Raw genomic sequence first — 43636 nt, 5'->3', positions numbered from 1 at the left:
GCCCGCGCGCCCTGCCGCTGCCCGGCGCGGATCTATCCGGCGTGGTGTCGCTGCGCTCGCTGGCCGATGCGCGGCTGATCCGGGAGTTGAGCGCGCGGAGCGAAGACGTCGTTATCCTCGGCGGCGGCTTCATCGGGCTGGAGATCGCCGCGACGCTGCGGGCGGCCGGCCGCACCGTGACGGTCGTCGAAGCTGTCGACCGGCTGCTCGGCCGCGCCGTGGCGCCGGTGGTGGCGAGCCACGTCCGGCAAAGGCTGGAAGCGACAGGCGTGCGCATCCTCACTGGAACCTCGATTTCAAGGCTCGAAGGTGAAAACGGCCATGTCACGGCCGCGATCACCTCGTCAGGCGAAAGGCTGCCGGCGCGCATGGTCGTGGTCGGCATCGGCGCTGTGCCGAATGTCGAACTGGCGCAAGCCGCGGGCCTTGCTGTCGCCAACGGCATTCGCGTCGATCACCAGATGCGCAGCTCGGCGCCGGAGATTCTGGCCATCGGCGACGCCGCCTCCTACCGGCACTGGTTCACCGGCGGCGACGTGCGGCTGGAATCGGTGCAGAACGCCACCGACCAGGCGCGGCTTGCCGCCCGGACAATTACCGGTCACACCGACGCCTACTCGGCGGTGCCATGGTTCTGGTCCGACATTGGCGACATGAAATTGCAGATGGTCGGCCTGACCGCCGGCGGAGACAGCCATGTCGTGCTGGGCGACCTGCCCGACAACAAATTCTCGATCTACCACTATGCCGGCGACCGGCTGCTCGGCATCGAATCCGTCAACCGCCCCGGCGACCACATGCTTGGCCGCAAGATGCTCGGCGTCGGTTTTTCGCCGACACCGCAAATGGCGGCCACAGGCCCGGACGGGCTGAAGGCGGCGTTGGCCGCATTCCAGAACATGGAACCAGCCAAGGCCCGTGCGTAGGATTGCCAAATTTTGTCATAGACAATAAAATGCCGGAATGAGCACCATGAATATCTCGCTGCCGGACAGCTTGAAGCATTTTGTCGATCAGCAAGTGACGGACCGCGGCTATGGCACAAGCAGCGAGTATGTGCGTGAATTGATCCGCCACGATCAGGATCGTCAGCTTCTGCGCGGTTTGCTCCTCGAAGGCGCGTCATCCGCACCAGGCGCTCCTATTGACGATGACTATTTCGCCTTGCTGCGAAAACGAGCCCAAGGCCAATAAATTAGGTGGCCGCAAAGGCGATTGTTCCTCGAACCCTTGCTCTGCGAGATATCGAGAACGCTGTTGATTATTATGCGCGCGAAGTTGGTTCTCATGCAGCGTTGGGCTATGTCGACGATCTTCAAAACGCCTACAAACTGATCGCCGACCATCCGGCATCGGGCTCCTTGAGATATGGCTACGAAATCGGATTGCCTAGTCTCCGTAGTGTGCAACTCAAGCGCTACCCATATCTGATCTTCTATCTTGAGCAGGCCGACCATATCGATGTGTGGCGAGTGCTACACGCCAAAATAGACATTCCAGCCTGGTTGCAGAATCCGAGCTCCTGACGGCGCGTTCACCAGCTTTTCGACGCAGACCGTCAGGAGAAATGAGGCGCCGCCTTTTCAGGCGGCGCAGACTTCGCGGATCGAGCTTTCCAGAATGTCGAGCGCTTCGTTCATGACCTCGTCCTGGACGGTGATCGGCGCCAGGAAGCGGATGACGTTGCCGTAGACGCCGCAGGTCAAGAGGATCAGGCCCTTGTCGAGCGCCTTCAGGCGGATCGCGTTGGCGATCTCGGCCGACGGCAGGCCTTTCTTGACGTCGTTGAACTCCACCGCGTTCATGAAGCCCAAACCCCTGATGTCGACAATCTCGGGCACCTCGTCACGGATCGACTGCAGACGCTGCTTCAGCCTCGCACCCAGCGTGTTGGCGCGATCGCAGAGCTTTTCGTCCTCGATGACGTCAAGCACGGCATGTGCCGCGGCGACGCCGATCGGGCTGCCGCCATAGGTGCCGCCGAGGCCGCCGGGGCTGGGCGCATCCATGATCTCGGCGCGGCCGGTTACCGCGGACAGCGGGAAGCCACCGGCGAGGCTCTTGGCCATGGTGGTGATGTCGGCCGCCACCTCGTGGTGGTCCATGGCGAACATCTTGCCGGTGCGGGCAAAGCCCGTCTGAACCTCGTCGGCGATGAGCAGCATGCCGTGCTGGTCGCAGAGCTTGCGCAGCGCCGTCAGGAGTTCACGCGGCGCGTCGTAGAAGCCGCCCTCGCCCTGAACCGGCTCGATGATGATCGCGGCGACGCGGGCCGGATCGACATCCGCCTTGAACAGCTTGTCGAGCGCGGCCAGCGAATCGGCGACCGAGACACCATGCAGTTGCACTGGGAACGGCACGTGGTAGACGTCTCCCGGCATGGCTCCGAAGCCGACCTTGTAGGGCACGACCTTGCCGGTCAGCGCCATGCCCATGAAGGTGCGGCCGTGAAAGCCGCCGCCGAAGGCGATGACGGCCTGGCGGCCGGTGGCATTGCGAGCGATCTTGATGGCATTCTCCACCGCCTCGGCGCCGGTGGTGACGAAGATGGTCTTCTTCTCGAACTTGCCGGGCAGCATGGCGTTCAGCCGTTCGGCCAGCCGCACATAGCTTTCATAAGGCACGACCTGGTGGCAGGTGTGGGTGAAGCGGTCGAGTTGCGCCTTGACCGCCTCGATCACCCTGGGATGGCGGTGGCCGGTATTGACGACGGCGATGCCCGAGGAGAAGTCGATATAGCGGCGGCCCTCGACATCCCAGATTTCCGAATTTTCAGCCCGATCGGCGTAGATCTGCGTGGTCATGCCGACGCCGCGCGAGATCGACTGGTTCTTGCGTTCGGAAATGGCGGAATTCTTCATGATATCCCTCACCGGGCCGGCGCCCGTTCTGTTTGATGTCGTTGAATTCCCCTTCTGGCCTTATTTCAGATTTTCCTCAAGTCGGCACCGTCACCGGGTCGATTGGGCCTGACTTAACCAGTCCGGCGATACACCGGTTTCCTTTTCTTCGGGATCGATTATCCTCCTGATATCCGGGAGGGGATCGCGATCACCGGCGCACTACCGAGGGAGCCATGAGCAGGAACGCGACATCGTCCATCTCGCCGCGATCCGCCAAAACTCCCAGCCCTTTGTCTTGTCCAGCCGCTTCGATTCTCGCCTGCACGGCCCTGGTGCTGCTCGCCGGTTGCCAGAAAGAGGAGGCGGCGGAAAAAAAGCTGCCGGTCATGGTGCGCACCGAGACGGTGGCGATGGCCGATTATGCGCCGAGAACCTCGCTGACCGGGGTGATCGCGGCGCGTACGTTGAACAATCTTTCGTTCCGGGTTGGCGGACGCGTCGCGGAGCGGCTTGTCGATGTCGGCCAGCATGTCGATCAGGGGACAGTGCTTGCCCGCATCGATCCGCAGGAGCAGGAATCCGATCTGCGTTCGGCGCAGGCCGATCTCGATGCCGCGCAGGCGCAATTGACACAGGCCGCGGCCACTTTCGAGCGGCAAAAGACGCTGCTTGCCCAGGGCTTCACCACCAGGCGCGACTATGACGTGGCCGACCAGACGCTGAAGGTGGCGCAAGGCAGCGTCGATGCCGCGCGGAGCGCGCTCACCAATGCCCAGCAGAACCTGTCCTTCACCGAACTCAAGGCCGGTGCGGCCGGCGTGATCACCGCCCGGCAGGTCGAAACCGGCCAGGTGGTGCAGGCGGCGCAGACCGTCTTCACCGTCGCCGAGGATGGCGACCGCGACGCGGTGTTCAATGTGCAGGAGACGCTGGTCGCCAGGACGCCGGCCTCTCCGGCGGTGACGATCACGCTGTTGTCCGACCCGCAGGTCAGGGCAACAGGCAAGGTGCGCGAAATCTCGCCGGCGGTCGACCCGGCTTCAGGCTCGATAAGGGTCAAGGTCGCCATTCCCGACACGCCCGCCGGCATGCCGCTCGGGGCAGCCGTGATCGGCTCGGTCGGCGCCAAGCCGGCGAAGGCGATCCTGTTGCCTTGGCAGGCCCTGACATCCAGCGCCGGCAAGCCGGCGGTCTGGATCGTCGATCCCGCGTCCAAGGCAGTCGCGACGACGCCGGTGGAGGTGCTGGCGTTCGATTCGGGTACCGTCGTCATCGCCAAGGGACTGAACGAAGGCCAGAGCGTCGTTACATCAGGCGGGCAATTGCTCAGCCCCGGCCAGACGGTCGAGATATCGGGGGCGGCGCAATGAAGCGGCTGCTACCCATCCTGCTTGGCCTTGCCGCGCTTGCCGCCTGTTCGAAATCGGACGAGAAGCCGCCGGAGATCGTCCGGCCGGTGCTGTCGGTGGTGGTCGAGCCGCGCACCACGCAAACCTTCGGTTTCGCCGGCTCGGTCGAACCGCAGGTCAGCGCCGATCTTGCCTTCCGTCTGCTCGGTCGCGTCGTCTCGCGCGACGTCAAGGTCGGCGACATCGTCAGCAAGGGCACGACGATCGCGGCACTCGACCCAACCGCGCTGGAGTTGGCCGTCCAGGCGGCCAAGGCCGAACTCTCCAATGCCGAGGCGCAATTCGCCAATGCCGCCGCCAGCGAGGAGCGCCAGCGCCAGTTGCTCACGTCCGCCAATACGTCGCAATCGGTCTTCGATGCCGCGCAGCAGGCACGCAAAGCCGCGGAAGCCAGTGTCGAGCGGGCCAAGGCTTCGCTGGCCAAATCCCAGGAGCAACTCGGCTATGCGAGGCTGTTCTCGGATTTCGATGGCGTCGTCACCGCCGTCGGTGCCGAGGTCGGCCAGACGGTCTCACCCGGGCAGACGGTCGTCACCGTGGCGCGCTCGGACCCGCGCGAGGCAGTCGTCGACATTCCCGACCAGTTGACCGGCGACCTAACGGCCGGCACGCCGTTCCATGTCATCCTGCAGTCGCTGCCGACAATTCAGACCGAGGCCAAGCTGCGCGAGATCGCGCCCCAGGCCGAGGGCTCGACCCGAACGCGCCGCGTCAAGCTGACGCTGACCGATCCGCCGCAGGCCTTCAGGCTCGGCTCGACGGTAACGGCGACCCGCATGACCAAGGTCGTACCAACGATCGAGCTGCCCATCTCGGCTTTGCTCGACAAGAACGGTTCCGAAAAAGTGTGGATCGTCGACCCACAGACCTCGAGCGTGAGCATGCGCGATATCAAGGTCGCGTCGAAGGCCGGCGGCACCTTCACGGTGGCCGGAGGGCTCGAGGCCGGGATGCGCGTCGTCACGGCGGGCGTCCACAACCTGAGCGAGGGCCAGAAGGTCAAAGTGCCCGAGGGAGGGGCCTCATGAAAGGCTTCAACCTCTCCGACTGGGCGCTCAACCACCGCTCGCTGGTCTGGTATTTCATGCTGGTCTTCGTGGTGGCTGGCGTGTTTTCCTATCTCAATCTCGGCCGCGAGGAAGATCCGGCCTTCACCATCAAGACCATGATTATCCAGGCCAACTGGCCGGGCGCATCGGTCAATGAAACGGTGCGGCAGGTGACCGACCGCATCGAGAAGAAGCTCGAGGAACTCGACAGCCTCGACTATACCAAATCGGTCACCACAGCCGGCCAGACTGTCATCTTCGTCAACCTGAAGGACACCACCAAGGCGCGCGACGTCGTGCCTAACTGGCTTCAGGTGCGCAACATGGTCAACGACATCAAGGCGCAATTTCCGCAAGGCGTGCAGGGCCCGTTCTTCAACGACCGCTTCGGCGATGTCTACGGCAACATCTATGCCTTCACCGCAGACGGGCTGACACAACGTCAATTGCGCGACTATGTGGAGGATATCAGGACAAAAATCCTGACCGTGCCCAATGCCGGCAAGGTCGATCTGGTCGGCGCGCAGGACGAGGCCATCTATCTCGAATTCTCGACGCGCCAGATAGCGGCGCTTGGCCTCAACCAGCAGCAAATCGTCGCCAGCCTGCAGGCGCAGAATGCGATCACGCCGTCCGGCGTGATCCAGTCCGGGCCGGAGCGCATCAGCGTGCGCGTCGGCGGCCAATTCACTTCCGAGGAGAGCCTGCGCGCCATCAATCTGCGCGTCAACGATCGGTTCTTCCGGCTGAGCGACGTGGCGACGATCACCCGCGGTTACGTCGACCCGCCGACGGCCTTGTTCCGCTTCAACGGCCAAAACGCGATCGGGCTTGCCATCGGCATGAAGCCCAATGCCAATCTGCTCAAATTCGGCGAGGCACTGCACGAGGAGATGAACAAGGTGCTGTCCGACCTGCCGGTCGGCGTCGGCGTGCATCTGGTCGCCGACCAGCCTGTCATCGTCGAGGAGGCGGTCTCGGGTTTCACGCGTGCGCTGTTCGAGGCGGTGGCCATCGTGCTCGCGGTGTCGTTCATCAGCCTCGGCATGCGCGCCGGCTTCGTCGTGGCGCTGTCGATCCCGCTTGTGCTGGCCATCACCTTCACGGTCATGGAGTATCTGGGAATATCGCTGCAACGCATTTCACTGGGTGCGCTGATCATCGCGCTCGGACTGCTGGTCGACGATGCGATGATCGCGGTCGAAATGATGGTGGCGCGGCTGGAGGTTGGTGACAATCTGCGCAAGGCGGCGACCTATGTCTACACCTCGACCGCCTTCCCGATGCTGACCGGCACGCTGGTGACGGTCGCAGGCTTCATTCCGATCGGGCTCAACTCGAGTGCTGCCGGCGAATACACCTTCACGCTGTTCGTCGTCATCGCCGTATCGCTGCTGGTGTCATGGATCGTGGCGGTGCTGTTCGCGCCGCTGCTCGGCGTCACCATCCTGCCGGCGACAATGAAGACCAAGCATCACGACCGGCCGGGCCGCTTCACGTCGCTGTTCCGGCGCGTGCTTGTCGGCTCGGTGCGCCGGCATTGGCTGACGATCATCGTGACCGTGCTTCTGTTCGCTGCCTCGATCGCCGGCTTCGGGTTCGTCCAGCAACAGTTCTTCCCGCCTTCCGACCGGCCGGAGCTGATCGTCGACTGGAACCTGCCACAGAATTCCTCGATTGCCGAAACACGCGACCAGATGGAGCGCTTCGAACAGCGGGCGCTGGTCGGCAATCCCGACATTGACCATTTTTCCTCCTATATCGGTCAGGGCGCGGTGCGCTTCGTGCTGGCCTATGACGTGCAGCCGGCCAATCCCTATTTCGGCCAGACGGTGATTGTCACCAAGAGTATTGAGGCGCGCAACCGGGTGAAGCCGGCGCTGGAGAAGCTGCTGCGCGCGGAGTTTGTCGGCACCGACGCCTTCGTCAAGCCGCTTGAGCTCGGACCACCGGTTGGACGGCCTGTACAGTACCGCGTCGGCGGCCCTGACATCCAGACGGTTCGAGAACTGGCGCAGCAATTCGCCGGCGTGATCTCAGCCAATCCGAAGCTCGCAGCACCGACCTTCGACTGGAACGAACCGCAGCGTGTGCTGAGGGTCGACGTACTGCAGGACAAGGCGCGCCAGCTCGGCATCACCTCGTCCGACATCGCCAGCACGCTGAACAGCACGGTGGGCGGCGCGACGATCACACAGGTGCGTGACGCGACATACCTCATCAACGTCGTGGCACGTTCGCGCGAAGCCGAGCGCGGCTCGATCGAGACGCTGCAGAACATCCAGCTGCCGACCGGCAATGGCGAGGCGATCCCCCTCGCCGCGGTCGCAAAATTTCGCTACGATCTGGAGCAACCCACCGTCTGGCGGCGCGACCGCATCCCGACTATCACGGTGCGCGCCGGCTTGGTTGGCGACGTGCTGCCGGCGACCGTCGTCAGCGAGTTGAAGCCGTCGGTCGACGCCTTCATCGCCAAGCTGCCGCCTGGCTATTCGGTCGAGACCGCCGGCTCGGTCGAGGAAAGCGCCAAGAGCCAGGGACCAATCGCGGCCGTGGTGCCGCTGATGCTGTTCGTCATGGCGACCATCCTGATGGTGCAGTTGCAGAGTTTCCAGCGCCTGTTCTTGGTGGTGGCGGTGGCGCCGCTGGGCCTGATCGGCGTTGTGGCGGCCCTCGTGCCAAGCGGCGCGCCGCTCGGCTTCGTCGCCATCCTCGGCGTGCTGGCGCTGATCGGCATCCTGATCCGCAACTCGGTCATCCTGATCGTGCAGATCGAGGACCTTGTCGCCGAAGGCAGGGATCGCTGGGCCGCCGTCATCGAAGCGACAGAGCACCGCATGCGGCCGATCGCGCTGACCGCCGCCGCGGCCAGCCTGGCCCTGATCCCGATCGCCCGCGAAGTGTTCTGGGGGCCGATGGCCTACGCGATGATGGGCGGCATCATTGCGGGTACCGCAATCACGCTGCTGTTCCTGCCGGCGCTTTATGTGACGTGGTTCAGGATCAAGGAGCCGAAAGACGCGGCGGAAGGCGAAGCGCAGCAGGGTGAGGTCCTGCCGGAGAGCGGAGCGGCCTGAGGCGGGAAATACACTTTGCGTCGGACAACTATCGTCAAACTTGCTCGGAGGCGGTTCTCACAAACCCGTCGCTCGCCCTGAGCAGGTTGCGCGTATAATCCTTCGTCACGCGGCGCTCGACGAGGTCGTTCGCCACCAAATTCTCCACCGCCTCGCCGCCCTGCATCACCATCAGCCGCTCGCACATGTGGGTGATGATGGCGAGGTCGTGGCTGACCATCAGGAAGGTCAGCTTGCGCCGCCGACGGACTTCCTCCAGCAGGTTGAGCACTTCGGCCTGCACCGAGGCGTCGAGCGCCGAGGTCGGCTCGTCGAGCAGCAGGATCGAGGGCTCGAGGATGAGCGCGCGCGCGATCGCCACGCGCTGGCGCTGGCCGCCCGATAATTGGTGCGCGTAGCGGAAGCGAAAACCGTTGCCGAGGCCAACCTCGTCGAGTGCGCGTTCAATCCGCTTTTCGCCATCGGCAAAGCCGTGGATGGCAAGCGGCTCCTGCAGCAGGCGGTCGACGGTCTGGCGCGGATGCAGCGAGCCATACGGATCCTGAAAAACCATCTGCACTTCGCGGTAAAAAGCCTTGTCGCGGCGCGTGCCGAGCGTCTTGCCGTTGACGGTGATGCTGCCCGATGCGACCGGCGCAAGGCCGGCTATGGCTCGCAGCAGTGTCGATTTGCCTGAGCCGGATTCACCGACCAGGCCGAAGGATTCACCCGGCTGCACATCGAGGCTGACGCCCTTCAACGCGCGGAAGCGGTCGAAGAGCACCTCCAGCCTGTCGACGGCAATCGCGGAAGTCATGCCGCCCACTCCGGCTTGCGGTCGAGCACCGGCAGCGGGTGACGGTCGGCGCCGATCTTGGGCATGCAGTTGAGCAGGCCGCGCGTGTAGGGATGCTGCGCCTGGCTGAGTTCCGAAGCCTTGAGCTGCTCGACCACCTTGCCGGCATACATGACGATGACGCGGTCACAGAAGGACGAGACCAGGCGCAGGTCGTGCGAGATGAAGATCAGCCCCATGCCGCGCTCTGCGACCAGCCTGTCGAGAATGCCGAGCACGTCGAGCTGCACCGTGACGTCAAGCGCCGAGGTCGGCTCGTCGGCGATCATCATTTCCGGCCCGGCGATCAGCATCATGGCGATCATGGCGCGCTGACCCATGCCGCCGGACACTTCGTGCGGATGCAGGTCGAAGACACGTTTGGGATCGCGGATCTGCACCGCCTCCAGCATGGCCAGCGCGCGCTCGCGCGCCTCGGCCTTACCGACCTTTCCATGGGTGTGCAAAGTCTCGACGATCTGGCGGCCGATGCTCATCACCGGGTCGAGCGAATATTTCGGATCCTGCAGGATCATGGCGATGCGGTTGCCGCGCAGCGCCCGGCGTTGGCGTGGCGAGACGCCGAGCAGGTCGATGCCGTCGAAGGTCAATTTGCTGGCTGATATCCGGGCCTGCGGCGGTGTCAGGCCCATGATGGCGCGGCCCGTCTGCGACTTGCCCGAGCCGGACTCGCCGACAATGCCGAGCCGTTCGCGGCCGAGCGAAAAGGAGACGCCGCGCACCGCCTCGATCATGCCGGTACGGGTCGGAAAGGTGACCCGCAGATCATCTACCTCAAGCAGTGTCCCCGTCTGGCCGCTCATTGGTCACCGCTCCGGGGATCGAGTGCGTCGCGCAGGCCGTCGCCAAGCAGGTTGAAGCCGAGGCTGACGATGAGGATGGCGAAGCCCGGCGCACCGGCCACCCACCATTGGTCGAGCACGAAGCGGCGCCCCGACGCGATCATGGTGCCCCATTCGGGCAGCGGCGGCTGCGCGCCAAGGCCGAGGAAGCCGAGGCCGGCGGCGGTCAGGATGATGCCGGCCATATCGAGCGTGACGCGGATGATCAGCGAGGAGATGCAGAGCGGCATGATGTGGCGCAGCACGATGCGGAAGGGCGAGGCGCCCATCAGTTGCACCGCCTTGATGTAATCCGAATTGCGCACGGTCAGCGTTTCCGCGCGGGCAATTCGGGCATAGGGCGGCCAGGAGGTGATGGCGATGGCGAGCACCGCGTTCTCAATGCCGGGACCGAGGGCGGCGACAAAGGCCAGCGCCAGGATCAGCTTGGGGAAAGCGAGGAAGATGTCGGTGATGCGCATCAGGATGGCATCGGTCCAGCCGCCGGCATAGCCGGCGACGGTGCCGACCAGAAGACCGATGGGAGCCGCGATGATGGCGACCAGAATGACCACATAGAGGGTCCAACGCGAACCGTAGAGAATGCGCGAAAGGATGTCGCGGCCGAGGTCGTCGGTGCCGAACCAGTGTTGCGCACTCGGCGCCAGCAGCCGCGCGTTCTTCAAGTCACCGAAGGTCGGCGAATACGGCGCCAGCACACCGGCAAGGGCGGCGACGAGCAGCAGGGCGATGATGATCAGCAGACCGACAAAGGCCAGACGATTGGCGGAAAAGCGCCGCCACGCGACGTAGGCGCGGCCGAGCCTTGCCTGCATGCGCGATGCCGGCCGCTCCGACAGCAACCATGCGCGACGGGAGTAGGGGCCGGCGTCGGAGACGGTCATGACGATGCCCCTTGAAGCTGTCGACCCCTACTCCGGTCTGCTTCGCAGACCACCTCTCCCCGGTTCGACGGGGGAGAGGAAAGGCGCCAAGCATGCGATCGCCTTTTCCTCTCCCCCGGGCAGGGGGAGAGGTGGCCCGAAGGGCCGGAGTGAGGGTGACTGGCCGCGGCCAAGCCCGAACTACCTCTACTCATCCTGTCTTGGTCCTCGGGTCGAGCACACGGTAGAGCAGGTCGGACAGAAGGTTGATGCCGATGAACACCGAGCCGATGACGATGGTACCGCCGAGCACCGCGTTCATGTCGGCGTTCTGCAGCGAGTTGGTGATGTAGAGGCCGATGCCCGGCCAGGAGAAGACGGTCTCGGTGAGTACCGAGCCCTCGAGCAGCCCGGCATAGGACAGCGCGATCACGGTCACCATCGGCACGGCGGCATTGCGCAACGCGTGGCCCCAGATGATGCGCGTTTCCGACAGGCCCTTGGCGCGCGCCGCGACGACATATTCCTGGGCGAGCTCATTGAGCATGAACGAGCGCGTCATGCGGCTGATATAGGCGAGCGAGAAATAGCCGAGAAGCGAGGCCGGCAGGATGATGTGACGGAAGGCATCGTAAAAGACGTCCCACTGTCCCTGCATCGCGGAGTCGAGCAGGTAGAAACCGGTGATCGGCGTGAAAGTGTATTCGTAGACGATGTCGAGCCGTGCAGGGAAGGCCACCCACTGCAGCTTGGCGTAGAACAGCACCAAACCCAGCAGACCCAGCCAGAAGATGGGTACGGAATAGCCGATCAGGCCGATGATGCGCACGATCTGATCGATGAGACTGCCGCGTTTGACCGCGGCCAGCACCCCGAGCGGCACACCGAACAGCGCGCCGATCAGTGTCCCCAATGTCGCAAGTTCCGTCGTTGCGGGAAGAGCGCGGCGGATGTCGGTCATGACAGGGTTTGTGGTCAGCACCGAGATACCGAAATCGCCGCTCAGCGCATGTTTCACATAGATATAGAACTGCTCGATCAACGGCAGGTCGAGGCCCATCTCGCGGCGCGTGCGCTCAACGACATTGGCGGGTGCCCGGTCGCCCAGAACGGCGAGCACCGGGTCGATCGGGATGACGCGGCCAATGAAGAAGGTGACCGCGAGAAGACCAAGATAGGTGGTCACCGCAATGACCAGGAAACGGCCGAGCGATGATGCAAGGGCGACGGCGCGGGCGCTGCCGCGCCCGCCCTTTTTTTCAATCGCGCTCATGCGGCGTGTCCGCGAACACTATTCCTTGGAAACCGGCCCGACGAAGTTGGTGTCGAAGCTCGGACCGAGCGCGAAGCCCTTGAGGTTCTTGCGCAGACCCGCGACTTCCAGCTGCTGGTGGATGATGACGAAGGGGCTGGTGTCGAGAATCTTTTTCTCAAGATCCTTGTACATATCGGCGCGCTTGCCCGAATCCTTCTCCAGGAGTGCCGCTTCCGTTTCCTTGGTCAGATCCGGAATGTCCCAGCTATTGCGCCAGGCGAGCGTGTGGGACTTGCCTGCATCCGAATTATCCGGGTTCGAGGCAAAGGTCTGCGCGTTGGAGTTCGGATCGAAATAGTCCTGGCCCCAATTGCCGATATAAATGTCGTGGTTGCGGGCGCGGTATTTGGTCAGCGTCTGCTTGCCGTCACCCGGAATGATCTCCAGCTTGATGCCAGCCTGGCCGAGCGTCTGCTGGATCGATTCCGCCATGCCGGTGGTCGGCTGGCCGGTGCGTACATCCATCGTGACGCTGAAGCCGTCGGGCAGGCCTGCCTTGGCCAGCAGTTCCTTGGCCTTGGCGACGTCGAGCTTGAACGGGTTTTCGTCCAGTTCGCCGAGCACGCCCTTGGGCAGGAAGGTCTGGTGGATTTCGCCGATGCCCTTGAGGATGGTCGAGCTCAAGGCATCATAGTCGACAAGGTATTTGAAGGCCTGACGGACCTCGGGTTTGGCGAGGTTCGGGTTCTTCTGGTTGAGGCTGATGTAGTAGACGGTGCCTTTCGGCGCGCTGGTGGTGGTGAGGTCGGCGTTCTTGGCGATGGCGTCGAGGTCGTTCGGCTCGAGGTTGCGGGCAACGTCGATGTCGCCGGCTTCAAGCGCCAGGCGCTGGGCCGAGCTTTCCTTCATGTTGCGGTAGATGACGCGGGCGAGCTTGGCCTTTTCGCCGTAATAATTGTCGTTGCGCTCCATGACGACCGCCTCGTTGGCACGCCATTCACGCAGCTTGTAGGCGCCCGAGCCGGCATAGCCTGTCTTCAGCCAGGCATTGCCGAAGTCATTATCCCATTTGTAGTCGGCGCTCGGCGTCACCGCCGCGACATGTTCCTTGACCAGCTTGGCGTCGACAACGGAGGCGACGGTGGCCGACAGGCAGTTCAGGACGAAACTTGGCGCGTAAGCCTTGTCGACGGTGAACTGGAAGGTCGTGTCGTCGACCGCCTTGGCCTTTTCGGTGACGTTGTCGCCGCTAATGCCGAACTGATCGATGATGAAGGCCGGGCTTTTGTCCAGCTTGACGGCACGCTCGAAAGACCAGGCGACGTCGGCGGCGGTGATCGGGTTGCCGGAAGCGAATTTCAGGCCCGGCTTGAGCTTGAACGTATAGGTCAGGCCATCGTCGGAGACGGTCCAGCTTTCGGCGAGATCGGGCTTGACCTTGGAGGTGTCGCTGAGGTCGAGGCGGACAAGAAGGTCATAGGTGTTGCCGGTGACTTCGGCGGTCGACAGCTCGAACGCCTCGCCCGGATCCATCGAGATGATGTCGTCGATGGCAAAACCTTCGACTAGCGTGTCGGCGGGCGTGACCGCGCCAGCCGGCGCGCCGGCCAGAAGCAGCGCCGACACCGCGGCGCCCGCAAGCAAGGTGCGGGATCGTAGAGCAAGCTTTTCCATCATCATGGTGATTGTTCCCTGTTTTGTTGTTTGTTGACCTGAGTTCCCGGCTCAGGGTTGCGGTGTTCTTTCAAGGCTCGACGAGAGCCTCTGAGCCACCAACGTCGTGGTTTTTGTCCAGTTGGTCAATACCTTATCCGGCGACACCCGGCCCGGCAACGAGGATTTGCGAGACAGCCTCAGTGGAGCAGAATGCACGGCGGCGTGTCGACGCATGCGCCGGCCAAATGACGCCGCGGATCGTGAAAAATCTGCTAAAATTTCGAAGCTATTTCAGCGCGGCGACCAGACCGGCATCAGGAAAACAGGTGGCCGCCTGACCATTCTTTTCCTGCCATCTGCCGATCGAGCGGCGGGTCTTGAAGCCAGGCAGGCCGTCGGCGCTGCCAACATCATAGCCCTTGACTTCAAGGGTCCGCTGCAAGGCGGCGATATCGGAGCGGTGGAGATCGCCCACCGGACCCCAGCTACCGGAAAAATTCTGATCGCCATGGGCAATCCGGTCGGCGCCGTGACCGATGAACAGCGCATAGAGGTCGCTGGTGTTGTATTCCTTCAGCACGTAGAAATTGGGGGTGGCGATGAAGGCCGGGCCGCTGCGGCCGGCCGGCATCAGCAGGAAACCTTCCGTCTTCAGCTCGCTCGCCGGGAACGCTTTGCCGCCCACGCGCTTGATGCCCATGGCGGCCCATTGCGAAATTTTTTTGCCCTGGTCCGGGCCTTCCAGCGAACAGGAGACGCTCTGAGGCACGGTCACCTCGAAACCCCAACCGCGTCCCCTCAGCCAGCCATAATGGACAAGGTAATTGGCGATCGAGGCCAGCACGTCAGGCGTCGAATTCCAGATGTCGACGCGGCCGTCGCCGTCGAAATCCACAGCATGTTTCAGGAAAGAGGTCGGCATGAATTGCGGCTGGCCGAGCGCGCCGGCCCAGGACGATTTCATCGCGCCGACCGGGGCCAGCCCGCGTTCGACGATTTCCAGCGCCGCCAGCAGCTCGGTGCGGAAGAAATCCTTTTTCGTCGACATGAACGCCTTGGTGCCCAGCACCTCGAAGGCGTCGTAGGGCATCTTCGCCGCGCCGAATCCGGTCTCGCGGCCCCAGATCGCCAGAAGGATTTCACCCGGCACGCCGTAACGCTTTTCGATCGCGGCAAGCGTGCCGGCATTGGCGGCTTCGCGGGTGCGTCCACCCGATGTCACCGCACGAACCGTCTTCTCGGCAAAATAGGCGCCGGGCGAACCGAACTCGGCCTGGTGCTGCTTTTGCGGCGTCTTCGGCTTCTCGCCTGGCAAGACAAGGTCAGGGAGATCGAGATTGGGCTCGATGCCGGTGAACGCGGCGTCGAACGTGCGTTTGGAAATACCTTTCGCCTTGGCGTCGGGCCAGAGGTCGGATTGGAGCCAGGCGCGGAACTGGTCGTCGATCTTGGCGGCGGATGCGGGGATGGTGAGGAAGACGGCGAGGAGTGCGGCCAGAAAGAACACCAAGCTGCATTTGCGAATGCCGCGTTCTGTGGCGCCCCCCTCTGTCCTGCCGGACATCTCCCCCTCAAGGGGGGAGATTGGCAGCTTCGACCTTGCCGCCAATCTTGCAGTGTTGAAAATCAGCGACCGCAGCCAAATCTGGCGATCTCCCCACTTGAGGGGGAGATGTCCGGCAGGACAGAGGGGGGCGTGCACCACCTGCTTCGAATGATGCGTGACGGTCATCGTGCGCATCCTCTCCGCCGATCTGGTCAAAACGCCGTCCGCGAGCGCAGCGCGGCGGCCAGCGTGCCTTCGTCGAGATAGTCGAGCTCACCGCCGACCGGCACGCCGTGCGCCAGACGCGTTATCTTGACCTCGAAGCCGGAGAGCTGATCGGTGAGGTAGTGCGCGGTGGTCTGGCCCTCGACCGTCGCGTTGACGGCGAGGATGACCTCCTTGACCTCGCCGCCGGCTATGCGGTCGATCAGTGAGCGGATGTTGAGCTGGTCGGGGCCGATGCCGTCGAGCGGCGACAGCGTGCCGCCGAGCACATGGTAGCGCACATTCATCGCCGCCGCCCGCTCCAGCGCCCAGAGATCCGAGACGTCCTCGACGACGATCAGGGTGGCGGCATCGCGGCGTGTGTCCGTGCAGATCATGCAGGGGTCAGAGGTGTCGACATTGCCGCAGGTCGAGCAGATGCGCACCTTGTCGGCGGCCTCGCCCATGGCGGCGGCGAGCGGCGACAGCAATTGTTCCTTCTTCTTGATCAGGTGCAGCGCCGCGCGCCTGGCCGAACGGGGGCCAAGCCCCGGCACCTTGGCCAGAAGCTGGATCAGGCGTTCAATCTCGGGACCTGCGATTCGCTTGGACATCGCACTGATCTAGGATTTTTCAGAGCGGTTTGAAACATCCCTGTCGACGCACGGTCCGCCATGCTGCCATGCAAGAATCAGTTGGTTTCGAGCGGGCGACCCTGGCTGACGATCATCGCGCCTATGGCGTCGGTGTTCTCAGGCGTCGACTGGAATCCCATCGATGCTTCCTGCGGAGCGTCCTGGACCGAGGAGATGACCCTTTTGTTCGAGGTTCCGCTGTTCAAGGTTCCGCCAAAACGGGCGGCATCAGGCTCTTCCATCGGCTCCTGCATCGCAATTTCGATCGGCTTCGCCTGGACTCGCGCGGACTTTGCCGACGGCGCCACGGAAGCGGTCAGATAGGTCTGCTGCGCGGGGGCAGTGCGGGCGGGCGCCGGCTTGGCCGCCGGTTCCGCCGCTGCGGTCATGTAGACCTGTTCTGCCGGAGCATTGCGGGCGGTCGCCTTGGCCGGGCGCACCATCTCGACGGACGCGACACGCGTCGCGGGTACTCCCGGCAACGCGGCTGGCGACTCGGCCGACGCGACCATAGGCTCATCCGGCAGCGGCTGCCAGTTGCGGCCGCGCTTTTCGTAGAAGGCATTGCCGCCGGCAACCATGGTGTAGTGCATGTTCTTGTAGGGGAAGCGCAGGCCGGCGGTGTGGAAATACATCGTGTTCTTGAGCTTGGCCTTGCGCTCGCCCTTGAGCACGGCGTCGGCGGCCTCCTCGACATCGGGCATTGCACGTGAATTCATCGCCCTGGTCATGACGCCCGGCGCGAACTGCCCGGGCTCACCCACCACCTGGCAGATGGTGCTGCCATGATTGCCCGAGCGCAGCCGGTTCATCACCACCGTGCCGACGGCGATCATGCCGTCCCGGCTCGACCGGTTGGATTCGAAGAACATCGCCCGTTCCAGGCATTCCCTGTCCTTCGGCGTATGACTGTAGGCGCGCGAACTCAGGAAGCTCGGCGTGATGGCGTCGGTCAGGCTGGCGACCGACATGCCGTGCGAGGTGGTCTGGCTGCAAGCGGCCAAGAAAAGGGGAGACGTGACGACGCCGAGCAACAGCGGCGTCTTCCATCGCGTGGCTATCAACAGGTAACCCTCTCACTTCAATGCCCGCCCCCAGGCTGCGGCAAGAATGAGACACTTTCGGGCAAAATGATGGCCAAAACGTTATTAACGGCGGACTGTTGCCTAATTGACACAAATCGAGGCTTTCCAGATGGATCGGGCCGTCATTTCACACGGACGATGACCGCCTTTTCTTCGTTTTGCCGCAATTCCGCTGGGGTAAACGCCATGCGCTTTTTGCCGGGAAGAGCGCGCCACGGCTTCCCAGAACAGTCTATCGCCCGGCGCCGATTGCTGCCGGCCAACCGGGTTCGATCTCTTCGATCGTGTCTGAAAACAGGCCCCGCCTGAGAAACAGCGCCCGCGCCTCCCTGGCCGTCGGCGCGATCTTGCCCGGCCAGTCGCTGTCGATGAACTCGGCCTTGGTGAAATCAGGATTTGTTTCGGAGGCCGCCTCCAGGAACTCGGCGATTTCCAGCACGATGGCGCGTTCATCCTTCGAAAGCGCCGACGTGCCGGCCTCGATCGACGGGCGGTGCACGAAATCCTCGAAGAGATTGAAGTAGCCCTTGATGCCGACGAGATCGACACCCGCATCGCAGTCGGCGAGGATCTCCAGAATCTCGTAGATCCTGTTGCGGATACGCTGCTCGATCAGTCTTTCTGACGGCTCGCCGATCATGGGCGCACCGAACGCCTAAAAAGGCAGTTTCATTCCCGGCGGGATGGGCAGGCCGGCGGTCAACGCCTTGGTCTTTTCCTGCATGATCTGCTCGACCTTGGCCTTGGCGTCATTGTGCGCGGCAAGAATCAAATCCTCGAGGATTTCGACCTCGTCTTCCCTAAACAAAGAGGGGTCGAGCTTCAGCGACTTGATGTCGAACTTTCCGCTCAACGTGATGCTGACCAGGCCGCCGCCGGCCTGGCCGACGGCTTCGACCGTGGCGATCTCATCCTGCATGGCCTGGAACTTGGCCTGCATTTCCTTCGCCTTGCCCATCAGGCCGAGAAGATCTTTCATGGTCCGATCCTTTGCGGATTAGTGCTGGATATCAGGGTTCGTCGTCATCGGCCGGCGGCTCGACCGGCATTTCGGCGTCGGTCGCGTCGGCGTCCGGCGTATCGGGAATGCGCACATCGATGATCTTGGCGCCGGGAAAGCGGGCCAGGATGGCGGCCACGGTCGGGTCGTTCCTGGCGTCGAGGAAGGCGTTTTCACGCTTCGTCGATTCCATTTCGGCCAACGTCTGGCCGCCCTCTTCCTTCGACAGCGACACCAGCCAGCTGCGGCCGGTCCAGGCGCGCAGTTTCGTCGTCAGCTCGTTGAGCAGCATCTTGGGCGCGTCATTGGTCAGGCTGACGTCGATGCGGCCGGGTTCGATGTGCACCAGACGGATGCAGCGCTTGACCAGCACCTTGAAGGCGATGTCGCGCTGCGCGTCGGCGAGGGCAACGATGTCGGCCAGCGATTTCAGCGGTACGGCTTGCGTCTCCGGCGCAGGTTGCGGGGGCGCTACGAAGGCGGCCGGAGCGGGCGTGGCCTCGACCAGCCGCATGGTCTGCGCGCCGCCCGACCCGCCAGGCATGCGCGCCTGCGCCACGGCGCTGGCGCCATTGCCGCCTGCACCGCCATTGCCGGGGTTCACGGGCGCGCCGTTCGGGCGCGGCGCGGCGCCAGTTGTCGAAGCACCGCTCTCCAGCGATCTCAGCGCCTCGTCCAATGTCGGCAGGTCGGCGGCGTGCGCCAGCCGGATCAAAACCATTTCGGCGGCACTGACCGGCCGGTTGGAGGACTGCACCTCGGGAATGCCCTTGAGCAGCATCTGCCAGGTACGCGACAGCACGCGGACCGAAAGCGCCCTGGCGAAATCGGCGCCGCGCTGACGCTCGTCCTGCGACAGCGAGGCATCGTCCATGGCGGTCGGCACGAAGCGCAAACGGGTGACGAGGTGGTTGAACTCGGCCAGATCGGTGAGCACGGCGGCCGGATCGGCGCCGGTGTCGTATTGCGCGCGGAATTCGCCGAGTGCCGCCGCCACATCGCCCTTCATCACATATTCGAACAGATCGACGATGCGGGCGCGGTCGGCGAGCCCCAGCATGGCGCGCACGGCCTCGGCGCTGACGGAGCCGGCGCCATGGGCGATCGCCTGGTCGAGAATGGAGAGCGAATCGCGGGCGGAACCTTCCGCAGCGCGCGCGATCATGGCCAGCGCGTCATCGTCGACTGAAATGCCTTCCTTGCCGGCGATCGAGGAGAGATGCGCGACCAGCGCGCCGGCGTCGATGCGCCGCAGGTCGAAACGCTGGCAGCGCGACAGGACGGTGATCGGAACCTTGCGGATCTCGGTGGTGGCGAAGATGAACTTGACGTGCGGCGGCGGTTCTTCCAGCGTCTTCAGCAGGCCGTTGAAGGCCTGCGTGGACAGCATGTGCACTTCATCGATGATGTAGACCTTGTAGCGGGCCGAGACGGGCGCATAGCGCACGCGCTCGATGATGTCCCTGATGTCGTCGATACCGGTGTGCGAGGCGGCGTCCATCTCGATGACGTCGACATGGCGGCCTTCCATGATCGCCTGGCAATGCTCGCCAAGCACGGCGAGGTCGACCGAGGGCTGGTCAACGGTGGCGGTTTTATAATTCAGGGCTCGCGCCAGTATGCGCGCCGTCGTGGTCTTGCCGACGCCGCGCACGCCGGTCAGCATCCAGGCCTGGGCAATGCGGCCAGTGGCAAAGGCGTTGGTGAGGGTGCGCACCATCGGCTCCTGGCCCACGAGCTCGGAGAAATTCGACGGACGGTATTTGCGCGCCAGCACGCGATAGGCAGCGGCCTTGCCTGTCGCCAGACTGTCGGACCCCGAATTTCCGGCTTCGCTCATTCGCCCGTTAAGCTCCAAAAGGCCGCCCAAAGGCGCCGATTCCTGCGCATAGTCTCGCCCGCGCTGCAATGCGTCGTCAATGTCGCGGGGAGGGCGATGAGGTGGGAGGCTGGAACAATGACCCGTTCCGGGCTCGTTAGGGCTGCTTCCTTCCGGACCTGACCCGGTTGGCGAGTGGATCGTCCACCACCAACCTCCCGCTGTCCATATCGGCAATTGCGCGACAAAATGCAAGTGCGCAGGCAAATCGGCACCGCGAACCACGAGATTCGCTTGCAGCCCCGGTGCAGCCGCTTTAGCGTTCAGGGTTTGAGGAAGCCAAGAAAAGCAAGGGAAACGCCGATGCTGCCGGGCCTGAAGGCCGGATTCACGCTGGATGCCCGGCTGGAGGCTGACAGCGAGCAGTTGATGTGGCTTGGGCTGTGCGAATTGCGTGTGATGAACGACCGCCGCTGGCCATGGCTGCTGCTCGTGCCGCAGCGCCCGGGCGCGGAGGAAATCCACGACATGACGCCGCTCGACCAGGCGATGCTGACCTTCGAGACCAACATGGTGGCGCAGGCGCTGAAGAAGGTGAGCGGCTGCACCAAGATCAACACCGGCGCGCTCGGCAACATCGTGCGCCAACTGCATGTCCACATCATCGCACGATCCGAGGGCGACCCCGGCTGGCCCGGCCCGGTGTGGGGACATGGCCTGCGCGAGCCCTATGAGCCTTCCGACCTGCGCCGGTTTGCCGAAACGATAAGGGCGGCGCTATAAGCCTTCCCCGTGTCCATCCCAAGCATGTCCATCCCAAAGCACCAGAGTCCCTATGAGCTTCCGCCTGTTTGACGCGCCCCTGCGCGAGCCGAGCCAGTTCGTCGGCTTTGCCGGCAACACGATCGACCGGCAATCCGAGAACCGCGCAGACGATTCGGTCGACAAAGCGCTGGCCGATCCGACGACACGGCTGCTTTTGATGAATGGCGGCCGGCTCCACCTGAAACTGGCGGATGGCCGTTTCGACCCTTGGTACCGCGTCGCCGAGAGCGAGCCCTTCAGCCCTTCCTTCGATCAAAGTGTCCTGCTCGGGTTTTCCGAACAGGGGCCGGTGCTGGCGGTCCTGGCCGGCATCGATGCCGAACAGTTGCCTGAAACCGTCAAGGCGATCGATTACCGCTCGGTCTATATGCAAGGACTGATCGACGAGGCCGCCGCCGGCGCGATGGCGCAAGGGGCGGCCCTGCTGGCCTGGCACGCCAGCCACCGCTTCTGCAGCAAATGCGGCACCGAATCGCAGATGCGGGCGGGTGGCTACAAACGCCATTGCCCCAATTGCGGCACCGAGCATTTTCCGCGCACCGACCCGGTGGCGATCATGCTGACGGCGACGCGGGAGAAATGCCTGCTCGGGCGCGGCCGGCATTTCGGGCCGGGCATGTATTCGGCGCTTGCCGGCTTCATCGAGCCGGGCGAGACGATCGAGGCGGCGGTGCGCCGCGAAACGCTGGAGGAAGCCGGAATACGGCTCGGCCGCGTCGTCTACCACGCCAGCCAACCCTGGCCGTTTCCCTATTCGCTGATGATCGGCTGCTTCGGCGAGCCGCTCAACGACGACATCCAGGCCGATCTCGACGAGTTGGAGGACTGCCGCTGGTTTTTGCGCGACGAGGTGCGCCTGATGCTGGACCGTGCGCACCCCCACGCCCTGGTCACGCCGCCGAAAGGCGCCATCGCGCATCACCTCATCCGTGCCTGGGTCGACAGCGAATTGTGAATATCGAAGTCATTGCAGGAGAGACAAATGATCCGTCACACCGTCGTCTTCACGCTGAAGCACCCGCCGCATTCGCTGGAGGAAAAGCGATTTCTCGTCGACGCCAGGAAAATCCTCTCGGCGATCCGGGGCGTCACGCATTTCGAGCAATTGCGGCAGGTCAGCCCCAAGAACGATTATCGGTTCGGCTTCTCGATGGAGTTCGCCGACCAGGCCGCCTACACCAGGTACAACGACCATCCCGACCATGTCGCCTTCGTGCGCGACCGCTGGGTGCCGGAGGTCGAGACCTTCATGGAGATCGACTACGTGCCGCTGGGCTGGTAGCTCAATCCGCCACCTTCCACTGCTCGCGCGACTGGCTGGCCGGATAGACGCCGAGGATCCGCACTTCCCGCGAGAAGAAACGAAGCTCGTCCAGCGCCAGCTTGACCAGCGGATCGTCTGGGTGGCCCTCGATGTCGGCGTAGAACAGCGTCGCCGTGAAGGCGCCGAGCTGATAGCTCTCCAGCTTGGTCATGTTGATGCCGTTGGTGGCGAAGCCGCCCATGGCCTTGTAGAGCGCGGCCGGCACGTTGCGGACGCGGAAGATGAAGGTCGTCATCATCTTGACGTCGGCTGCCGGGCGCTCGGCCCATTGCTTGTTCTTGGTCAGGACCACGAAGCGGGTGACGTTGCTGTCGGTGTCCTCGACGTTCTCCTCGATGATATCGAGCCCGTAGAGCGTCGCGGCCAGCGCCGGGGCCAGCGCGGCCATGGTGCGGTCCTTGACCTCGGAGACCATCTTGGCGGCGCCCGCCGTGTCGCCGGCGACTACCCCTTTCCAGCCGTTCTTGCGGATGTACTTGCGGCACTGGCCGAGGCCGTGGATGTGGGTGTGCACGGTCTTGATCTCGTCGCGCCTGACGCCGGGCAGCACCATCAGCTGGAAATGGATCGGCAGGAAATATTCGCCGACAATGTGCATCCTCGATTCCGGCAGAAGATGGTGGATGTCGGCAACGCGTCCGGCGATGGTGTTCTCGATCGGAATCATGGCGAGATCGGCCTTGCCGGTCTCGACGGCATTGAACGCGTCCTCGAAAGTCGGGCACGGCAACGGCTCCATCGAGGGATAGACATTGCGGCAGGCGGTGTCGGAATTGGCGCCCGGCTCGCCCTGGAAGGATATTCTGTTGGTCTTTTCAGGCATGCGGATATCTCAGTTTGAAAGAATTTCCCTGGCGCGTTCCAGGTCATGCGGCGTGTCGACGCCAAGCGGCAGCGACTGCACGATCTCGGCGTCGATGCGCATGCCGGCTTCCAGCGCCCGCAGCTGCTCCAGCCGCTCGCGGCGCTCCAGCGGCGACGGCTTCAACGCGACGAAACGCTCGAGCGCGGCGCGGCGATAGGCGTAGAGACCGATATGGTGATAGAGCGGCCCCTCGCCCCACGGTGCCGTGGCCCGGGTGAAATAGAGCGCCCGCAACCGCGTGCCGGAGAGCGGCGAGCCGACGATCTTGACGACGTTGGAGTTGGTCTTTTCCTCCTCGCGAACGATCTCGACGCCGAGCGTGGCGATATCGACCATGGCGTCCTCGAACGGCCTGAGCGAGGCTGCGATGATTGCGGGATCGATGGTCGGCAGGTCGCCCTGCACATTGACGATCGTTTCGACCTTGCCCAGGGGATCAAGAGCAACCAACGCCTCGTGGATGCGATCCGAGCCGGACTCATGATCCATGCGCGTCATCACCGCCTCGAAACCCTGCGCGCGCACCGCCTCGGCCACGCTTTGCGTGTCGGTCGCCACCACCACCCGGCCGAGGCCGGCTTCGGCCGCGCGGCGGGCGACATGCACGATCATCGGCGCGCCTGATATATCGGCCAGCGGCTTGCCCGGCAGGCGGGTCGAGGCCATGCGGGCCGGTATCAGGATCAAGGTGGACATCGGTCTGGCAAGGCGTCCGAAACGAGAAGGGGAAAAGTGGCAAAAGGTCTCACTGGCAGCGCCCTTATAGGTGTTGCAACGCCCGAGCAAAAGACCTAGTTTCCGCCCGATTTGACCGGCTCTGGAGGGCAGGTCTCGATACCGACGGACGGAATGGACGGATCAGTCCGCCGGAAAAGGGAGCAAGGGGCGAATGGATTCCAACGAAGTCAACAAACTGCTCGCCGGATTGCTCGGAACTGTCTTCGTCGTTTTCTCGGTCGGCCTGGTGTCGGACGCGCTGTTTGCCTCGCCCGCGCCGGAAAAGCCCGGCTTCGCCATCGAGGCGACCGAACCTGCCGAAGGCGGCGCGGCTGCGCCGGCAGCAGCCGAAACGCCGATCGCCGACCTCCTAGCCAGTGCCAGCGTCGACCAGGGTGCTGCCATCTTCAAGAAGTGCCAGGCCTGCCACTCCGGCGAAAAGGGCGGCCCCAACAAGGTCGGCCCCGATCTTTGGGATCTCGTCGACCGCCCGGTCGCCGAGCATGAAGGCTTCGCGTATTCGGCCGGCATGAAGGAATTCTCCAAGGGCGGCTCCGAGAAGTGGACCTACGACAACATCAACCACTTCATCACTTCGCCGAAGAAATTCGTGAAGGGCACGGCGATGGGCTTTGCCGGCCTGCCGAAGGAAGAAGACCGCGCCAACGTCATCGCCTATCTGCGCACGCTGTCGGACAATCCCAAGCCGCTGCCAGCACCCGGCGCCGCCGCGGACGCCTCCGCGCCCGCCAAGCCGGCCGATGGAGCCGCTCCGGCGAAACCGGCTGACGGCGCCGCACCGGCGAAACCCGTGGCTCCCGCCGCGCCTGCGCCGGCCGCACCGGCAAAATAACCGGAAATGCCGTGATCATCTTGAAAAAGCCGGGTTCTGCCCGGCTTTTTCGTTAGGAAAAGCGCCGGTGCGGCGACAAAGCCGCGCATGGCGGTTTTCACGAGCGCCAAATCATCTAGATTGCGTCTGGATGATCCGCAGGCATGACGAAGAGGATAGTGCATGACGGTTGGCCGAACGCTTCTCAAGTCGTTGTTGGCGGCGGCCTTGCTGGCGGCGGGATTGCAGGCAACCCGGGCCGATGAGTGGCGGACCACCTCATCGCTGATCGGCGAATCCAAATACGGCGACAATTTCCAACACTATGACTACGTCAATCCGAACGCGCCGAAGGGCGGCACGCTGAATTCGGTGCTGCTTGGCACCTATGACAGCTTCAATCCCTATATCGTCCAGGGATCGCCGGCGGCAGGTCTCGCCGGATTCGGCGGCGGCCTGCTCTACGACACGCTGATGGAGCAGGCGACCGATGAGGGCAGCGTCAGCCATCCCCTGATCGCCGACGCCTACAAATACCCGGCTGACTATTCCTCGGCGACGTACCGGCTCGATCCGCGCGCCAAATGGCATGACGGCCAGCCGATCACCGTCGACGACGTGATCTGGTCGTTCAAGGTGCTGAAGGCGAACAGCCCGCAATACAGCCGCTACTTCGAGAACGTCACCGATGCGGTGGCAATCTCCGACCGCGAGGTCGAATTCCATTTCAACCAGAAGGGCAACCGCGAACTGCCCAAGATCATGGGCGACCTTGCCGTGCTGCCGAAACACTGGTGGGAAGGCACGGACGCCAGCGGCAAGAAGCGCGATGTCACCAGGCCGACCTTGGAAATCCCGCTCGGCTCGGCCGCCTACAAGATCGCCAGCTTCAAGCCGGGCACGGAGATCATCTGGCAGCGCGTGCCGGACTATTGGGCGGCCAAGCTGCCGGTGAAGGTAGGCCGCGAGAATTTCGACACGCGCCGATACACCTATATCCTCGACGACAATGCCGCCTGGCTTGCCTTCACCAAGGGCGGGCTGGAAGACATCAACCGTGAATACAGTTCCCGCAAATGGGCGACGGCCTATAATTTCCCGGCCATCCAGGCCGGCGACGTCATCAAGAAGGATTTCCAGACCCACTCGCCACAGCCGATGCAGGGCTTTGCTCTCAACCAGAGGCGGCCGCTGTTCCAAGACCGGCTGGTCCGCGAAGCACTGACCATACCGTTCGATTTCGAAAGCATGAATCGTACGCTGTTCTTCGGTTTCAATACCCGAACATCAAGCTATTTCCAGGGTACCGAACTAGCATCCAGCGGATTGCCGCAGGGCAAGGAACTGGAAATCCTGGAAAAATACCGCGACAAGCTGCCGCCGGAACTCTTCACCCAGGAATTCAAGCTGCCTGTCTACGACTCTCCGCAAGCGGAGCGAAAGTACCTGAAGCAGGCCGTCGATCTCTTCGCCAAGGCCGGATGGGTCATCAAGGGCGGCAAGATGGTCAACGCCAAGACAGGCGCACCGTTCAAGTTCGAGATTCTCGGCTGGAATGACACGGACCAGGTGATCGCCAGCCCCTACATAGCCAACCTGCGCAAGATCGGCGTCGACGCTACTCTGCGCATCATCGACCAGACGCAGTACATCAACCGCGTCAACAACTTTGATTTCGACGTCGTGACGGGTCTGTTCGGCCAGTCGGATTCGCCTGGCAACGAGCAGCGCGATTTCTGGAGTTCCAAGGCGGCCGATGCGCCTGGTTCGCGCAACCTGATGGGCATCAAGGATCCAATCGTCGACTCGCTGGTCGATCGCATCATCTTCGCCACCGATCGCGATGATCTCGTCGCCGCCACACACGCACTCGACCGCGTCCTGCTGTGGAACTTCTATGTGGTGCCGCAATATTACCGTTCCGCGGTCTGGCTGGCCTATTGGAACAAGTTCAAGTTCCCCGACAAGCAGCCTGCCTATGTGGGCGCCGATATCGAGTCCTGGTGGGTTGATCTCGACAAGGAAAAAGCGCTGGCGGCCAAATACAAGGGCGGCAATTGATGGCGGTGCTGCCCCGCCGCGATTTCCTGGCTTTGGGCGGCGCCGCCGCTGCCGCCGCCTTGATCCCGGGCAAAGCCTTCGCAAATATTGCGACCGGCACCAAGCTGCACGGTCTGTCCGCCTTCGGCGATCTCAAATACAAGCCTGATTTCCCGCATTTCGACTATGTCAATGTCGACGCGCCTGTTGGCGGCATCTTCAATTTCTCGCCGCCGAATTGGGGCTACAATCAGGATACCCAGACCTTCAACACGCTGAACTCCTTCGCCAACAAGGGCGACGCGCCGCCGCGCATGGAGATGTGTTTCGACGCGCTGATGGTGCGAGCGCTCGACGAACCCGACGCGGTCTATGGCCAGATCGCGGATGGCGTGACGCTCTCCGACGACCGCAATGCCTTCACCTTCTCGCTTCGGCCCGAGGTGCGTTTCCATGACGGCACGCCGCTGACGGCGCAGGACGCAGCCTTCACCTTCAAGCTCTACAAGGAGAAGGGCCATCCCGACCTATCGCTGTCGCTGACGCATATGGTCGATGCCGTTGCCGTCGATGACCGCACGCTGCGGCTTACTTTTTCCGGCAAGCAATCCGCCCGCACCGTGCTCAACGTGGTGGAATTCCCGATCCTGTCCAAAGCCTTCTACACGGCAAATCCATTCGATTCCTCGCAATTGAACGCGCCGCTCGGCTCAGGTGCCTATAAGGTGGGGCGCCTTTCGGCCGGGGCGTGGATCGAATACGACCGGGTGGCGGACTATTGGGGCCGCGACCTTGCGGTCAATCGCGGCCAGAACAATTTCGACCGTATCCGCATCGAGTTCTACCAGAACCGCAACGCCGGATTCGAAGCCTTCAAGAAGGGTGAGATCACGTATCGCGAGGAATTCGTGTCACGCGTTTGGGCCACCGGCTATGACTTTCCGGCCTTGGCCGCCGGCAAGGTGATCAAGCACGAATTCCCGGCCGAGAAGCGGCCGTCCATGCAGGCCACGGCCGTCAACCAGCGGCGCGAGCAATTTCGCGATCCCAGGGTGAGGCAGGCGATTGCGCTGTGCTTCGACTTCGAATGGACTCGCCGCAACTTCTTCTACGGCTCCTACGAGCGCTCGCAATCCTGCTTCGAGAAATCGGATTTTCGCGCCGAAGGGCTGCCCTCGCCGCAGGAACTCGCTTTGTTGGAGCCGCTGCGAAGCCATCTCCCGGCAGAGGTCTTCGGCAGGCAGTGACCCAGCCCGCATCCGACGGCTCCGGCCGTGACCGCAAGCTGCTTGGCCAGGCGGCAAAGCTTCTGTCCGCGGCCCGCTGGAAACGGTCGGGTGACTTCGTTGTCAATGCCAAGGGTGGCAGGCTTTCGGCCGAGTTTATGGTCGACGACGATACCTTCGTTCAGGTCTATTCGCCCTGGGTCGCCAATATGAAGGCGATCGGCATCGACGCCACGATCCGGCTGGTCGATTCGGCGCAATACCAGGCGAGACAGGCGAGTTTCGACTTCGACCTCTTGTCTGCTGCTTTTTCGTTCAGCGCGACGCCAACTCGCGATGATCTCGAAGTCTTCTTCCATTCGAGCACCGCCGGCGTCTCCGGTTCCCGTAACTTGCCGGGCATCTCCGATCCCGCGGTCGACGCGCTGATCAACGCAGTGGGCGCGGCAAAGGACCGTGAAAACCTGACCGTGGCCATGCGTGCGCTCGACCGGGTCTTGCGCGCGCGATGCGATTGGATTCCTAGTTGGTTCCTGGCGAATCACCGCGTCGCCTATTGGGACATGTTCGACTTTGTCGAGCAAAAGCCCGATTTCGGCTTTCCGGTCGAGACGCTGTGGTGGTTCGATAAGGGCAAGGCGGCAAAAATTGGCAAAGGCTGAGATGTTCGCACGAGCAGGACGCAAGGCCTGATGGGCGCCTATATACTGCGCCGTATCCTTTTGATGATCCCGACCCTGTTCGGCATCATGGCGATATCCTTCGCCGTCATCCAGTTCGCGCCCGGCGGCCCGGTCGAGCAGGTCATCGCCAAGCTGACCAACCAGGGCGGCAGCGACCGCCTCGGCGGTGGTGGCGGCGACGCGGGCGGCTCCAATTTCGATGCTGCCGGCGATGTCGGTTCGAAATATCGCGGCGCCCAGGGTCTCGACCCCGAATTCATCAAGAAGCTGGAGAAGCAGTTCGGCTTCGACAAGCCGCCGCTCGAACGCTTCGGCATGATGCTGTGGAATTACGCCAGGTTCGATTTCGGCAACAGCTATTTCCGCGATATTTCCGTGCTCGACCTGATCCTTGAGAAGATGCCTGTGTCGATTTCGATCGGACTCTGGATCACGTTGTTGTCCTATCTGATCTCGATCCCGCTCGGCATCCGCAAGGCTGTGAAGGACGGCAGCCCCTTCGACGTCTGGACCAGCGGCGTCGTCATTGTCGGCTATGCCATTCCGGGCTTCCTGTTTGGCATCCTTTTGATGGTGCTGTTTGCCGGCGGCTCGTTCTGGGACTGGTTCCCGTTGCGCGGCATCGTTTCCGACAATTGGGACCAGTTGTCCTGGCCGGCCAGGATTGCCGATTATTTCTGGCACATGACCTTGCCGCTGACGGCGCTGGTGCTGTCGGCCTTCGCCACGACGACGCTTTTGACCAAGAACTCGTTCCTGGAGGAAATCCGCAAGCAGTATGTGGTAACGGCGCGCGCCAAGGGCCTGTCGGAACGGCAGGTGCTTTACGGGCACGTCTTCCGCAACGCCATGCTGATCGTCATCGCCGGCTTCCCGGGCGCCTTCATCTCGGCCTTCTTCACCGGCTCGCTGCTGATCGAGAACATCTTTTCCCTCGACGGGCTCGGCCTGCTCGGCTTCCGGTCGGTGGTCGAGCGCGACTATCCCGTGGTGTTCGCCAATCTCTATATCTTCTCGCTGCTTGGCCTGTTCGTCGGGCTCCTGTCCGACCTGATGTACACCTGGGTCGATCCGCGCATCGATTTCGAGCGGAGAGACGTCTGATGTCGGAGGCAAGCGTTACCGCCGGTGTCTTGCCGGAGCGGCTCCCACGGCCGTTCCTGTCGCCGCTCAACAAGCGTCGCCTGCAGAATTTCAAGGCCAACCGGCGCGGCTACTGGTCGCTGTGGATTTTCCTCGTTCTGTTCGTGCTGTCGCTGTTTGCCGAATTCATCGCCAACGACAAGCCGATCATCGCTTCCTACAAGGGCGAAATCCTTTTCCCGGTGATGGTCGCTTACCCCGAGGAAAAATTCGGCGGCTTCTATGCCGTCACTGACTATCGCGACCCGGTGATCCAGGACGAGATCAATGCCCATGGCTGGATGATCTGGCCGCCGATCCGCTATTCCTACCAGACCGTCAACAACGCCATTCCCGAAGCGGCACCCGCCAAGCCGTCGTGGGAATATGACGCCAAGACGCGCTGCAACCAATATCCACAAGGAGCCGATGACCCGGCCTGCAATGTCGGTAACTGGAACTGGTTCGGCACCGACGACCAGGCGCGCGACGTGCTGGCGCGCGTCATCTACGGCTTCCGCATTTCGGTGCTGTTCGGCCTGATCCTGACCGCGGGCTCGGCGCTGATCGGCGTCGGCGCCGGTGCGTTGCAGGGCTATTTCGGCGGCTGGACCGATCTGCTGTTCCAACGCTTCATCGAGATCTGGTCGGCCATTCCCGTGCTTTATCTGCTGCTGATCGTCGCCGCCATCCTGCCGCCGGGCTTTTTCATCCTGCTTGGCCTGATGCTGCTGTTCTCCTGGGTGGCGCTGGTAGGCGTGGTGCGGGCCGAGTTCCTGCGCGCCCGCAACTTCGAATATGTCAACGCGGCGCGCGCGCTCGGCGTGCGCAACCGCACCATCATGTTCCGGCACCTGCTGCCCAACGCGATGGTGGCGACATTGACCTTCCTGCCCTTTTTGCTGAGCGGATCTATCTCGACGCTGACCTCGCTCGACTATCTCGGCTTCGGCCTGCCGCCCGGCTCCGCCTCGCTCGGCGAACTGCTCAAGCAGGCACAGCGCAACCTCAACGCGCCTTGGCTCGGCATATCCGGCTTCGTCGTCATCTCGCTGATGCTGTCGCTGCTGGTCTTTGTCGGCGAGGCGACGCGCGACGCCTTCGATCCGCGCAAGACGTTCAAATGAGCGAAGCCCCCTTGCTCAGCGTCCAGGACCTCAGCGTCGCGTTCAGCCAGGACGGCGGCCAGTCTGTCGCCGTCGACCATATCTCGTTCGACATCGCCAGGGGCGAGACGGTGGCGCTTGTCGGCGAATCCGGCTCCGGCAAATCGGTCTCGGCGCTGTCGGTGCTGAAGCTGCTGCCCTACCCCAGCGCCAGCCACCCATCGGGCAAGATCCTGTTCCAGGGCGCCGACCTGCTGGCCATGAGCGAGAAGCAATTGCGGCAGGTGCGCGGCAACAAGATCACCATGATCTTCCAGGAGCCGATGACCTCGCTCAATCCGTTGCACACGATCGAGCACCAGATCGTCGAGATCCTGAAGCTGCATCAAGGCATGAGCGACCGTCCGGCCAAGGCGCGCACGCTGGCCCTGCTGAAAGAGGTCGGCATCCGCGATCCGGAAAAACGGCTCGATGCCTATCCGCACCAGCTTTCGGGCGGCCAGCGCCAACGCGTCATGATCGCCATGGCGCTCGCCAACGAGCCGGAACTGTTGATCGCCGACGAGCCGACGACGGCGCTCGACGTCACTGTGCAGGCACAGATCCTTGAACTGCTCGCGGGCCTCAAAAGCCGCAAGGGCATGTCGATGCTGTTCATCACTCATGACCTCGGCATCGTACGCAAGATCGCCGACCGGGTCTGCGTGATGACCAAGGGCAAGATCGTCGAGACCGGACCGACCAAGGACATCTTCGCCAGCCCGCAGCACCCCTATACGCGTCATCTTCTGGCGGCCGAGCCGAAAGGCAAGCCACCAGCCGCCAATGCCGAAGCCAAGCCTGTCATGACCGGCAAGGACATCAAGGTCTGGTTTCCGATCAAGCAGGGCTTCTTCCGGCGCACTGTCGATCATGTGAAGGCGGTCGACGGCATCGACGTCACGGTGCGCGCCGGCCAGACGCTGGGCGTGGTCGGAGAATCCGGTTCCGGCAAGACGACGCTCGGCCTGGCGCTGGCGCGCATGATCTCGTCGACCGGAACCATCAAGTTCAACGGCCGCGACATCAACCAGCTCACCTTCAACGCCATGCGGCCGCTCAGGCGCGAACTGCAGATCGTCTTCCAGGACCCGTTCGGTTCGCTCAGCCCGCGCATGTCGATCGCCGAGATCATCGAGGAAGGCCTGAAGATCCACGAGCCGAAGCTGTCGCCCGACGAGCGCGATGACAAGGTGGCCGCCGTGCTGAAGGAAGTCGGCCTCGACCCGGCGACCCGAAACCGCTATCCGCACGAATTTTCCGGTGGTCAGCGCCAGCGTGTCGCCATCGCGCGCGCCATGGTGCTCAACCCGCGCTTCGTCATGCTGGACGAGCCGACATCGGCGCTCGACATGAGCGTGCAGGCGCAGGTCGTCGATCTCCTGCGCAATTTGCAGGCCAAGCACGACCTCGCCTATCTCTTCATCAGCCATGACCTCAAGGTCATCCGGGCGCTGGCCAATGACGTCATCGTCATGCGCAATGGCCAGATCGTCGAAGCCGGCCCTTCCGAACAGATTTTTGGAAATCCGCAAACCGACTATACTCGGGCGCTGATCTCGGCCGCCTTCAAGATCGAGACGGCGCCGACAGGCGTGGTCAGCGAGTGATCCGCATAAGGAAGGACTGAACGAACCGCGATGGAAAAAGGCCGCATCCTGCTTGCCGTCACCGGCTTTCATCCGCAGCGCTGGCGCGACCTGTTGTCGGCCGAGCGCGAGGTGGTGCTGGAGCCGGACGGCGCCAAGGATCCCTCGATCACCTATGCGGTGGTCTGGAAGCACAAGCCCAACCTGATGTCGTCGCTGCCCAATCTGCGCGCCATCTTCTCGATCGGCGCCGGCGTCGATCATATCTTCGCCGATCCCGGCCTGCCCGACGTGCCGATCGTCAAGGTCGTCGCCGACAACCTCACGCAGTACATGACCGAGTACGTCGTCTGGCGGGTGCTCGACCATCATCGGCAGGGCCTGCTCTACAGGTCGCAGCAGCTGAAGAAGATCTGGCACGAACCGCAACAGAGGCCGGCCGGCGACATTTCCGTCGGCATCATGGGTCTCGGCAGTCTCGGCCGGGCCGCGGCCTCGGTACTTCTGTCGCTCGGCTTCGCGGTCAATGGCTGGTCGCGCACCGACCGGCCGATGAACGGGGTGGCCACCTATTCCGGCGAAGCAGGCCTGATCCCGTTCCTCAATGCCACCGACATTCTGGTGGTGCTTCTGCCGTTGACCCCGGATACGCAAGGCATCATCAACTACGGCGTGCTGAAGGAGTTGCGCAAGCGCAACGGGCTTGGCGGCTCGGTGCTGATCAACGCCGGGCGTGGGCGCCTGCAGAAGGACGCCGACATCGTGCGGGCATTGGACGACGGTACGCTGAAGGAAGCGAGCCTCGACGTGTTCGAGGTCGAACCTCTGCCGAAGACCAGTCCGCTGTGGCGCCATCCGAAAGTGTTCGTGACGCCGCATGCCGCCGCGACCTCAGATCCCGTGCACCTGGCGCCGATCATGCTGCGCCAGATGGACGCTTTCGAGCGCGGTGAGAAGCTCGACAATCTGGTGGACCGCAAGGCGGGATATTAACGAGACATCGTCGTCACCTGGCCAAGTCCCAGTCCTGAAAACATTTCTTGATCGCCCGAACCGAAGACAGCTGCAGCTTCTGCAGGTCGATCTGCTCCAACATCGCCCTGTATCTCTGCCGGTTTTTCGGCGTGGCCACGGCGATGTGGTGGATCATGTCCCATTTGATGCTGTCGCGCCCGCCTTCCAAGCCACCGCACCTCTCCCTCTCGAACAGGGTTCGCCTGAAATAACGCAGCAGACTTGCCGAGGTGGAGATGTCCAGCAGGATCAATCCCGTCGCGCGCAGGAAGCGTTGCGGCATGCAGACCGAGTAGTTTCCGTCCATCACCCACCGCTCACCGGCGATCGCGGCGTCATGCAAGGCAATGAACTCGTCCCTCGGACGCTGCTCCCAATCCGTGTTGGGCAGATGAAAGAGCAGATCGAGATGGATAGGCGTCAGGCCACGCTTGCGCGCGATTGCGTCGGCAAGCGTCGACTTGCCGCTGTTGGACGGCCCCAAAATACAGATGCGGTCGCCGAGGTCCGAGAGGTTCACCGGATGGATCCTAGCAAGATGGACGATTGGTCATCAGCCGGGTAGAGCGAACTTCGTCTGCTTGTCCGGCTTGCCGCAGTCGCGGCGGCCGATGGACCGGTTCATGGCATCGATTTCGCCTGACGCCTTGTCGCTGTCGCGCTGGGCCTTGGAGCGCATGTCAGGCGTGAACGGGCCGAATCCCATGGCGGGATTGGAGAAGGTCGGCTTGGCGGTCGTCGGGAGATTATATTGCTGCGCCAATCCGTTGCGCTGCGCCAGCAACTGATCGCATGGCACGCTGTCATATTGCAGCGAGGATTCGATGTTGGCATCCTGCCGCTCGGACGCGGAATTGCCGACGCAGCCGGCGGTTGCCAGGCAAGACGCCAAGATCATCATGTTCCAGCGCATCGAAGTGCTCCTCCTGATATCCCGCCCTGATGCGACCAGATCGCAAATATCAATCGCGCACGCAAATCGGACTTTTTCGCAGCAGTACCAAGGGCTGCCCTCATATGGCATGAGCTTTCCGTGCCACGACGGCCAGGCCTTTGACGGGCTCGCGGCGATCCTGGCGGATGCTTGTTGGCTCCAACGCCACGATCGACAGGCCGTTGGTCTCGACGGTCCGTCTGACATAGCCCTCCGAATGGGCGTAGCGCCGCGACGTCTGCAGCGCCAAGTCGCCGCCGTCCGCCAGGCTCTCGACGGAAAATGCAAACAGGCCGCCCTCGGCGAGCAGGCCGGCGACCGCTGCCACCAAACCTTCGAGCCCGCCGATGTAAATCAGCACGTCGGCCGACGTCACCAGATCGGCCTTGCCACCCGAATAGGAAAAATCCTGCAAATCCGCTTTTGTCAGCGCGTCATAGATATTTTTTGCCCGCGCCTTCCTCAGCATCCTTGCCGAAATATCGACGCCCTCCAGCCGGTCGACGATCGGCCTCAGCCTTTCGCCCATCAGTCCGGTGCCGCAGCCCAGGTCGAGCGCCAGGCGGAAGCGGCCCGGCCTCGCCTTGCGGATGGCGGCGTCGAGCACCTCGGGCAGCCGGTAGTCGAGCTTGCCGACCAGCATCTCCTCGAATGTCTCGGCATAGTGGTCGAACAGCGTTTCGACAAAGGCGCTGGGCGGCGCCATCGAGGCCGGCCCCCTGCCGATCAGCTGCAGTTTGAGAGCCGCGCCCTGGCGATCGGCCGGATCGAGTTTCATCGACGTCGTCCAGGCTTGCGCCGCCAGATCGAGCCCGCGTGACGCCTCCTGCATCTCGCCCAGCCGAAACCAGCCCATTGCCCATTGCGGCGCCAGTTCCAGCGCGCCGAGCAGCAACTCGGCCGCGGCAGTGTGATCACCGGAGGCAAAGAGCATTTCGGCATAATCTGCACGGCGATCGGCGTTCGGGTCGCCCGACGAGGTCTGAAGCGGTTTCATGACGATGGTTCCACCGGCAGGGTAGCCGGCCCGCCATCTCTGTAGAGCAAAGCATGCCGAAGCTGAACCGAATTGAGCAGGCTTGCCCGGGAGTCAGCAGTCTCGGGCAACAGGCTTCCCGCCGCGGAATTATATCCTATCTTGGCACCATGCGCGCCAGCGACCTGCTTCATCCCCGGCCCGAAGGCCTCTACTGCCCGCCGGGCGATTTCTTCATCGACCCGGTGCGGCCGGTGAACCGGGCGCTGATCACGCACGGCCATTCCGACCATGCGCGTTCCGGCCACGGCTCGGTGCTTGCGACGCAGCAGACGCTCGACATCATGGGGCTGCGTTATGGCGAGGACTTTGCCGGGACGACGCAGGCAGCTGCGTTCGGCGAGACGATTGCCATCGACGGCGTCGATGTCAGCTTTCATCCAGCTGGCCATGTGTTGGGCTCGGCGCAGATATCAGTCGAGCACCAGGGCAGGCGCATCGTCGCCTCCGGCGACTACAAGCGACAGAAGGACGCGACCTGCGCGCCGTTCGAGCCGATCGCCTGCGACGTCTTCATAACCGAGGCGACCTTTGGCCTGCCGGTGTTTCGCCATCCGCCCGACACGGAAGAGATCGCCCGCCTCTTGAAATCGGCGGCGCAATTCCCGGAGCGTTCGCATCTGGTCGGGGCCTACGCACTGGGCAAGGCGCAGCGGGTGATGCGGCTGCTGCGCGACGCCGGTTACGACAAGCCGCTCTACATCCATGGCGCGCTGGCTAGGCTCAGCGAATACTATCAGAGCCAGGGCATCAATCTCGGCGAACTCGAGCCGGCGACGGTGGAGAGCGGTGCCAAGCAGGATTTCGCCGGCGCCATCGTGGTCGGCCCGCCATCGGCCTTCGCCGACCGCTGGGCGCGGCGCTTTCCCGATCCGATCTCGTGCTTCGCGTCGGGCTGGATGCGCATCCGCCAGCGCGCCAAGCAAGGCGGCGTCGAGCTGCCGCTGATCATCTCGGACCATGCCGACTGGGACGAACTGATCATCACCATCAAGGAGACCGGCGCCGAGGAAATCTGGGTCACGCACGGCCGCGAGGAAGCGCTGGTGCGCTGGTGCGAGTTGGAAGGGATAGCGGCCAGACCACTGCATCTGGTGGGCTATGAGGACGAGGGCGATTGAGGATGACATCCATCGACGCCGCGCCCTACGGCGCCCCCCTCTGTCCTGCCGGACATCTCCCCCTCGAGTGGGGAGATTGGCAGCTTTGGCGGCGTCGCTGTTTCTTCAACGTTGAAAGCTGGCGAAAGCAGACGCGACATCCGATCTCCCCCCTGGAGGGGGAGATGTCCGGCAGGACAGAGGGGGGCGCCTCGCGCAAACCTCTTCCCTTCGTGTGGTCCTCATCGCCATGAACCGCTTCGCCGAACTTCTCGACCGCCTGGTGCTGACGCCGTCGCGCAACGGCAAACTTACATTGCTGACCGATTATTTCCGCAACGTCGAGGATCCCGATCGCGGCCTGGCGCTGGCGGCCATCACCGGCGATCTCAGGATTGCCGCGGTCAAGCCGGCCATGCTGCGCACGCTGGTCATCGAACGCATGGACCCGGTGCTGTTCGGCTATTCCTACGACTATGTCGGCGATCTCGCCGAGACGGTGTCGCTGGTCTGGCCGCAAACGCCTGGCAGGATCGCGAATCGCGAGCCGACGCTTGGTGAGGTGGTGGCCAAGCTGCAGGCGGCAAGCCGCTCCGACGGACCGAAGGTGCTGACGGGGCTGCTCGACAGCGCCGGCATCTCGGCACGCTTTGCCATCATCAAGCTGGTCACCGGCGGCCTGCGCATCGGTGTCTCGGCGCGGCTGGCCAAACAGGCGCTGGCCGATTTCGGCAAGGTCGACGTCGCCGAGATCGAGGAGCTCTGGCATGGGCTGTCGCCGCCCTACACGGCGCTGTTCGCCTGGCTGGAAGGCAAGGCCGAAAAACCGCGCAACACGGCGATGGCGCTGTTCCGCCCGGTCATGCTGTCGAATCCGATCGGCGACGGCGACCTCGAAAAGCTCAATCCGACGGACTATGCGGCCGAGTGGAAATGGGACGGGATCCGCGTCCAGGCGGTGGCCGAAGGCGGCATCCGCAGGCTCTATTCGCGCACCGGCGACGATGTCTCGGGCGCCTTTCCAGATCTCGCCGACGCCATGCATTTTTCCGCGACGCTCGATGGCGAGTTGCTGGTCGGCGATCCGCGAGAGGCGACGGGAACGTTCTCGGACCTGCAGCAGCGGCTGAACCGCAAGACGGTGACGCCGAAGATGCAGCAGCAGTATCCGGCCTTCATGCGCTGCTACGACCTGCTGCAGATCGGCGCGGAGGATCTGCGCGGACTGTCCTTCCGCGAGCGGCGCGGCCGTCTCGAAGCCTTCATCGGGACGCTCGATCCCAGCCGCTTCGATCTCTCCCCCTTCGTCGAGTTCACGGACTGGCAGGCGCTCGAGGACCTGCGCCGTGCGCCGCCGCATCCGATCATCGAAGGCGTGATGCTGAAGCGCTGGGATTCGCCCTATGTCGCGGGCCGGCCGAAGGGTCCGTGGTTCAAATGGAAGCGCGATCCGCACACGGTGGACGCCGTGCTGATGTATGCCCAGCGCGGCCACGGCAAGCGCTCGAGCTTCTATTCCGACTATACATTCGGCGTCTGGTCCGGAGCCGAGGGCGCGGAGGAACTGGTGCCGGTCGGCAAGGCCTATTTCGGCTTTACCGACGAGGAACTGAGGCAGATCGACAAATATGTCCGCGACAACACGGTCGAGCGCTTTGGGCCGGTGCGCTCGGTGCGCGCCGACCGCGACAATGGCCTGGTGCTGGAAGTCGCCTTCGAGGGGCTCAACCGCTCGACCCGGCACAAATCGGGTGTGGCCATGCGTTTCCCCAGGATTTCTCGGCTGCGCTGGGACAAGCCGGCCAACGAGGCCGACCGCATAGAAACCCTGCAGGCGCTGCTCGACCGCTAGGAGCGGCCGATATGCAACGGTTCAGGGTTCGATCGAGACGCGGATCTCGTAGACGTTGACCGCCTTGCCCTGTTTGTCGAAATCGGAATTGATGGCGATTGTTCCGGCTGAGCCGGGATGCTTGTCGGGGAACTTCACGTCGAACAGATATTCGTTTTTCTGCTGGCCGACCGCGTAGCGCTTGCGGCCGCAGTCGCCGAGTTCGCCGAAATTGCAGTCGACGGAGATCTGCGTGTCCTTGCCGTCCTCGGCGCGGGCGATGATGTCGAACACGGCGTGCTTGCCGGCGAGCTTTTCCAGCACGCCCTGCCCGACGTCGAAGGCGATCGCCGAGCCGGAGGCGCCGGACTGGATGCGCAGGAACGGCGCGCTGTCGTCCTTCATCACCTCGGCCTTGGCGTCCGACGGGGCGGCGACATGGGTCGGGTCGGTCGGCGAAAACACATTGATCCAATCGCGCGACTGATCCGCGGCACCGGGCTTTGCCGGTGCATTGGCGCCGTCGGCCGGGGTAAAATCGTCGTCCTCGACCGTCGGTGGCGCTTCCGGCGGCGCGGTATTGAGCTGCGCGGCCGTCTTGAACACACCGGTCTGCATGGCGAAGTACAGTCCGATACCAATCGCCGCGAGCAGCGTGACCGTGAAGAAAATGGCGGTCAGCGGCAGGCGCCGGCCGCGTATGCGCCGCTCATCGCGGTCGGGCGCTACTTCCGTCGCTGCTCCCGGCGCGGCGGGAGCCGACATGTCGATGGCTGGCGCGCCGGGAAGACTGGCGTCCGGCATGATGTCGGGAACCACCGGCAGCACGCGCGAGCGCGGCGCGTCGGATCCGGGCTGTACGGTGCCGTCGACGGCGACGGCGGGCGATGGCGCCTTCGGGCCGGCCTCGACCGCCGGCGCCGCGCCGCCCTCGGCCTCGCCCGCCGGCGCGTCGATCTGCGGGGCAACGCCTGGCACCGCCGGCAGATACTCGGATTCGATTTCGGTGATTTTCGCCTGGATAGCCTTGCGGCGCTTGATGGCGACTTCCACGGTCACGCCGGGATTGGCCTGGAGCGCACGGTCGAGCGCGGCGAAGGCCGCACGATAGACCCTCTCGCGGAACGCGCGGTCCTCGGCGTTGCCCTTTTCCAAGGCGTTCCGGATCGCTTTTTCGATCGCGTCCAAGCGAGGTCCCTCTGCAAATTGCCACAAGCTTTCATGATGGTTAGCGGCAGGCGACCAATCAATCAACGGGCGGGCAGCCGCATTCTGCCTCGACGGGCCGTTCAAAGTCCATCTTCGCGATGTTCCGGCAAACAAAATCGGAATATGCCGGCGATTCCAGCATGCAGGGACGCCAGAACCCCGGTTTCGATCGTGGCGGGCCTCTTGCATGATTTGCCAAGTCGCATCTTGAATTCGCGGCCGGTTGAGTCTATCACCCAGCCCATCTTGGAGGCCTTGGCCTCCCGGGCCGCTTTAGCTCAGTTGGTAGAGCACATCATTCGTAATGATGGGGTCAGGTGTTCGAGTCACCTAAGCGGCACCAGTTCTTCATCCAAAGATGTCCATCTTCGTCCAAAAATTGCTTGGAAATCCGTTGCTTAGCCGTCAACGTCAGCCGCTGAAGTCCAGGAATGTCCGGTTGCATTCAGCAAAAATAGGGGTATCGTTGGGGGTATCGAGCTTAACAAACTGAAACGATACCCCCAAATGACTCTTACGGATGCTGCCGTTCGCGCACTCAAGCCGGGCGACAAGGATCGAAAAATTGCCGATGCCGGGGGCTTATTTCTTTTGGTGACGTCAAAAGGCGCTCGGCTTTGGCGTCTAAAGTACCGATTTGATAATAAAGAGAAAACACTTGCCTTCGGCGCTTATCCGGATGTCGGGTTAGCTGAGGCACGAAAGCGAAGGGACGATGCGAAGCGGCTTCTGAGAGACGGCGTTGATCCCAGTGCTCAAAAGCGCCTCGACAAAATTACAGGCACTTTGGCGCGCGCGAACACGTTTGACGCGGTAGCAGACGAATATGTTGCTCTCCAGAAGCGCAAAGGGCGGGCTACGGCTACGATCGTAAAAACAGAATGGGTTCTCGATCTCGCGCGCCCAACCTTCGGCTCGCGGCCGATCAATATGATCACGGCGCCCGAAATACTCGTGGCTTTGCGACTGGTGGAGAAACGCGGCCGGCTGGAGACTGCCCGACGAATGCGTGGCGTTATCGGTAGTGTGTTCCGTTACGGCATCGCGTCGGCCCTTTGCGTATCGGATCCCACCCAAGCGTTGAAGGGAGCAATTGCCGGCCCACAGACGAAGCATCACGCGGCATTCCTAGAGGCTAAAGCTTTCGGCGGGCTTCTTCGGGCAATTCGCACCTACGATGGCACGCCTGAAGTTCGCATTGCTCTTGAACTATCGGCGCTACTGTTTCCTCGCCCAGGGGAGATAAGGCAGGCGCAATGGAACGAGTTCGATCTAGTAGTTGGATTGTGGACGGTGCCGGCCGGTCGAATGAAAATGCGCAGTGAGCACAGAGTGCCGCTGCCGACGCAAGCGATCGACATTCTCCAGAACCTACAATCGATAACGGGATGGGGAACTTTTCTATTTCCTTCGACCCGGTCCAGCAAAAAGCCGTTGTCTGACAACGCTCTTAACGCAGCCTTGCGCCGCATGGGCTTCACAAAGGCAGAGGCCACCGCTCATGGCTTCCGTGCCACAGCCAGCACGTTGCTAAATGAAAGCGGCAAATGGTCGATTGACGCAATTGAACGGCAACTCGCGCACAAGGATGCCGACTCTGTTCGGCGTGCTTACCATCGAGGCGATCATTGGGAAGAACGTGTTCAGATGATGCAGTGGTGGGCTGATAAAATCGACCAAATGCGTGGCAAATCGTAAGTCCAAACAACGACGCTCTCTCCGCCAGTTAACCTATTTTGCTCAATGTGCGCCATTTATGGGGGCTTGGCATCAGGCCCAGATGGATGTGGCCGACACTTATCGGGTCCGGAGGAAGGATATGCCTCGCCTGGGGCAGGCGAGGCTGTGATTAATCGCGGCGCGGTTGGGCGATCAGGTTCTCAGGGTCGCAATGGTTCTGAGTTGCGGAGCAATGATCCTCATCTGAAATGAGCCGCGGCGATATCGCACCAAGCGATCTGGGCGGGGCTATGTCAGACGGGAGCTCCGCATAATATCTTGAGCATTAGGGGTATACCCTAACGTGCGGCATTCGTAAGTAATACTGCACAACCCGGACATACGGTTCGGCACGTTAAATATGAGCCGACGCCAAAGCTTCATGTCCATCGGGGCGCGCCGTTTCCTAGAGGGGTTTTGGATTGAGAGCAAAATCGCGCAGCTGGAGCAAACGATCGAAGGCAAGGGCCAACGATCTCTGGTTTGACTCCGGCTTCAAGTCCTATCTGGAGCACGTCATTGCCGCGCCAAGGGCTCTCTGCTCTCAGAACGCTACACGCCAACCGTGATTAGCGTTCTACGATGCCTTGCGTCGCAGTAGAGCCTATTAAGCCGATACTAAGCGGTGTGGTGTTTGCTATTGCCGTGCAGAACTCCCTAGAGACGTCGTGTCTCGGAATTCGAGAGAGCAGATCTTGATAATTTGGCTGTCAGGCCCGACCGGTGCGGGTAAAACGTCGGTTGCTAGTGTTCTCTCGCGCCATGGCTATCGGGTAATTCGAGAAACCGCGCCGACGCAAATATTTGAAGCGTTTGCCGCTGAGCCGCAGCGCTATTGCTATGATGTGCAAAGGGCACTGATGGGATCTCGTAAGAAACAGTGGGACGCCACCGCCTCTCGCAAAAAGGTGGTATTCGACCGCAGTATCGACGAGGACATTGCAGTTTTTTGTCGGATGCACCTCCAAAACGGCTATCTCAATGTCGATGAATTCAATCGCCTCGCAAAATTCGCCGACAGTTTGCGAGCCGGATTGCCGGCGCCAGACCTCATCATTTATCTGCAAGCCAGTGAGGACGTTCTGGAACAGCGCCTGTTGATCAAAGGGCATCCAACAATCATACGGGACAACCTTTGTGTACAATTGCAATTGTACGAGGACTGGATTTCGAGCCGGCACGAAAGTGTTGTAAGGATTGATAGCTCGAGATGCAAAGTTGAGACGCTTTTGCGCACCCATCTGTGAGAAAATATTATGCTAAATCCCACGCAGCGTTGGATCATTTTCGGCATGTTCTGCCTAGCTACGGTGGGGTTTATGAGCCTAGAAGCCTCACTCGTCTGGGCAATGGTCGACAAAGGTTTTTCCGGTGGCAGCACAGTTGCTGCTATAATGAACACAACTGTTCTTGGAGGAATAGGCTTCCTCTTTAAGAAGCTGGTTGAGGACACCTTCGTAAAAGCCGAACTCCTGCCCATGACCAGATTGCATCGCCTGGCCACCGATCGCAGTGGCATTATCGAAGATGCCCGCCGGAGCAAACGTGATACATTTGAGACTCGCAAATCCCTGGTGACAGGTACGCTTCGATTTGTCGAGGAGACGCTTCAGGGCTGGGTATCCGGCTCACACCTCGAACTCTGCGTTTTCGTAGACGCCAAAGAGCCGCTGCTATTCAGCTACTTTGACTCCAACCACGACACTGTGGCGCGCAGTATGGCTCTCCGAGAGAACAATCCGAAATTCTATCTCGAAAAGGGCTACGAGGTTACAAAGGTTTTGGCCAATCCAACGTCACAACCGCGCGTCATCGGCGATACCCACGAGATCAAGGCGGGCTATTCGTTCACCACCGAGGAACAGCGCAAGCAGATTAGATCGTCGATCCTGCTTTCGTTAGATCTAGGGCAGCCATTCGCTCTTGTTTTGTCCAGCAACGCCAAAGGCGCCTTTAGCGAAACTGACGCCAAGCTAATGTCGTTCATTCGATACGCTGGAGAGCTCATACGGTCTGATCTGCTCGACGATGGATTTATTGACGATATCCGCACAATGAAGCCTGCACTGTTCCCAGGCGGGGTGCCTATGACGCAACAGGCCGACGGCCTTCCTGCACCCGCCTAAGGTTGAGGTGTCCTAGCTGCTTCATCCTCTAGCACCACCATCTCGCCGTTCTGACCTAGGGCGTAGTGACGATTTAACTACCTGAGCCAGATAGCGATAGCGGCAAGTTTGACAAAGCCCATGAAGTTGGCGAGCAACTTGTCGTATCGTGTTGCGACGCGGCGGAACTGTTTGAGTTTGT

General features: G+C 62.6%; 38 protein-coding genes, 1 tRNA gene, 1 other RNA gene and 2 pseudogenes. 22 read left to right on the top strand and 20 right to left on the bottom strand.

The genetic code is table 11. The annotated features are described in order from the left end of the window. The 3 genes from O7A61_RS12925 to O7A61_RS12915 all read left to right on the top strand — a co-directional run. Window positions 1–926, top strand: a 926-nt coding sequence (locus O7A61_RS12925; RefSeq protein ID WP_337130116.1) for an NAD(P)/FAD-dependent oxidoreductase, incomplete at its 5' end; no start/stop codon positions are given. A gap of 37 nt (window positions 927–963) precedes the next feature. Beyond that, a complete protein-coding gene (locus tag O7A61_RS12920; protein WP_337130114.1) occupies window positions 964–1194 on the top strand; it encodes a ribbon-helix-helix domain-containing protein in 231 nt (76 codons plus the stop codon). A gap of 5 nt (window positions 1195–1199) precedes the next feature. Continuing rightward, window positions 1200–1526: a type II toxin-antitoxin system RelE/ParE family toxin gene (locus O7A61_RS12915; RefSeq protein ID WP_337130113.1), complete on the top strand. Its 327-nt coding sequence runs from the start codon at window positions 1200–1202 to the stop codon at window positions 1524–1526. A 57-nt stretch (window positions 1527–1583) separates the two neighbouring features. Here O7A61_RS12915 and O7A61_RS12910 read toward each other — a convergent pair whose 3' ends face one another. Next, entirely contained in the window at window positions 1584–2861 is a 1278-nt protein-coding gene (locus tag O7A61_RS12910) for a 4-aminobutyrate--2-oxoglutarate transaminase (protein ID WP_337130112.1), read from the bottom strand. A gap of 215 nt (window positions 2862–3076) precedes the next feature. On the opposite strand from O7A61_RS12910, the gene O7A61_RS12905 reads away from it, so the two are divergent. From O7A61_RS12905 to O7A61_RS12895, 3 genes are read left to right on the top strand one after another with little or no spacing between them, the layout of a single operon-like run. After that, entirely contained in the window at window positions 3077–4213 is a 1137-nt protein-coding gene (locus O7A61_RS12905; protein WP_337130111.1) for an efflux RND transporter periplasmic adaptor subunit, read from the top strand. Then, window positions 4210–5280: an efflux RND transporter periplasmic adaptor subunit gene (locus tag O7A61_RS12900; protein WP_337130110.1), complete on the top strand. Its 1071-nt coding sequence runs from the start codon at window positions 4210–4212 to the stop codon at window positions 5278–5280. The genes O7A61_RS12905 and O7A61_RS12900 overlap by 4 nt, the downstream gene beginning before the upstream one ends. After that, entirely contained in the window at window positions 5277–8378 is a 3102-nt protein-coding gene (locus O7A61_RS12895; RefSeq protein WP_337130109.1) for an efflux RND transporter permease subunit, read from the top strand. The genes O7A61_RS12900 and O7A61_RS12895 overlap by 4 nt, the downstream gene beginning before the upstream one ends. A gap of 34 nt (window positions 8379–8412) precedes the next feature. Here the strand turns inward: O7A61_RS12895 and O7A61_RS12890 are convergent, their stop codons facing one another. From O7A61_RS12890 to ffs, 12 genes are all read right to left on the bottom strand, one after another. Beyond that, on the bottom strand, window positions 8413–9174 hold the full coding sequence (locus O7A61_RS12890) for an ABC transporter ATP-binding protein (protein WP_337130108.1): 762 nt from the start codon (window positions 9172–9174) through the stop codon (window positions 8413–8415). Then, a complete protein-coding gene (locus O7A61_RS12885; protein WP_337130107.1) occupies window positions 9171–10016 on the bottom strand; it encodes an ABC transporter ATP-binding protein in 846 nt (281 codons plus the stop codon). The genes O7A61_RS12890 and O7A61_RS12885 overlap by 4 nt, the downstream gene beginning before the upstream one ends. After that, complete coding sequence (gene nikC / locus O7A61_RS12880; protein ID WP_337130106.1) at window positions 10013–10939, bottom strand: nickel transporter permease; 927 nt, start codon at window positions 10937–10939, stop codon at window positions 10013–10015. The genes O7A61_RS12885 and nikC overlap by 4 nt, the downstream gene beginning before the upstream one ends. 190 nt (window positions 10940–11129) lie before the next feature. After that, window positions 11130–12191 carry an ABC transporter permease gene (locus tag O7A61_RS12875; protein WP_337130105.1) on the bottom strand — a complete coding sequence of 354 codons (1062 nt, stop codon included), beginning with the start codon at window positions 12189–12191 and terminating at the stop codon, window positions 11130–11132. Window positions 12192–12209: 18 nt separating this feature from the next. Beyond that, window positions 12210–13853: an ABC transporter substrate-binding protein gene (locus tag O7A61_RS12870; RefSeq protein ID WP_027142066.1), complete on the bottom strand. Its 1644-nt coding sequence runs from the start codon at window positions 13851–13853 to the stop codon at window positions 12210–12212. A gap of 262 nt (window positions 13854–14115) precedes the next feature. After that, window positions 14116–15393 carry a lytic murein transglycosylase gene (locus tag O7A61_RS12865; protein ID WP_337130104.1) on the bottom strand — a complete coding sequence of 426 codons (1278 nt, stop codon included), beginning with the start codon at window positions 15391–15393 and terminating at the stop codon, window positions 14116–14118. A gap of 194 nt (window positions 15394–15587) precedes the next feature. Then, complete coding sequence (gene recR / locus O7A61_RS12860; protein ID WP_337130103.1) at window positions 15588–16193, bottom strand: recombination mediator RecR; 606 nt, start codon at window positions 16191–16193, stop codon at window positions 15588–15590. Between the two features lie 77 nt (window positions 16194–16270). Beyond that, window positions 16271–17278: a cell wall hydrolase gene (locus tag O7A61_RS12855; protein ID WP_337130102.1), complete on the bottom strand. Its 1008-nt coding sequence runs from the start codon at window positions 17276–17278 to the stop codon at window positions 16271–16273. 253 nt (window positions 17279–17531) lie between these two features. Continuing rightward, entirely contained in the window at window positions 17532–17939 is a 408-nt protein-coding gene (locus O7A61_RS12850; RefSeq protein WP_337130101.1) for a hypothetical protein, read from the bottom strand. 15 nt (window positions 17940–17954) lie between these two features. Next, window positions 17955–18278, bottom strand: a complete 324-nt coding sequence (locus tag O7A61_RS12845) for a YbaB/EbfC family nucleoid-associated protein (RefSeq protein ID WP_337130100.1) — start codon at window positions 18276–18278, stop codon at window positions 17955–17957. A gap of 31 nt (window positions 18279–18309) precedes the next feature. Further along, a complete protein-coding gene (locus O7A61_RS12840; RefSeq protein WP_337130099.1) occupies window positions 18310–20139 on the bottom strand; it encodes a DNA polymerase III subunit gamma/tau in 1830 nt (609 codons plus the stop codon). Between the two features lie 101 nt (window positions 20140–20240). After that, window positions 20241–20337, bottom strand: an RNA gene (ffs, locus tag O7A61_RS12835) — signal recognition particle sRNA small type. A 144-nt stretch (window positions 20338–20481) separates the two neighbouring features. Between ffs and O7A61_RS12830 the strand changes: the two genes are divergently transcribed. From O7A61_RS12830 to O7A61_RS12820, 3 genes are read left to right on the top strand one after another with little or no spacing between them, the layout of a single operon-like run. Continuing rightward, entirely contained in the window at window positions 20482–20901 is a 420-nt protein-coding gene (locus O7A61_RS12830; protein ID WP_027142073.1) for an HIT family protein, read from the top strand. A gap of 52 nt (window positions 20902–20953) precedes the next feature. Beyond that, complete coding sequence (gene nudC, locus O7A61_RS12825; RefSeq protein ID WP_337130098.1) at window positions 20954–21898, top strand: NAD(+) diphosphatase; 945 nt, start codon at window positions 20954–20956, stop codon at window positions 21896–21898. A gap of 27 nt (window positions 21899–21925) precedes the next feature. After that, entirely contained in the window at window positions 21926–22225 is a 300-nt protein-coding gene (locus O7A61_RS12820) for a Dabb family protein (protein ID WP_027142075.1), read from the top strand. Between the two features lies 1 nt (window position 22226). Here the strand turns inward: O7A61_RS12820 and O7A61_RS12815 are convergent, their stop codons facing one another. Beyond that, window positions 22227–23090, bottom strand: a complete 864-nt coding sequence (locus O7A61_RS12815; RefSeq protein WP_337130097.1) for a prephenate dehydratase — start codon at window positions 23088–23090, stop codon at window positions 22227–22229. Between the two features lie 9 nt (window positions 23091–23099). Further along, entirely contained in the window at window positions 23100–23828 is a 729-nt protein-coding gene (locus tag O7A61_RS12810) for a 3-deoxy-manno-octulosonate cytidylyltransferase (protein ID WP_337130096.1), read from the bottom strand. 193 nt (window positions 23829–24021) lie between these two features. Between O7A61_RS12810 and O7A61_RS12805 the strand changes: the two genes are divergently transcribed. The 7 genes and pseudogenes from O7A61_RS12805 (at window position 24022) to O7A61_RS12775 (ending at window position 33479) form a co-directional block, all read left to right on the top strand. Further along, window positions 24022–24702 carry a c-type cytochrome gene (locus O7A61_RS12805; RefSeq protein ID WP_337130095.1) on the top strand — a complete coding sequence of 227 codons (681 nt, stop codon included), beginning with the start codon at window positions 24022–24024 and terminating at the stop codon, window positions 24700–24702. 162 nt (window positions 24703–24864) lie between these two features. Continuing rightward, a complete protein-coding gene (locus O7A61_RS12800) occupies window positions 24865–26742 on the top strand; it encodes an extracellular solute-binding protein (protein WP_337130094.1) in 1878 nt (625 codons plus the stop codon). Continuing rightward, window positions 26742–28609: pseudogene (locus O7A61_RS12795) on the top strand (extracellular solute-binding protein). The gene O7A61_RS12800 and the pseudogene O7A61_RS12795 overlap by 1 nt, the downstream one beginning before the upstream one ends. 30 nt (window positions 28610–28639) lie before the next feature. After that, window positions 28640–29734: a microcin C ABC transporter permease YejB gene (locus O7A61_RS12790; protein WP_027142081.1), complete on the top strand. Its 1095-nt coding sequence runs from the start codon at window positions 28640–28642 to the stop codon at window positions 29732–29734. Continuing rightward, the gene (locus O7A61_RS12785) at window positions 29734–30879 is read left to right on the top strand and encodes an ABC transporter permease (protein ID WP_027142082.1); all 1146 of its coding nucleotides are present in this window, start codon (window positions 29734–29736) and stop codon (window positions 30877–30879) included. The genes O7A61_RS12790 and O7A61_RS12785 overlap by 1 nt, the downstream gene beginning before the upstream one ends. Then, entirely contained in the window at window positions 30876–32507 is a 1632-nt protein-coding gene (locus O7A61_RS12780) for an ABC transporter ATP-binding protein (RefSeq protein WP_337130093.1), read from the top strand. Before O7A61_RS12785 ends, O7A61_RS12780 begins: the two co-directional genes overlap by 4 nt. A 30-nt stretch (window positions 32508–32537) precedes the next feature. After that, window positions 32538–33479 (top strand): 2-hydroxyacid dehydrogenase, encoded by a 942-nt coding sequence (locus O7A61_RS12775; RefSeq protein ID WP_027142084.1) that lies wholly within the window; start codon window positions 32538–32540, stop codon window positions 33477–33479. Between the two features lie 13 nt (window positions 33480–33492). Here the strand turns inward: O7A61_RS12775 and O7A61_RS12770 are convergent, their stop codons facing one another. The 3 genes from O7A61_RS12770 to O7A61_RS12760 form a co-directional block, all read right to left on the bottom strand. Further along, complete coding sequence (locus O7A61_RS12770) at window positions 33493–34020, bottom strand: AAA family ATPase (protein WP_337130092.1); 528 nt, start codon at window positions 34018–34020, stop codon at window positions 33493–33495. Between the two features lie 33 nt (window positions 34021–34053). Further along, entirely contained in the window at window positions 34054–34413 is a 360-nt protein-coding gene (locus O7A61_RS12765) for a hypothetical protein (RefSeq protein ID WP_337130091.1), read from the bottom strand. Window positions 34414–34513: 100 nt separating this feature from the next. Next, on the bottom strand, window positions 34514–35431 hold the full coding sequence (locus tag O7A61_RS12760) for a class I SAM-dependent DNA methyltransferase (protein ID WP_337130090.1): 918 nt from the start codon (window positions 35429–35431) through the stop codon (window positions 34514–34516). Between the two features lie 149 nt (window positions 35432–35580). Here O7A61_RS12760 and O7A61_RS12755 point away from each other — a divergent pair, with 149 nt between their 5' ends. Then, complete coding sequence (locus tag O7A61_RS12755) at window positions 35581–36591, top strand: ligase-associated DNA damage response exonuclease (RefSeq protein ID WP_337130089.1); 1011 nt, start codon at window positions 35581–35583, stop codon at window positions 36589–36591. A 229-nt stretch (window positions 36592–36820) separates the two neighbouring features. Next, window positions 36821–38422, top strand: coding sequence for a cisplatin damage response ATP-dependent DNA ligase (locus tag O7A61_RS12750; RefSeq protein ID WP_337130088.1), 1602 nt, complete (start codon window positions 36821–36823; stop codon window positions 38420–38422). 21 nt (window positions 38423–38443) lie between these two features. Here O7A61_RS12750 and O7A61_RS12745 read toward each other — a convergent pair whose 3' ends face one another. Next, a complete protein-coding gene (locus tag O7A61_RS12745; protein WP_337130087.1) occupies window positions 38444–39589 on the bottom strand; it encodes a hypothetical protein in 1146 nt (381 codons plus the stop codon). A 288-nt stretch (window positions 39590–39877) separates the two neighbouring features. On the opposite strand from O7A61_RS12745, the gene O7A61_RS12740 reads away from it, so the two are divergent. The 4 genes from O7A61_RS12740 (at window position 39878) to O7A61_RS12725 (ending at window position 43455) form a co-directional block, all read left to right on the top strand. Beyond that, window positions 39878–39953 (top strand) — tRNA-Thr (locus O7A61_RS12740). A 164-nt stretch (window positions 39954–40117) separates the two neighbouring features. Beyond that, entirely contained in the window at window positions 40118–41308 is a 1191-nt protein-coding gene (locus O7A61_RS12735) for a tyrosine-type recombinase/integrase (protein WP_337130086.1), read from the top strand. Window positions 41309–42024: 716 nt separating this feature from the next. Further along, window positions 42025–42576, top strand: coding sequence for a deoxynucleoside kinase (locus tag O7A61_RS12730; RefSeq protein ID WP_337130085.1), 552 nt, complete (start codon window positions 42025–42027; stop codon window positions 42574–42576). Window positions 42577–42585: 9 nt separating this feature from the next. After that, window positions 42586–43455 (top strand): hypothetical protein, encoded by an 870-nt coding sequence (locus tag O7A61_RS12725; protein WP_337130084.1) that lies wholly within the window; start codon window positions 42586–42588, stop codon window positions 43453–43455. Window positions 43456–43532: 77 nt separating this feature from the next. Here the strand turns inward: O7A61_RS12725 and O7A61_RS12720 are convergent. Next, window positions 43533–43636 (bottom strand): annotated as a pseudogene (locus O7A61_RS12720) (IS5/IS1182 family transposase); the annotation flags it as partial.

This window comes from Mesorhizobium sp. Cs1321R2N1 (assembly GCF_037179725.1).
Classification (GTDB): domain Bacteria; phylum Pseudomonadota; class Alphaproteobacteria; order Rhizobiales; family Rhizobiaceae; genus Mesorhizobium; species Mesorhizobium salmacidum.
This window is presented reverse-complemented; position numbering and strand designations above follow the sequence as displayed.

What these genes read in the sequence shown, in the direction of transcription:
- O7A61_RS12895 (WP_337130109.1), top strand. Translation starts at nt 5,277, where the DNA reads ATGAAAGGCTTCAACCTCTCCGACTGGGCGCTCAACCACCGCTCGCTG.
- O7A61_RS12785 (WP_027142082.1), top strand. Translation starts at nt 29,734, where the DNA reads ATGTCGGAGGCAAGCGTTACCGCCGGTGTCTTGCCGGAGCGGCTCCCA.
- O7A61_RS12830 (WP_027142073.1), top strand. Translation starts at nt 20,482, where the DNA reads ATGCTGCCGGGCCTGAAGGCCGGATTCACGCTGGATGCCCGGCTGGAG.
- O7A61_RS12800 (WP_337130094.1), top strand. Translation starts at nt 24,865, where the DNA reads ATGACGGTTGGCCGAACGCTTCTCAAGTCGTTGTTGGCGGCGGCCTTG.
- O7A61_RS12750 (WP_337130088.1), top strand. Translation starts at nt 36,821, where the DNA reads ATGAACCGCTTCGCCGAACTTCTCGACCGCCTGGTGCTGACGCCGTCG.
- O7A61_RS12875 (WP_337130105.1), bottom strand. Translation starts at nt 12,191, where the DNA reads ATGAGCGCGATTGAAAAAAAGGGCGGGCGCGGCAGCGCCCGCGCCGTC.
- O7A61_RS12905 (WP_337130111.1), top strand. Translation starts at nt 3,077, where the DNA reads ATGAGCAGGAACGCGACATCGTCCATCTCGCCGCGATCCGCCAAAACT.
- O7A61_RS12910 (WP_337130112.1), bottom strand. Translation starts at nt 2,861, where the DNA reads ATGAAGAATTCCGCCATTTCCGAACGCAAGAACCAGTCGATCTCGCGC.
- O7A61_RS12845 (WP_337130100.1), bottom strand. Translation starts at nt 18,278, where the DNA reads ATGAAAGATCTTCTCGGCCTGATGGGCAAGGCGAAGGAAATGCAGGCC.
- O7A61_RS12820 (WP_027142075.1), top strand. Translation starts at nt 21,926, where the DNA reads ATGATCCGTCACACCGTCGTCTTCACGCTGAAGCACCCGCCGCATTCG.
- O7A61_RS12805 (WP_337130095.1), top strand. Translation starts at nt 24,022, where the DNA reads ATGGATTCCAACGAAGTCAACAAACTGCTCGCCGGATTGCTCGGAACT.
- O7A61_RS12760 (WP_337130090.1), bottom strand. Translation starts at nt 35,431, where the DNA reads ATGAAACCGCTTCAGACCTCGTCGGGCGACCCGAACGCCGATCGCCGT.
- O7A61_RS12920 (WP_337130114.1), top strand. Translation starts at nt 964, where the DNA reads ATGAGCACCATGAATATCTCGCTGCCGGACAGCTTGAAGCATTTTGTC.
- O7A61_RS12790 (WP_027142081.1), top strand. Translation starts at nt 28,640, where the DNA reads ATGGGCGCCTATATACTGCGCCGTATCCTTTTGATGATCCCGACCCTG.
- O7A61_RS12815 (WP_337130097.1), bottom strand. Translation starts at nt 23,090, where the DNA reads ATGCCTGAAAAGACCAACAGAATATCCTTCCAGGGCGAGCCGGGCGCC.
- O7A61_RS12900 (WP_337130110.1), top strand. Translation starts at nt 4,210, where the DNA reads ATGAAGCGGCTGCTACCCATCCTGCTTGGCCTTGCCGCGCTTGCCGCC.
- O7A61_RS12755 (WP_337130089.1), top strand. Translation starts at nt 35,581, where the DNA reads ATGCGCGCCAGCGACCTGCTTCATCCCCGGCCCGAAGGCCTCTACTGC.
- O7A61_RS12870 (WP_027142066.1), bottom strand. Translation starts at nt 13,853, where the DNA reads ATGATGATGGAAAAGCTTGCTCTACGATCCCGCACCTTGCTTGCGGGC.
- O7A61_RS12850 (WP_337130101.1), bottom strand. Translation starts at nt 17,939, where the DNA reads ATGATCGGCGAGCCGTCAGAAAGACTGATCGAGCAGCGTATCCGCAAC.
- O7A61_RS12885 (WP_337130107.1), bottom strand. Translation starts at nt 10,016, where the DNA reads ATGAGCGGCCAGACGGGGACACTGCTTGAGGTAGATGATCTGCGGGTC.
- O7A61_RS12765 (WP_337130091.1), bottom strand. Translation starts at nt 34,413, where the DNA reads ATGCGCTGGAACATGATGATCTTGGCGTCTTGCCTGGCAACCGCCGGC.
- O7A61_RS12840 (WP_337130099.1), bottom strand. Translation starts at nt 20,139, where the DNA reads ATGAGCGAAGCCGGAAATTCGGGGTCCGACAGTCTGGCGACAGGCAAG.
- O7A61_RS12780 (WP_337130093.1), top strand. Translation starts at nt 30,876, where the DNA reads ATGAGCGAAGCCCCCTTGCTCAGCGTCCAGGACCTCAGCGTCGCGTTC.
- recR (WP_337130103.1), bottom strand. Translation starts at nt 16,193, where the DNA reads ATGTCCAAGCGAATCGCAGGTCCCGAGATTGAACGCCTGATCCAGCTT.
- O7A61_RS12735 (WP_337130086.1), top strand. Translation starts at nt 40,118, where the DNA reads ATGACTCTTACGGATGCTGCCGTTCGCGCACTCAAGCCGGGCGACAAG.
- nikC (WP_337130106.1), bottom strand. Translation starts at nt 10,939, where the DNA reads ATGACCGTCTCCGACGCCGGCCCCTACTCCCGTCGCGCATGGTTGCTG.
- O7A61_RS12775 (WP_027142084.1), top strand. Translation starts at nt 32,538, where the DNA reads ATGGAAAAAGGCCGCATCCTGCTTGCCGTCACCGGCTTTCATCCGCAG.
- O7A61_RS12810 (WP_337130096.1), bottom strand. Translation starts at nt 23,828, where the DNA reads ATGTCCACCTTGATCCTGATACCGGCCCGCATGGCCTCGACCCGCCTG.
- O7A61_RS12725 (WP_337130084.1), top strand. Translation starts at nt 42,586, where the DNA reads ATGCTAAATCCCACGCAGCGTTGGATCATTTTCGGCATGTTCTGCCTA.
- nudC (WP_337130098.1), top strand. Translation starts at nt 20,954, where the DNA reads ATGAGCTTCCGCCTGTTTGACGCGCCCCTGCGCGAGCCGAGCCAGTTC.
- O7A61_RS12890 (WP_337130108.1), bottom strand. Translation starts at nt 9,174, where the DNA reads ATGACTTCCGCGATTGCCGTCGACAGGCTGGAGGTGCTCTTCGACCGC.
- O7A61_RS12865 (WP_337130104.1), bottom strand. Translation starts at nt 15,393, where the DNA reads ATGTCCGGCAGGACAGAGGGGGGCGCCACAGAACGCGGCATTCGCAAA.